General features: G+C 59.8%; 51 protein-coding genes and 2 pseudogenes (1 of these 53 only partly in view). 25 read left to right on the top strand and 28 right to left on the bottom strand.

What is annotated here, in order from left to right:
* Positions 1 to 10,377, bottom strand: partial view of a non-ribosomal peptide synthetase gene (locus tag PMI31_RS21030; protein WP_008020389.1) — the 5' portion only. 2,622 nt of this gene lie to the left of the window's left edge; the window shows 10,377 of its 12,999 coding nt (coding positions 1–10,377); its start codon is at positions 10,375 to 10,377; its stop codon lies beyond the left edge, outside the window.
* Between the two features lie 379 nt (positions 10,378 to 10,756).
* Here PMI31_RS21030 and PMI31_RS21025 point away from each other — a divergent pair, with 379 nt between their 5' ends.
* A complete protein-coding gene (locus tag PMI31_RS21025; RefSeq protein ID WP_008020387.1) occupies positions 10,757 to 11,305 on the top strand; it encodes an RNA polymerase factor sigma-70 in 549 nt (182 codons plus the stop codon).
* A 141-nt stretch (positions 11,306 to 11,446) separates the two neighbouring features.
* Here the strand turns inward: PMI31_RS21025 and PMI31_RS21020 are convergent, their stop codons facing one another.
* From PMI31_RS21020 to PMI31_RS21010, 3 genes are all read right to left on the bottom strand, one after another.
* A complete protein-coding gene (locus PMI31_RS21020; protein ID WP_008020385.1) occupies positions 11,447 to 12,460 on the bottom strand; it encodes a GNAT family N-acetyltransferase in 1,014 nt (337 codons plus the stop codon).
* Between the two features lie 76 nt (positions 12,461 to 12,536).
* A complete protein-coding gene (locus tag PMI31_RS21015) occupies positions 12,537 to 13,355 on the bottom strand; it encodes a substrate-binding periplasmic protein (protein WP_008020384.1) in 819 nt (272 codons plus the stop codon).
* Positions 13,356 to 13,448: 93 nt separating this feature from the next.
* Positions 13,449 to 14,075, bottom strand: a complete 627-nt coding sequence (locus tag PMI31_RS21010; RefSeq protein WP_008020383.1) for a TetR/AcrR family transcriptional regulator — start codon at positions 14,073 to 14,075, stop codon at positions 13,449 to 13,451.
* A 178-nt stretch (positions 14,076 to 14,253) separates the two neighbouring features.
* On the opposite strand from PMI31_RS21010, the gene PMI31_RS21005 reads away from it, so the two are divergent.
* From PMI31_RS21005 to ppnP, 8 genes are all read left to right on the top strand, one after another.
* Positions 14,254 to 16,056 (top strand): acyclic terpene utilization AtuA family protein, encoded by a 1,803-nt coding sequence (locus PMI31_RS21005; protein WP_008020382.1) that lies wholly within the window; start codon positions 14,254 to 14,256, stop codon positions 16,054 to 16,056.
* A 12-nt stretch (positions 16,057 to 16,068) separates the two neighbouring features.
* A complete protein-coding gene (locus tag PMI31_RS21000) occupies positions 16,069 to 16,938 on the top strand; it encodes an SDR family oxidoreductase (protein WP_008020381.1) in 870 nt (289 codons plus the stop codon).
* 3 nt (positions 16,939 to 16,941) lie between these two features.
* Positions 16,942 to 18,558 (top strand): geranyl-CoA carboxylase subunit beta, encoded by a 1,617-nt coding sequence (gene atuC / locus PMI31_RS20995; protein ID WP_008020380.1) that lies wholly within the window; start codon positions 16,942 to 16,944, stop codon positions 18,556 to 18,558.
* A gap of 25 nt (positions 18,559 to 18,583) precedes the next feature.
* Entirely contained in the window at positions 18,584 to 19,741 is a 1,158-nt protein-coding gene (gene atuD / locus PMI31_RS20990) for a citronellyl-CoA dehydrogenase (RefSeq protein ID WP_008020379.1), read from the top strand.
* Entirely contained in the window at positions 19,738 to 20,535 is a 798-nt protein-coding gene (locus tag PMI31_RS20985) for an enoyl-CoA hydratase/isomerase family protein (protein ID WP_008020378.1), read from the top strand. The genes atuD and PMI31_RS20985 overlap by 4 nt, the downstream gene beginning before the upstream one ends.
* A gap of 118 nt (positions 20,536 to 20,653) precedes the next feature.
* Complete coding sequence (locus tag PMI31_RS20980; RefSeq protein WP_008020377.1) at positions 20,654 to 22,615, top strand: acetyl/propionyl/methylcrotonyl-CoA carboxylase subunit alpha; 1,962 nt, start codon at positions 20,654 to 20,656, stop codon at positions 22,613 to 22,615.
* Positions 22,616 to 22,685: 70 nt separating this feature from the next.
* Positions 22,686 to 23,228: an exonuclease domain-containing protein gene (locus PMI31_RS20975; protein WP_008020376.1), complete on the top strand. Its 543-nt coding sequence runs from the start codon at positions 22,686 to 22,688 to the stop codon at positions 23,226 to 23,228.
* A 69-nt stretch (positions 23,229 to 23,297) separates the two neighbouring features.
* Positions 23,298 to 23,582 (top strand): pyrimidine/purine nucleoside phosphorylase, encoded by a 285-nt coding sequence (gene ppnP, locus PMI31_RS20970; RefSeq protein WP_008020375.1) that lies wholly within the window; start codon positions 23,298 to 23,300, stop codon positions 23,580 to 23,582.
* Positions 23,583 to 23,682: 100 nt separating this feature from the next.
* Here ppnP and PMI31_RS20965 read toward each other — a convergent pair whose 3' ends face one another.
* Together PMI31_RS20965 and PMI31_RS20955 are read right to left on the bottom strand one after the other, a co-directional pair.
* Positions 23,683 to 24,489, bottom strand: a complete 807-nt coding sequence (locus PMI31_RS20965) for an MOSC domain-containing protein (RefSeq protein WP_008020374.1) — start codon at positions 24,487 to 24,489, stop codon at positions 23,683 to 23,685.
* Positions 24,490 to 24,676: 187 nt separating this feature from the next.
* A complete protein-coding gene (locus PMI31_RS20955; protein ID WP_007973464.1) occupies positions 24,677 to 25,612 on the bottom strand; it encodes a chemotaxis protein CheV in 936 nt (311 codons plus the stop codon).
* A gap of 463 nt (positions 25,613 to 26,075) precedes the next feature.
* Here PMI31_RS20955 and PMI31_RS20950 point away from each other — a divergent pair, with 463 nt between their 5' ends.
* The 3 genes from PMI31_RS20950 to PMI31_RS20940 all read left to right on the top strand — a co-directional run bounded on the left by PMI31_RS20950 (position 26,076) and on the right by PMI31_RS20940 (position 28,598).
* On the top strand, positions 26,076 to 26,546 hold the full coding sequence (locus tag PMI31_RS20950) for a hypothetical protein (protein ID WP_008020373.1): 471 nt from the start codon (positions 26,076 to 26,078) through the stop codon (positions 26,544 to 26,546).
* 502 nt (positions 26,547 to 27,048) lie between these two features.
* Complete coding sequence (locus PMI31_RS20945; protein ID WP_008020372.1) at positions 27,049 to 27,942, top strand: sensor histidine kinase; 894 nt, start codon at positions 27,049 to 27,051, stop codon at positions 27,940 to 27,942.
* Positions 27,939 to 28,598: a response regulator gene (locus PMI31_RS20940; protein WP_007990177.1), complete on the top strand. Its 660-nt coding sequence runs from the start codon at positions 27,939 to 27,941 to the stop codon at positions 28,596 to 28,598. The genes PMI31_RS20945 and PMI31_RS20940 overlap by 4 nt, the downstream gene beginning before the upstream one ends.
* On the opposite strand, the pseudogene PMI31_RS20935 reads toward PMI31_RS20940, so the two are convergent.
* Positions 28,582 to 29,091, bottom strand: a pseudogene (locus PMI31_RS20935) (lipid kinase YegS); the annotation flags it as partial. The gene PMI31_RS20940 and the pseudogene PMI31_RS20935 overlap by 17 nt on opposite strands.
* Before the next feature lie 225 nt (positions 29,092 to 29,316).
* Here PMI31_RS20935 and PMI31_RS20930 point away from each other — a divergent pair.
* A complete protein-coding gene (locus PMI31_RS20930) occupies positions 29,317 to 29,607 on the top strand; it encodes a hypothetical protein (RefSeq protein ID WP_238539307.1) in 291 nt (96 codons plus the stop codon).
* A gap of 64 nt (positions 29,608 to 29,671) precedes the next feature.
* On the opposite strand, the gene PMI31_RS20925 is transcribed toward PMI31_RS20930, so the two are convergent.
* Together PMI31_RS20925 and moaB are read right to left on the bottom strand one after the other, a co-directional pair.
* The gene (locus PMI31_RS20925; RefSeq protein WP_008020369.1) at positions 29,672 to 30,898 is read right to left on the bottom strand and encodes a molybdopterin molybdotransferase MoeA; all 1,227 of its coding nucleotides are present in this window, start codon (positions 30,896 to 30,898) and stop codon (positions 29,672 to 29,674) included.
* Positions 30,882 to 31,421, bottom strand: a complete 540-nt coding sequence (gene moaB, locus PMI31_RS20920) for a molybdenum cofactor biosynthesis protein B (protein ID WP_008020368.1) — start codon at positions 31,419 to 31,421, stop codon at positions 30,882 to 30,884. The genes PMI31_RS20925 and moaB overlap by 17 nt, the downstream gene beginning before the upstream one ends.
* Positions 31,422 to 31,502: 81 nt before the next feature.
* Here moaB and mobA point away from each other — a divergent pair, with 81 nt between their 5' ends.
* Both mobA and PMI31_RS20910 read left to right on the top strand, forming a co-directional pair.
* Positions 31,503 to 32,105 carry a molybdenum cofactor guanylyltransferase MobA gene (gene mobA / locus PMI31_RS20915; protein ID WP_008020367.1) on the top strand — a complete coding sequence of 201 codons (603 nt, stop codon included), beginning with the start codon at positions 31,503 to 31,505 and terminating at the stop codon, positions 32,103 to 32,105.
* A 76-nt stretch (positions 32,106 to 32,181) separates the two neighbouring features.
* Positions 32,182 to 32,403, top strand: a complete 222-nt coding sequence (locus tag PMI31_RS20910; RefSeq protein ID WP_008020366.1) for a YgdI/YgdR family lipoprotein — start codon at positions 32,182 to 32,184, stop codon at positions 32,401 to 32,403.
* 84 nt (positions 32,404 to 32,487) lie between these two features.
* Here PMI31_RS20910 and PMI31_RS20905 read toward each other — a convergent pair whose 3' ends face one another.
* From PMI31_RS20905 to PMI31_RS20890, 4 genes are all read right to left on the bottom strand, one after another.
* Complete coding sequence (locus PMI31_RS20905) at positions 32,488 to 33,378, bottom strand: pseudouridine synthase (protein ID WP_008020365.1); 891 nt, start codon at positions 33,376 to 33,378, stop codon at positions 32,488 to 32,490.
* Positions 33,379 to 33,449: 71 nt separating this feature from the next.
* On the bottom strand, positions 33,450 to 33,767 hold the full coding sequence (locus PMI31_RS20900) for a hypothetical protein (protein ID WP_008020364.1): 318 nt from the start codon (positions 33,765 to 33,767) through the stop codon (positions 33,450 to 33,452).
* Between the two features lie 172 nt (positions 33,768 to 33,939).
* The gene (locus PMI31_RS20895; protein ID WP_008020363.1) at positions 33,940 to 34,176 is read right to left on the bottom strand and encodes a glutaredoxin family protein; all 237 of its coding nucleotides are present in this window, start codon (positions 34,174 to 34,176) and stop codon (positions 33,940 to 33,942) included.
* A gap of 140 nt (positions 34,177 to 34,316) precedes the next feature.
* Complete coding sequence (locus PMI31_RS20890) at positions 34,317 to 35,525, bottom strand: ammonium transporter (protein WP_008020362.1); 1,209 nt, start codon at positions 35,523 to 35,525, stop codon at positions 34,317 to 34,319.
* A gap of 329 nt (positions 35,526 to 35,854) precedes the next feature.
* Between PMI31_RS20890 and PMI31_RS20885 the strand changes: the two genes are divergently transcribed.
* The 9 genes and pseudogenes from PMI31_RS20885 to PMI31_RS20845 all read left to right on the top strand — a co-directional run bounded on the left by PMI31_RS20885 (position 35,855) and on the right by PMI31_RS20845 (position 43,252).
* Entirely contained in the window at positions 35,855 to 36,169 is a 315-nt protein-coding gene (locus tag PMI31_RS20885) for a DUF883 family protein (protein ID WP_008020361.1), read from the top strand.
* A gap of 1 nt (position 36,170) precedes the next feature.
* Positions 36,171 to 36,560: a phage holin family protein gene (locus PMI31_RS20880; protein WP_008020360.1), complete on the top strand. Its 390-nt coding sequence runs from the start codon at positions 36,171 to 36,173 to the stop codon at positions 36,558 to 36,560.
* Entirely contained in the window at positions 36,557 to 36,901 is a 345-nt protein-coding gene (locus PMI31_RS20875; RefSeq protein ID WP_008020359.1) for a hypothetical protein, read from the top strand. The genes PMI31_RS20880 and PMI31_RS20875 overlap by 4 nt, the downstream gene beginning before the upstream one ends.
* Before the next feature lie 178 nt (positions 36,902 to 37,079).
* Complete coding sequence (locus PMI31_RS20870; RefSeq protein WP_008020358.1) at positions 37,080 to 38,408, top strand: deoxyguanosinetriphosphate triphosphohydrolase; 1,329 nt, start codon at positions 37,080 to 37,082, stop codon at positions 38,406 to 38,408.
* 97 nt (positions 38,409 to 38,505) lie between these two features.
* Positions 38,506 to 38,673: pseudogene (locus PMI31_RS31420) on the top strand (response regulator); the annotation flags it as partial.
* 925 nt (positions 38,674 to 39,598) lie between these two features.
* Positions 39,599 to 40,468, top strand: a complete 870-nt coding sequence (locus PMI31_RS20860) for a hypothetical protein (RefSeq protein WP_157213294.1) — start codon at positions 39,599 to 39,601, stop codon at positions 40,466 to 40,468.
* Positions 40,469 to 40,526: 58 nt separating this feature from the next.
* Positions 40,527 to 40,838 (top strand): hypothetical protein, encoded by a 312-nt coding sequence (locus tag PMI31_RS20855; protein WP_043302530.1) that lies wholly within the window; start codon positions 40,527 to 40,529, stop codon positions 40,836 to 40,838.
* A 202-nt stretch (positions 40,839 to 41,040) separates the two neighbouring features.
* Positions 41,041 to 42,288, top strand: coding sequence for an MBL fold metallo-hydrolase (locus tag PMI31_RS20850; RefSeq protein WP_008020354.1), 1,248 nt, complete (start codon positions 41,041 to 41,043; stop codon positions 42,286 to 42,288).
* Positions 42,289 to 42,775: 487 nt separating this feature from the next.
* Positions 42,776 to 43,252 (top strand): hypothetical protein, encoded by a 477-nt coding sequence (locus PMI31_RS20845; protein WP_008020353.1) that lies wholly within the window; start codon positions 42,776 to 42,778, stop codon positions 43,250 to 43,252.
* A 511-nt stretch (positions 43,253 to 43,763) separates the two neighbouring features.
* Here the strand turns inward: PMI31_RS20845 and PMI31_RS20840 are convergent.
* From PMI31_RS20840 to PMI31_RS20790, 13 genes are all read right to left on the bottom strand, one after another.
* On the bottom strand, positions 43,764 to 44,279 hold the full coding sequence (locus tag PMI31_RS20840; RefSeq protein ID WP_008020352.1) for a GNAT family N-acetyltransferase: 516 nt from the start codon (positions 44,277 to 44,279) through the stop codon (positions 43,764 to 43,766).
* Between the two features lie 11 nt (positions 44,280 to 44,290).
* Positions 44,291 to 44,707: a hypothetical protein gene (locus PMI31_RS20835; RefSeq protein ID WP_008020349.1), complete on the bottom strand. Its 417-nt coding sequence runs from the start codon at positions 44,705 to 44,707 to the stop codon at positions 44,291 to 44,293.
* Positions 44,708 to 45,622: 915 nt separating this feature from the next.
* Entirely contained in the window at positions 45,623 to 45,745 is a 123-nt protein-coding gene (locus tag PMI31_RS30830) for a hypothetical protein (protein WP_443217027.1), read from the bottom strand.
* A 20-nt stretch (positions 45,746 to 45,765) separates the two neighbouring features.
* Positions 45,766 to 46,101 carry a carboxymuconolactone decarboxylase family protein gene (locus tag PMI31_RS20830; RefSeq protein WP_008020348.1) on the bottom strand — a complete coding sequence of 112 codons (336 nt, stop codon included), beginning with the start codon at positions 46,099 to 46,101 and terminating at the stop codon, positions 45,766 to 45,768.
* A gap of 35 nt (positions 46,102 to 46,136) precedes the next feature.
* Positions 46,137 to 48,125, bottom strand: coding sequence for a thioredoxin domain-containing protein (locus tag PMI31_RS31415; RefSeq protein WP_008020347.1), 1,989 nt, complete (start codon positions 48,123 to 48,125; stop codon positions 46,137 to 46,139).
* A gap of 21 nt (positions 48,126 to 48,146) precedes the next feature.
* Entirely contained in the window at positions 48,147 to 49,019 is an 873-nt protein-coding gene (gene sufT / locus PMI31_RS30210) for a putative Fe-S cluster assembly protein SufT (protein WP_008020345.1), read from the bottom strand.
* A gap of 3 nt (positions 49,020 to 49,022) precedes the next feature.
* A complete protein-coding gene (sufU, locus tag PMI31_RS20815; protein ID WP_008020343.1) occupies positions 49,023 to 49,481 on the bottom strand; it encodes a Fe-S cluster assembly sulfur transfer protein SufU in 459 nt (152 codons plus the stop codon).
* On the bottom strand, positions 49,478 to 50,752 hold the full coding sequence (locus PMI31_RS20810; protein ID WP_008020341.1) for a cysteine desulfurase: 1,275 nt from the start codon (positions 50,750 to 50,752) through the stop codon (positions 49,478 to 49,480). Before PMI31_RS20810 ends, sufU begins: the two co-directional genes overlap by 4 nt.
* Positions 50,749 to 52,068: a Fe-S cluster assembly protein SufD gene (gene sufD / locus PMI31_RS20805; protein WP_008020340.1), complete on the bottom strand. Its 1,320-nt coding sequence runs from the start codon at positions 52,066 to 52,068 to the stop codon at positions 50,749 to 50,751. Before sufD ends, PMI31_RS20810 begins: the two co-directional genes overlap by 4 nt.
* The gene (gene sufC / locus PMI31_RS20800) at positions 52,065 to 52,829 is read right to left on the bottom strand and encodes a Fe-S cluster assembly ATPase SufC (RefSeq protein ID WP_008020337.1); all 765 of its coding nucleotides are present in this window, start codon (positions 52,827 to 52,829) and stop codon (positions 52,065 to 52,067) included. Before sufC ends, sufD begins: the two co-directional genes overlap by 4 nt.
* Before the next feature lie 15 nt (positions 52,830 to 52,844).
* A complete protein-coding gene (gene sufB / locus PMI31_RS20795; RefSeq protein WP_008020335.1) occupies positions 52,845 to 54,293 on the bottom strand; it encodes a Fe-S cluster assembly protein SufB in 1,449 nt (482 codons plus the stop codon).
* A gap of 64 nt (positions 54,294 to 54,357) precedes the next feature.
* The gene (locus PMI31_RS30825; protein ID WP_008020333.1) at positions 54,358 to 54,522 is read right to left on the bottom strand and encodes a hypothetical protein; all 165 of its coding nucleotides are present in this window, start codon (positions 54,520 to 54,522) and stop codon (positions 54,358 to 54,360) included.
* Positions 54,523 to 54,675: 153 nt separating this feature from the next.
* Positions 54,676 to 54,993: a Rieske (2Fe-2S) protein gene (locus tag PMI31_RS20790; RefSeq protein ID WP_008020331.1), complete on the bottom strand. Its 318-nt coding sequence runs from the start codon at positions 54,991 to 54,993 to the stop codon at positions 54,676 to 54,678.
* A 628-nt stretch (positions 54,994 to 55,621) separates the two neighbouring features.
* Between PMI31_RS20790 and PMI31_RS20785 the strand changes: the two genes are divergently transcribed.
* The gene (locus tag PMI31_RS20785; RefSeq protein WP_008020330.1) at positions 55,622 to 55,831 is read left to right on the top strand and encodes a hypothetical protein; all 210 of its coding nucleotides are present in this window, start codon (positions 55,622 to 55,624) and stop codon (positions 55,829 to 55,831) included.
* Positions 55,832 to 55,913: 82 nt separating this feature from the next.
* Here the strand turns inward: PMI31_RS20785 and PMI31_RS20780 are convergent, their stop codons facing one another.
* Both PMI31_RS20780 and PMI31_RS20775 read right to left on the bottom strand, forming a co-directional pair.
* Positions 55,914 to 56,456, bottom strand: coding sequence for a cysteine hydrolase family protein (locus PMI31_RS20780; protein ID WP_008020329.1), 543 nt, complete (start codon positions 56,454 to 56,456; stop codon positions 55,914 to 55,916).
* A 209-nt stretch (positions 56,457 to 56,665) separates the two neighbouring features.
* On the bottom strand, positions 56,666 to 56,977 hold the full coding sequence (locus tag PMI31_RS20775) for a hypothetical protein (protein ID WP_008020327.1): 312 nt from the start codon (positions 56,975 to 56,977) through the stop codon (positions 56,666 to 56,668).
* Between the last annotated feature and the right edge of the window lie 224 nt (positions 56,978 to 57,201).

Here is a 57,201-nt window from a genome sequence, read left to right as displayed (position 1 = left end):
CGGGATCGGTGTGGTCCGTTCGAAACCCTGCAGGTTGGTTTTCCACCACTGCCGCGCTTCGGCGAGGCTCTGATGCTGCAGCCAGCCGATGTAGTCGCGATAACGCGACACAAGCCCGAGCTGCACTTCCCGGCCTTCGCCGAGGGCGCTGTAGATCTCGAAGAAGTCATTCATCAGCAGCGAACGGCACCAGGCATCGATGAGGATGTGGTGGTTGCTCATCATGAACCAGTAGCGCACCGCGCCGACCCGGATCAGGCGCAAGTGGAACGGTGCCTGGTTGAGCAGGTCGAACCCGGCCTCGCGTTCGGTCTTGAGCAAGGTTTGCAGCTTCGGCTCTTGCTCGGCTTGCGCGATATCACCCCAGTCGAGGTATTCGATCGGCGTGCTGCCCGGTTTGTGGATCACTTGCAGCATGACTTCGCCGACGTTCCAGCAGAACGAGGCGCGCAACGCTTCGTGGCGGGCGATCACAGCTTGCCAGGCCTGGGCAAAACGTTGCGGGTCGAGTTCGCTGTTGATGCGGTAGCGGTCCTGCATGTAGTACAGGCCGGTGCCCGGCTCCAGCAAGGTGTGCAACAGCATGCCCTCCTGCATGGGGGTCAACGGGTAGACGTCTTCAATTTCGGCGGCCGGCACCGGCAGCGCATCCAGTTGCGCCTGATTGAGCTGCGCCAGCGGGAAGTCCGACGGCGTCAGGCCACCCGCGTCGTCGCGCAGGCAATGCTCGATCAGGCTGCTCAATTCACCAAGATAGGCGTCGGCCAATTCGCCGATGGTTGACGGATCGAAGCGTTCGGCGCTGAAGGTCCAGCGCAATACCAACTCACCGCCATACACCTGACCGTCGACGCTCAGCTCGTTGGGCAATGGGGCATTGACGTCGTGGGCCACGCCGATGGCTTCATCCAGTGGACGCAACAGCGCGTCGGCACCGAAGCTCTGGTCGAACTGGCCGAGGTAGTTGAAGGTGATCGGTGCCTGCGGCAACGTCGCCATGCTGTGGCGGCTCTGCTCATCGGCAAGGTAACGCAACACCCCATAACCCAGGCCTTTGTGCGGCACGGCACGCAATTGCTCCTTGATCGCCTTGATCGACGCGGCCTGCCCGACGGCTTCTTCGATGCTCGACGGCGTCAGGCGCAGCGGATAGGCGCTGGTGAACCAGCCCACGGTACGGGTCAGGTCGATCTCGTCGAACAGCGCTTCGCGGCCGTGGCCCTCCAGTTGAATCAGCGCCGATGACTGACCGCTCCAGCGACACAGCACGCGGGCCAACGCGGTCAACAACAAGTCGTTGACCTGGGTGCGATAGGCACTCGGCGCCTGTTGCAGCAACTGCTGCGTGCGCTCACTGTCGAGGCGCACGCTGACGGTTTGTGCATGATGGTTCTGCCTTCCGCCGGCAGGGTGATCGCAGGGCAGATCTGCTCCTGGCCCGGCCAGTTGCGCCTGCCACCAACCCAGTTCTTCACGCAGGGATTCGCTGCCGGCGTAAGCCTGCAAACGTGCGGCCCAGTCCTTGAAGGCACTGGTTTTCGCCGGCAGTTTCACCGACTGCCGGGCGTCCAGTTGGCGATACAGGGTCTGCAAGTCATCCAACAGTATCCGCCACGACACACCGTCCACCACCAAGTGGTGAATGGCGATAAACACGCGTTGCTGGCCTTCAGGGCCATCGACCAGCAACACGCGCAGCAACGGCCCCTCTTCAAGGTCGAGGCTGCGCTGCGCATCGGCGAACAAGTCGGCGCATTTGTCCATGGACGCAACGCGCACCTGCCACAGCACCGGCGCATCGGAAATCGGCTGGTGCACAGCCTGCCACTGGCCGGCAACTCGGCTGAAGCGCAGGCGCAAGGCGTCGTGCTGTTCGATTACCGCCAACAGTGCTTGCTCCAGACGATGAGGTTCCAGGGTGACAGTCGGTTGCAGCAACAACGCCTGGTTCCAGTGCTGGCGTTGCGGGATGTCGGTGTCGAAGAACCAATGCTGGATCGGTGTCAGTCGCGACTCGCCCATGATCAAGCCCTGCTCGGCGCTGACCTGCTCGCTGCAGGTGGCCACAGCGGCGAGGGTCTGCACGGTCTGGTGCCGGAACAGGTCGCGAGGGCTGAAGTGGATGCCGTGCTGGCGCGCCCGACTGACCACCTGGATCGATAGAATCGAGTCACCGCCCAACTCGAAGAAGTTGTCATTGAGGCCAACCTGAGTGACGTTCAGCATCTCGCACCATATCTGTGCGAGCGTGACTTCAAGCTCGTTGACGGGCGCCACGTATTGTTGCCGACCCGACTCCGGGTCCGGCGCCGGGAGAGCACGGCGGTCGAGTTTGCCGTTGGCGGTCAACGGCATGCTTGCCAGCAGGATCAGGTGCGTGGGCACCATGTAATCCGGCAGCTGCGACTTCAAGTGTGCCTTGAGAGATTCGCGTAATGCGGCGTGTTGCGCTTCGTTCTGTTCGGCGACGTCAGTGGCGAGGTAACCCACCAATTGCTTGCCGCTCAGTGCATCGAGAGCCAGTACCACCGCTTCACGAATCGATGCGTGCTCCAGCAAACGGGTTTCGATTTCGCCCAATTCGATGCGAAAACCGCGAATCTTTACCTGATGGTCGATCCGGCCAAGGTATTCCACCAGGCCATCGGCGCGCTGACGCACCAGATCGCCGGTGCGGTAGATGCGCCCGCCGCTGGCGGCAAACGGATCGGCCACGAAGCGCTCCGCAGTCATGCCCGGACGCTGGTGATAACCCTGGGCCAGACCCGCGCCACCGACGTACAACTCGCCCTTCGCGCCTTGCGGCACCAACGCCAGATCGGCATCGAGAATGTAGGCCACGCGGTCGCCGATCACACTGCCGATCGGCACGCTGCCGGCGCCCTCTTCCAGCACTTCAGGAGCCAGGCTGGCCAGCGGCATGACCACGGTTTCAGTCGGACCGTAGGCGTTGAAGAACAGACTCGGCTTGAACGCTGCGCGAATGCGCGCCAGGTGCTCACCGGTCAGCGCTTCGCCGCCGGTGATGATCATGCGCACCGGCAAGGTCTGGTCCTGGGTCGCCAGCCATTGCGCCAACTGACTGCCGTAGCTCGGCGTGAAACCGAGGACGTTGATGTGATGACGACGGATCAGGCCACAGATTTCTTCCGCGTCCCACTGCCCTTGTGCGCGCAACACGACGTGTGCACCACTGAGCAGCGGCACCAGCAATCGCTCGGTCGCGGCGTCGAAGTTGATCGAATAAAAGTGCAGTTCGCAATCATCCGGGCGCATGGCGAAACGCTCGATCACCGCGCGGCAGTGCATGGCGATTTCGCCGTGGGACACCACCACGCCTTTCGGTTTACCGGTCGAGCCCGAGGTGTAGATCAGGTAAGCCTGATGCTGCGGCAGGCTGATCAACGGCAGCCCGGTGGCCGGGTAGTTGGACAGTGCCGCGGCGTCCTCTTCAAGACACCAGCGGCCGACGGTCGCCGGCAGCTCGCCCAGGGCCTTGAACATCGCCACATCGCTGAGCAGCAAACCGAGGCCGCTGTCTTCGATCATGTAATGCAAGCGGTCCAGCGGGTATTCCGGGTCCAGCGGCACATAGGCGCCGCCGGCCTTGAGAATCGCCAGCAAGCCGACGACCATCTCCAGCGAGCGCTCCAGTGCCAGCCCCACACGCACCTGCGGTCCGACGCCACGCTCGCGCAGCATCCAGGCCAGGCGATTGGCGCGGCTGTCGAGCTCGGCGTAGCTCAGGGTCTGCCCGGCGAAAGTCAGGGCCGGAGCGTCCTGGCGCATCGAGGCCTGCTCGGCGAACAGGTGATGGATGCACTGATCCAGCCGATGCTCGCCCGCCTCGACGCCGAGGTTATCGAGCAGTCGTTGTTGTTCGTCGCACGCCAGCAGCGGCAGCTCGCTCAAGCGTTGTTGCGGATCGGCAATCAGTGCTTCCAGCAGATTGCGCCAATGCCCGGCCATGCGGGCGATGCGCGGTTCGTCGAACAGATCGGTGCTGTAGGTCAGGCAGCAACCGAGGCGATGGTCGAGGTCGGTGACCTCCAGGTTGAGGTCAAACTTGGTCGCGCGGGCATCGTTGGCCAGGTACTCGACCGTCATGCCGGCCAGGGCGCGGCTTTGCTGGAACTCCCAGCGCTGCACGTTGCACATCACCTGGAACAGCGGGTTGTAGGCCGTGCTGCGTGGCGGTTGCAAGGCTTCCACCAGATGATCGAACGGCAAGTCCTGATGGGACTGGCCTTCGATCACCGTATGACGCACCTGCTCGAACAGCTCGCCGACAGACATCTGCCCGTCGAGCCGGCAGCGCAGCACTTGCGTGTTGAGGAATGCGCCGATCAGCCCTTCGCTTTCCGGCCGAATGCGGTTGGCAACTGGCGCGCCGATACGCAGATCGGTCTGGCCGCTGTAGCGGTACAGCAGCGTAGCCAGGGCGGCGGTCATGGTCATGAACAGCGTCAGACCATGTTGCGCATTGAAGGCGCGGACCCGTGCCGCGAGGTCGTCACTCAGGTCAAAGCGATACAACTCACCCTGATGGCTTTGCACCGGCGGACGTGGACGATCGGCCGGCAATTCCAGCAGCGGGTGTTCGCGGCCCAGTTGCGTGGTCCAGTAATCGAGCTGGCGCTGACGCTCGCCGGACTCCAGCCACTGACGCTGCCACACGCTGTAGTCCAGGTACTGCACCGGCAACGGCGCGAGCGGCGACTCGCGGTCGTCGACAAAGGCTTCGTACAGCGCGCTGAGCTCCCGGGCAAAGATGTCCATCGCCCAGCCTTCGGTGACGATGTGGTGCAAGGTCAGAACGAAGTAGTGTTCCTGCTCGGCGGTCTTGACCAGGCACGCGCGCAGCAAAGGTCCGGTCTCCAGATCGAACGGCTGGTGCGCTTCATCGTCGGCCAGTTGCCGGACCTGCCACTCGCGGCCTTCGGCATCCAGCGCGGTGAAATCCTTCCACGCCATGCGCACGCCGGTTTCCGCGTGCACGTGCTGGCGGGCGACACCGTCGATGCTCGGGAACGTGGTGCGCAGGGTTTCGTGACGCAGGATCAGGGCTTGCAATGCGGCTTCGAAACGCGCGACATCCAGCACCCCGCGCAGCCGCGCCATGCCGCCAACGTTGTAGGCCGGGCTGCCTGGTTCCATCTGCCAGAGGAACCACATGCGCTGCTGGGAGTAGGACAGGGGCACCGGTTGGCTGCGGTCGACCTTTTCAATCGGCGGCTGTTTATTGGTGCGGCCGCTGGCCTGGATCAGCCGAATCTGTTCGGCAAACCCGCCCAGTTCGCTGTTCTCGAACAACGTCCGCAGCGGCAACTCGACGTCGCAGGCCTGACGGGTACGGGAAATGATTTGCGTGGCCAGCAGCGAGTGGCCGCCCAAGGCAAAGAAATCATCGCGCAGGCCGACCTGTGCCAGGCCCAGCACCTCGCGCCAGATAGCGGCGATTCGTTGTTCCAGCTCAGTCACCGGCTCAACGTGTTCGCGCACCTGCCACTGCGGTTCCGGCAAGGCGCGGCGGTCGAGTTTGCCGCTCGGGCCGAGGGGCATTTCTTCCAGGCGAATCAGTTGCGCCGGGACCATGTATTCCGGCAGTTCAGCGGCCAATACGCTTTTCAGGCGTGCGGTTTGATCGGCTTCGTCCCCGGCATTGTCCGTAGCGGTGTAGTAACCGATCAATTGCGCCCCGGCCACGGTTTCGCGCACCAGCACCACGGCTTGCGCAACGCCGTCCCGGGCCAGCAGCCGCGCTTCGATTTCCTGCGGCTCGACCCGGAACCCGCGCAGCTTGACCTGCTGATCGAGACGGCCGAGGTATTCGATCACGCCATCCGCCGTCCAGCGCGCCCGGTCGCCGGTGCGGTACAGGCGCGCGCCCGGCTCGCCCAAGGGATCGACCACGAAGCGTTCGGCCGTCAGTCCCGGGCGGCCCAGATAACCGCGGGCAAGGCCGATACCACTGATGCACAGTTCACCCGGCACACCGGCGGGAACCGGGTTGAGATCATTGTCGAGTACACGGCAGACGACGTTGCCCAGCGGCCGGCCAATCGGCGAACGCTCGCCATCAGCGCGTGAGCAGTGCCAATGGGTCACATTGATTGCGGTTTCGGTCGGGCCGTAGCGGTTGTGCAGTTGCACCCCCGGCAATTGTTCCAGCACGCGGTTGCGCAGTTCGGCGGGCAACGCTTCGCCCCCGGAGAACACCCGGCGCAGGCTGGTGCATTCAGCGCTCAAAGGTTCCTCGATGAACAGCGAAAGCAACGGCGGCACGAAGTGCAACGTGGTCACGCCATGCGCTTGAACAAGCTGCGCGATGCGATGCGGATCGCGGTGTTCACCGGGGCCGGCGATCACCAGGCGACTACCGGTGATCAACGGCCAGAAGCACTCCCACACCGACACGTCAAAACTGATCGGCGCCTTTTGCATCAGCACATCGGTTTCGTTCAGGCGATAGGTTTGCTGCATCCATTGCAGGCGCTCGGCCAGTGCCGCGTGGGTGTTGCCGACGCCTTTGGGCTGGCCGGTGGAACCGGAGGTGTAAATCACATAGGCGAGGTTGTCGCCGTGCAGATGCAGGCCTGGCGCATGGCTTGGCCAGTTCTCCAGATGGAGCGCGTCCATGGCTATTACGCTGACACCCTCGGTGGCTGGCAGACAATCAAGCAACCGGGTCTGGGTCAGCAGCAGCTCAACGCCACTATCGCTGAGCATGCAGGCCAGGCGCTCGGTCGGGTAATCGGGATCCAGCGGTACGTAAGCACCGCCAGCCTTGATGATCGCCAGCAGGCCGATCAGCAGTTGCGGCGAACGCTCGCAGGCGATGGCCACGCAGACATCCGGGCCGATGCCTTTATCGCGCAGGTAGTGAGCCAAACGGTTGGCCCGGGCGTGCAGTTCGGCGAAGTCCAGGCTACCGCCGTCCCACACCAGCGCGGTGCGCTGCGGCGTCCGGTGCGCCTGTTCGTTGAGCCATTCAGGCAGCCATTGGCTGGCGGGTGCGCACACTGCGCTGGCCCATTCCGATTGCTGATGGTGCTCGGCAGGCGTCAACAGTGGCAGGTCGCCGATGGCGATAGTCGGTTGCTCGCAGACAGCCCGCAACAGATGGCTGAAATGCTCGGCCAGGCGCTCGATGGTCGCGGCGTCGAACAACTCGCTGGCGTAGTCGAAGGACAAGGTCAGACGACCATTGCGGTCTTCTTCGCTGTGCAACTGCAAATCGAACTTGGCTTCCCGGCTATGCCACGGCAACTCTTCGGCCAACAACCCCGGCAGGCGGCGCAAGGCGCTCAGGTCCCGTTGCTGATGGTTGAACATGACCTGAAACAGGCCCTGCTCGCGGGCCTGCGGGAAAGCCTCCAGCAGTTGCTCGAATGGCAGGTCCTGATGGGCCTGGGCGCCCAATGCGGCGCGCCGGGTTTGCGCCAGCAGCTCAGCGAATGGCTGGCGTGAGTCCACCTCGGCACGCAACACCTGGGTATTGATGAAAAAGCCAATCAGCCCTTGGGTTTCCAGGCGTGGACGGTTGGCATTGGGTACGCCGATACGGATATCACGCTGGCCGCTGTAGCGGTGCAACAGGCCCTGGAATGCTGCGAGCAACAGCATGAACGACGTGGACTCATGGGCTTGGGCGGTCTGGCGGATGGCTTCGCCGAGGGGTGCGTCCAGGCGCACCGTGTGGCGTGCAGCACTGTGCAGTTGTTGCGCCGAACGGGGATGGTCGCTGGCCAGGGTCAAGGTCGGGTGTTCGTCGCCCAACTGCGCTTTCCAGTAAGCCAGTTGCCGCTCGCCCTCGCCTTGCGCCAGCCATTGGCGCTGCCAGCTGCCGTAATCGGCGTACTGCGTCGGCAATGGCGCCAGCACTGTTTGCTGCCCCTGGGAGGCCGCCGCATACAGGCGCGAGAACTCGTCGATCAGTACATTCAGCGACCAGCCATCCGCAATGATGTGGTGCAGGGTCACCAGCAGTTGGTGGTCTTCTTCGTCGAGACGTACCAGTGTCACCCACAGAAGTGGGCCTTTCTCCAGATCGAACCGGGTACGCGCCTGGTCCTCACGGATCTGCAGCGCCTGGGCTTCACGCTCGGCAGCCGGCAGGGCGCTGATGTCGATCATTTGCAGATTGAACCCGGCGGCCGGATCGACCTGTTGCAACGCCACGCCATCACGCTCGAAGAATCGCGTGCGCAAGGATTCGTGGCGCTCGATCAACTGCTGGAAACTGGCGCGCAAGGCGTCCTCATCCAGTTCACCGCGCAGGCGCAAGGCACCGGGAATGTTGTAGGCGCTGCTGTGGGGATCAAGTTGCCAGGTGATCCACAGGCGGTTTTGTGCCAGGGATTGCGGCATCGGTTGCTGGCGCGACAGCGCAGTGATCGCGCCCTGGGCCAGGCCACCGTCCTGTTGCAGACGGGCCACGACATCGGCGAATGCGCCGAGGGTCGGGGCTTCGAACAGCAGACGCAGATTCAACTCCAGACCGAGCTCTTCACGCAGGCGCGCCACGACTTGCGTCGCCGCGATGGAGTTGCCGCCAAGCAGGAAGAAATGGTCGTCGGCGCCCACCTGTGCTACTTGCAACTGCTCGCACCAGATCTGGCCGATCAGGCTTTGCAGCTCGGAGCCCGACTCGATCCGGCCTGCACTTTCGCTGGTGGCCGAGGGGAACATCGCGTAGCTGTCGAGGCTGCCGTCCGCCAGGCGACTGCGGCACGCCGAGCGTTGCAATTTGCCGCTGGATGTCTTGGGCAGCGCGCCCGGATTGAGCAGCACCACCACGCCCGGAGCTTCCTGGTAAACCTCGGCGACGGCCTGGCGAATGGCTTTGATCAAGGATTCGGGCGGCAGGATTTTCTGCACGCTGCGGCTGATTTCTGCAGCGATGCCGATGCCCTCCTGCCCACCAACCGTGACGGCGAAGGCGGCAACGCGCCCTTTGCGCACCACTTCCACTTCACGCTCGACAGTCTGCTCGATGTCCTGCGGGTACAGGTTGTGCCCGCGCACGATCAGCATGTCCTTCAGGCGGCCGGTGATGAACAGTTCACCGTTGCGCATGAAACCCAGGTCACCGGTTCGCAGCCAGGTCTGGCCGGCGTGCCGGACGAAGGTCTTGGCGGATGCCTCGGGGTTGCGCCAGTAACCGAGGGCGACGCTCGGCCCGCTGGCCCAGACTTCGCCGACGACGTTGTCGGCCTGTTCGGTGAGCGAGACAGGCTCGACGATCAGCACGGCGTGACCCGGTTGGCTGACACCACAACTCATGATCGGGCTGCCCTCGCCCGCTTCGATTTGATTTTGCGCCAGGGCCTGATCGTCTACCCGCAGGTTGCCGATACCTTGGCCGCGCGGTGTGCCGGCGACAAACAATGTGGCTTCGGCCAGACCGTAGGAAGCCATGAAACTGTCCCCGGTGAAGCCGCAGGTCGCGAACTTCCCGGCGAAGCGCTCCAGCGTGTCGAGGCGAATCGGTTCGGAACCGGAATACGCCACGCGCCAGCCACTCAGGTCCAGCCGTTCCAGGGCTGACTCACTGACCCGCTCGCTGCACAAGCGATAGGCAAAATCCGGCCCGCCACTGATGGTGCCGCCGTATTCGCTGATCGCCTCCAGCCAGCGCAATGGCCGGCCGAGGAAATACGCCGGCGACATCAACACGCAAGGCACGCCACTGAAAATCGGCTGCAGCAGGCCACCGATCAGGCCCATGTCGTGGTACAGCGGCAGCCAACTGACGATCACGTCGTCGGGGTTCAGATCAATGCCGAAACCGTGGCGAATCAGCAATTCGTTGGCCACCAGATTGCCGTGGCTGACTTGCACGCCTTTGGGCAGCGCGGTAGAGCCGGAGGTGTATTGCAGGAAGGCGATGTGATCGTCCTGCAAGTCCGCCGCGATCCAGCGCTCGGCCAGTGCACCGTCGAGGGTATCGACACACAGCATCGGCGGCGCCCCGTCGATTTGCTGCAACCCATCGCGCAGCCCGACGCTGGTCAGCAGCAAGCGCGGTTCGGCGTCGCCAATGATCGACAACAGGCGCTCCTGGTGATGACGGCGAGTCGATTCCGGAGGGTAGGCCGGCACCGCGATCACGCCCGCGTACAGGCAACCGAAGAATGCCGCGACGTAATCCGGTCCGCTGGGAAACAGCAACACGGCACGGTCACCGAAATCCGCTTGAGCCTGCAACGCGCCGGCAATCGTCCGCGCCCGCTGATCCAGCTCGCGATAACTGAGTACCACAGCCTGATCCGGGGTCTCGGCGAGAAAGCGCAAGGCCACCCGATCCGGCGTCAGGGCCGCGCGGCGCTGAAGGGCCTGGACCATTGTGCCGGGGAGTTCGAACGCGTCGGTCATGAGGTTTCCTGCCTGGTTTCGGCTGTAGGAGCGAGCTTGCTCGCGAAAAAAAGGAGAACGCCGCGGAGTGTCAGGCGCCCATCGCCATCGTTGACGACCATCGCGAGCGAGCTCGCTCCTACAGGGTTATGAGGATTGCGCTGCTCCATTCACCAAAGAGAACGGATGACGTCCTGAAATAATTAGGTGCCGGCTGGAATACCAAGCGCACTGAAGTGAGTCAGCGTGTCGCAGTTCTCACTCTGCATCCTCGCAGAGCAATAGTTATATTTCTCATTTGACAATCATTATCATTAATCCTAATTTGGCGCTCGATGTGCAGGACGGCCCCCCGGTTCATTCGCCGTCCCACTAACCTTTTGGCAGCAAGGTGATTTCCATGATGGAACCAGTATCCACAAGCAGGTGCGATACACCGCTACTTCAGGCATTCGTCGACAATCGACTGATTCTGGTGAAGATCGCCGCCAGAATTACCGGTTGCCGCTCACGTGCCGAAGATGTTGTGCAGGACGCATTCTTCCGGTTGCAATCGGCCCCGCCCATCACCAGTTCGATCAAGGCTCAGCTCAGCTATCTGTTCCAGATCGTGCGCAACCTGGCGATCGACCATTACCGCAAACAGGCGCTGGAGCAGAAATATTCCGGTCCTGAAGAGGAAGGGCTGAATGTGGTGATCCAGGGTGCGTCACCGGAAACGACGCACATCAACTTTTCGACGCTGGAGCACATTGCCGATGCGTTGACCGAGTTACCAAGTCGCACCCGCTACGCCTTCGAGATGTATCGCCTGCACGGCGTACCGCAAAAAGACATCGCCAGGGAACTCGGCGTCTCGCCGACCCTGGTGAACTTCATGATCCGTGATGCGCTGGTGCACTGCCGCAAGGTGTCGGGCAAGCGTGGGGATGCGGCTGCTCGTCACTAAGATCCGAGATCTGTATCGCGCCCATCGCGGGCAAGCCCGCTCCCACAGGTTAAGCGCTAACCCTGTGGGAGCGGCGGTGCGACGATTCGACTTGCCCGCGATGGCAAACTCAAGAACGATAAAGAGCTTGAGCCCTGCGCATCAAACCAGTCCACACCGCTCAAAAAACCGCTCCCGCCCCAGCACCATCAACGCCGCGCGCTTGTGCGGGAAGTCGAACTCCTTCTCGCAGTGGAATCGCTGCCCCTGCATGTAGCCGATCATCTTGCCGTTGTCGGCGCGCGGCTCGGCGACCACCCGCTGGGTACGCGGATCATCGAGAAACAGGTAGTGCACCAGCGCCGATAACCAGCTCGCCACCTTGTGCGGACCGCGGTGGTTTTCTTCGCCCACCAGCATGTGGATGCCACGGTCGTAATCACCAGCATCGTAGAAGGGTGCGATGCGATCTTCCTTGGCCCAATAGGCTTCGAAATAGGCGAACGGCTGATCGTCGAAACAGCCGATCAATGTCAGGGTGTGGGGATCAGCCTGAAGTTTGCTCAAGTACTCGCGATGCTGTTCGAGGCTGCCCTCCTCTTGCCAGAAACTCGCGACTCGCGGGCTGTTCTGCCATCGGTTGAAGCGTGCCAGGTCTTGCTCGATTTCCAGGGTGTGCAGGGAAATCCAGGCGCCCAGCCGCGCATCGAAGCGTCGATACACTTGACCCTTGGGTTTCACCGGTCGTCGAGGATGACGCTTACCGTCGGTGACGACCATTTGCTGTGGGTAGCTGCCAGTCAGGGAATGCCCCAGCCAAGGCTGCGGCAACTGCCAGAACAGGGTGCGCTCGCAGTGATACTGGCCGCTGATGGAGGTCGGAATCAGCAAGCCGCTGAACACGGCTTCGTTCGGCACGTCCTGCAGGTGCCAGATCAGACGCTGACAGTCGGGGTCGCGAGCGAACAGCCAATAACAGGCCGCCCATAATGCCTGCCCTTCAGGGCGACTGAAGCGCTCCTCCAGTTGCAGGTGCAACTCGGGGCCACGAATCAGCCGCAGGGTGAGCAACGGCTGCCCCTCCAGGCTGAGGCTCAGACGGCTTTGCGTTTCATCAGCGGCAAGACGACTGCCTGTCGGCAGACACAGGGCAGTCAGGTCATTCAGATTGGACATGGGGTCGGGCTCACGATAATCGTCGACAGTTCAACGAGGTGACGTGAGCCACGGCGGGAAATTTAGGCAAAGACCATCATTTGGCGGCTTGTGGCGCCGGTTCGTTGCGCGGGACCGGCACAAGCGCAATCTTGTACGGCTCGAAAATCTTCAACATCTGGCCGTTGTCCCGCAAGCCTTGCAACAACTTGCCGAAGGCCTCGCCACTGATGGGCGCAGTCGGACGCAGAATGGCGTAGTGATGATAGATCTGGTCGATGCGCTGGGACACCAGCAACTCGTCGGCGACTTTTTCATTGCGCAGGAAGTAATCGCTCAGGTAGGAGCGCGTGACCAGGGCAATGTCGGCCCGGTCGCGTAATACCATCAGCAGATTGCTGTCATGGGAATAGGTCAGTGTGGCGTTGTAGTTTTTCGCCAGGTACTGGGGCTCGGCATTGAAGTTGGCAAACTCGTAGTGATAGCCGCTGAACAGTGCCAGGCGCTTGCCGCTCAGGTCGGCAAAATAACTTTGCTGTCGATCGGGCAGGCGTTGCGCAACAAAAATCTCGGCGTCCTCCAGCCCCATGTCGACGGCCGTGTGGGGGATCTCTTCCCACCCCCAGGCGGGATTTTCGAAGATGGCCATGTCGACCCGGCCCTGCTTGAAGTCACCAAAGCGCCGGGGAATGGACGTGGGCACCAGGACGAACTGGTAGTCACTTTGCAATGCGTTCAGGGCCTCGACCAGTTGCGGCAGCAACCCGGTATCGGCCCCGGATTCCGGGCGTACAGTGTAGGGTGGAAAGTGCGCTGCACCAATGCGTACCAGTTGCGCAGCCTGGGACGACATCATCGTTGACACCGCAAGCATCGCCAGCAAAAGCCGCGAGGCTGTCCGAATTGGCGACCCCATCAAAACGCCCCCACTCCCCAATAAAACGATACCAATGCATTCAAGCTAGGCGGTTTTGTCCAGTTAGCCAGTTTAATGCTGGCCAACACAAGCTTATAGCCGGTCTTCCAGCACCAGAATCAACGCCTCATCGGCCAATTGATCCAGGCTCATGCTGCCCCCGGCGCGAAACCAGGTGGTGGTCCAGGACAATGCGCCGGTCAGGAACCGCCGAGTGATGAACACATCGCCGCGGATAAACCCGGCGGCCTTGGCTTCGCCCAGTACTTGCAGCCAGATGTCTTCGTAGATATCGCGCAGTGCCAGGACCTTGGCCTGGCCCTCTTCGGACAGCGAGCGCCATTCGTAGACCAGCACAGCCATGGCCTCGCCGCTACCGCCCATGATCGACTGCAATTCACAGCGGATCAGCGCCAGCACCCGCTCGCGCACATTGCCGGCCTCGGCGATGGCCGCACGCATCAACGCGGTGTTGTAGAGTATGGTTTCTTCCATCACGGCGCGCAGGATTTCGTCCTTGCTTTTGAAGTGGTGGAAAATACTCCCGGACTGAATGCCCACGGCGCCGGCCAGATCGCGCACGGTCGTGCGTTCATAGCCTTTATTGCGGAACAGGTGGGCCGCCACTTGCAGCAGCTTGCCACGGGCGCTGTCCGGGTCGGTCAATTGGCCGTCGTTCACCAATTCGCGCATGACCCTCAGGGCTTTTTGCTCGTCCACCCGTTCTCTCCTACAGTCGATCAATCAATAACGCCGATCCCCCCGAAAACACCGGAGTTGCGCGGGCAATTTAAGCTGACGGATGGCACCAAGCAAGCGCTTGGGCAGAAGAAAATCAAGCCATTTACAAACCAAGCGCTTGCTTGGTAATGTCAACGCACTTCGGTTGGAGGTGGCTATGGAATGGACTGCGCCTAAAACAATACGCATCGGTTGCGCCAGCGCCTTCTGGGGCGATACTTCGACCGCTGCCGCGCAACTCGTGGAACACGGGCATCTGGACTATCTGGTCTTCGATTACCTGGCCGAAATCACCCTGTCGATCATGGCCGGCGCGCGGATGAAAGATCCCCAGGCCGGCTATGCGGGCGACTTCATCGAAGTCCTCGCCCCCTTGCTGCCGCAGCTCGCGCAGCACAACATCCGGGTCATCAGCAATGCCGGTGGCGTCAATCCCCAGGCCTGCGCCGCCGCCCTGCAAGCGGCCTGCGACAAGGCCGGGGTGACATTGAAGATCGCCGTGCTGCTGGGTGATGACCTGCAACCGCAATTCAAACAACTAGGCAGCCTGAGCATTCATGAAATGTTCAGCGGCTCGCCCCTGCCGCCAATGTGCGTCTCGACCAATGCCTACCTCGGCGCACCGGGCATCGTCGAAGCCCTGCGTCTGGGCGCGGACATCGTGATCACTGGGCGCGTGGTCGACAGTGCGGTGGTCAGCGCTGCGCTCGTGCATGAGTTCGGCTGGTCGTGGCACGACTACGACAAGCTCGCCCAGGCGGCACTGGCCGGGCACATCATCGAATGCGGCGCCCAGTGCACGGGCGGCAACTTCACCGATTGGCGCGACGTCCCCGACTACGAACACATCGGTTTTCCCATCGTCGAAGTCAGCGCCGACAGCCAGTTCATCGTCAGTAAACCCGAAGGCACCGGCGGGCTGGTCACGCCGCTGACGGTGGGCGAACAGATGCTGTACGAAATAGGTGACCCGCGCGCGTATCTGCTGCCCGACGTGGTGTGCGATTTCACTCAGGTCAAACTGCTGCAACAAGGCAGGAACGCGGTACAGGTGCACGGCGCCAAAGGCCTGCCGCCGACGGCTCAATACAAGGTCAGCGCCACGTACCCCGATGGCTTCCGCTGCACCGCCAGTTGCCTGATTGCCGGCATCGATGCCGTCGACAAGGCGCGACGAGTCAGCGCGGCGATCATCAACAAGACCTCGGAAATGTTCCGTCAGCGCGGCTGGGCGCCGTACAGCGAGGTGAATATCGAGTTGCTGGGCAGCGAGGCCACCTACGGCCCCCACGGCCAGCGTCAGGACAGCCGCGAAGTGGTGATCAAACTCGCGGTGCGCCATCTGGACAAGCAGGCATTGGTCGTGTTCTCCCGGGAGATCGCCCAGGCCGCCACCGGCATGGCGCCGGGGCTGACCGGTATTGTCGGTGGCCGGCCGACGGTGTATCCGCTGATCCGGCTGTTCTCGTTCCTGATCGACAAAACCGCCTGTACGTTGGACATTGATTTCATGGGTCAGCGCCACCCGTGTGCCCTGCCCGCTCTCGATGTGCTCGACCCGCTGGACCTGCCAGCCCTGCTCGCGCCACCGAAACCGATTGGCCTGGCCGACGCCAGCGTGGCCTTGGTCAAACTGGCGGTCGCCCGCTCTGGCGACAAGGGCAACCACAGCAACATCGGCGTCATGGCCCGCGAGCCCGAATTCCTGCCATGGATCGCCGAAGCCCTGACCCCGGAAGTGATCGTCGACTGGATGGGCCACGTCCTCGATCCAATCCACGGACGGGTAGAACGCTGGTACTTGCCCGCCAGCCACAGCCTGAATTTCCTGCTGGAAAACGCCCTCGGCGGCGGCGGTGTCGCCAGCCTGCGAATCGATCCGCAAGGCAAAGCCTTCGCCCAGCAACTGCTGGAAATCCAGATCCCGGTGCCGCAACGCATCGCCGACCAGTTCAACTAGAGGATCGCCGCCATGACCTACGATTCGATTTTCAGAGCCGATCTGTTTGCCGGCCAAAACATCATCGTCACCGGTGGTGGCAGTGGCATCGGCCGCTGCACCGCCCACGAACTGGCGGCCCTCGGCGCCCATGTGCTGCTGGTCGGGCGCAAGGCCGACAAGCTCAAAACCGTTGCGGCAGAGATTGCCGAAGACGGCGGCACGGCCGATTGGGCGGTTTGTGACATCCGCGAGGAAGAACCGGTGCAGCACCTGGTCAGCGAATTGATCCGCAAGCATGGCCCCATCCATGGCCTGGTCAACAATGCGGGCGGGCAATACCCGTCGCCCTTGGCTTCGATCAATCAAAAGGGTTTCGAAACCGTGATGCGCACCAATCTGGTGGGCGGTTTCCTGATGGCCCGGGAAGTGTTCAACCAATCCATGAGCAAGCACGGCGGCGCCATCGTCAACATGCTCGCCGACATGTGGGGGGGCATGCCCGGTATGGGTCACTCCGGCGCGGCACGTTCGGGCATGGACAACCTGACCAAGACCGCCGCGTATGAATGGGGTCATGCCGGGGTGCGGGTCAACGCCGTGGCGCCGGGCTGGATTGCCTCCAGCGGCATGGACACCTACGAAGGCGCCTTCAAGGCGGTGATTCCGACCTTGCGCGAACACGTGCCGCTCAAGCGTATCGGCACCGAATCGGAGGTCAGCGCGGCGATTGTTTTCCTGCTCAGCCCGGCAGCGGCGTTCGTCAGCGGCAGCACCTTGCGTATCGACGGTGCCGCCAGCCTCGGCGGGCGCGCCTGGCCTATCCACAAGGCGACCAACAGCGAGTCGTATAACGGCTTCCACCGCGCCTACATACCAGACGTGTTGAAGGACAAGGAATAACCCATGCCGGTGATTCAGTCGCAACTCGATCCCCACAGCGAGCCGTTCGCCCAGAACCGTGCGGCGATGCTGAGCGCCATCGAACAAGTGCGCGCGCTCGAACAGAATTTGCTGAACAAGGCTGCCGAAGCCAAACCCAGGTTCGAAAAACGCGGTCAGTTGTTGCCCCGCGAGCGCCTCAACCTGCTGCTGGACCCTGGTGCGCCGTTTCTCGAACTGGCGAGCCTGGCCGGCTACAAGCTGCACGACGACAAGGACGGCAGCTCCGCCGGTGGCGGTTTGATCGCCGGCATCGGCTATGTCTGCGGCGTGCGCGTGCTGGTGGTGGCGAACAACAGCGCGATCAAGGGCGGGACCATTTCCCCCAGCGGTTTGAAAAAATCCCTGCGCCTGCAACAGATCGCCATGGAAAACAAACTGCCGGTGATCACCCTCGCCGAAAGTGGCGGCGCCAACCTCAATTACGCGGCGGAAATTTTCGTCGAAGGCGCGCGCAGCTTTGCCAATCAGGCGCGGATGTCGGCCATGGGCTTGCCGCAGGTCACTGTGGTCCATGGCTCGGCCACGGCTGGCGGTGCCTATCAGCCGGGTTTGTCGGATTACGTGGTGGTGGTGCGCGGCAAGGCCAAGCTGTTTCTCGCCGGCCCGCCACTGCTCAAGGCTGCCACCGGCGAAGTCGCGACCGATGAAGAGTTGGGTGGCGCCGAGATGCACGCACAAACCGCCGGCACCGCCGAATACCTGGCTGAAAACGACGCCGATGGTGTGCGCCTGGTACGCGAGATTGTCAGCGTGCTGCCGTGGAACGAGCAGTTGCCCCGACTACCCGAACGTCGCTGGGAGGAGCCCCTCTACCCCATCGACGAACTGCTGGGCCTGATCCCGGATGACCCGAAAAAGCCCTACGACGTACGCGAAATCATCGCCCGTCTCGCCGACGCTTCGAACTTTCTTGAATTCAAAGGCGAGTTCGATCAGCAGACCGTCTGCGGTCACCTGAAAATTCAGGGGCGCGCCTGCGGCTTCATCGGCAACAACGGCCCCATCACGCCAAAAGGCGCAAGCAAGGCCGCCCAGTTCATCCAGCTGTGCGACCAGAGCCAGACGCCGTTACTGTTTTTCCACAACACCACCGGGTTCATGGTCGGCACCGAATCGGAACAACAAGGCGTGATCAAGCACGGCGCGAAGATGATTCAAGCAGTGGCCAATGCCCGCGTGCCGAAACTGACCATCGTCGTCGGTGGTTCCTATGGCGCGGGCAACTATGCGATGTGCGGACGCGGCCTCGACCCGCGCTTCATCTTCGCCTGGCCCAACAGCCGCACAGCGGTGATGGGCGGCGCGCAAGCGGGCAAAGTGCTGCGTATTGTCACCGAGGCCAAACAGGCCAAAGACGGCCTGGTGCCCGATCCGAAAATGCTCGACATGCTGGAACAGGTCACCGCGCAGAAACTCGACAGCCAGTCCACGGCGCTCTACGGCAGCGCCAATCTGTGGGACGACGGTTTGATCGACCCGCGCGATACCCGGACCTTGCTGGGTTACTTACTGGATATTTGTCACGAGGCCGAGGTGCGGCCATTGCAAACCAACAGCTTTGGTGTGGCGCGGTTCTAAGCCGACTAACAGGAGAACAATAAGAATGATCTTCACCCAGGAACACGAAGCACTGCGCCGCACCGTGCGCCAGTTCGTCGAGCACGAGATCAACCCGCACGTCGAGGAATGGGAAAAGGCCGGGCGATTCCCCATCCACGAAATCTTCCGCAAGGCCGGCGATCTTGGCTTGCTGGGCATTTCCAAACCGGAAAAATTCGGCGGCATGGGGCTCGACTACAGCTATTCGATCGTCGCGGCCGAAGAGTTCGGCACCATTCATTGCGGCGGCATACCGATGTCCATCGGCGTGCAGACTGACATGTGCACGCCTGCGCTGGCACGCTTCGGTTCCGATGAATTGCGCGAAGAATTCCTGCGCCCGGCCATCAGCGGCGAGCAGGTCGGCTGCATCGGTGTCTCCGAAGTCGGCGCCGGCTCCGACGTCGCCGGACTTAAAACCACCGCGCGCAAGGACGGCGACGACTACGTGATCAACGGCAGCAAGATGTGGATCACCAACTCACCGAGCGCCGATTTCATCTGCCTGCTGGCCAACACTTCGGACGACAAACCGCACATCAACAAATCGCTAATCATGGTGCCGATGAACACACCGGGCATCAGCTTGAGTTCGCACCTGGACAAGCTCGGCATGCGCAGCTCGGAAACCGCCCAGGTGTTTTTCGACAATGTGCGTGTACCGCAGCGCAACCGCATCGGCCATGAAGGCGCGGGATTCATGATGCAGATGCTGCAATTCCAGGAGGAACGCCTGTTCGGTGCAGCCAACATGATCAAGGGCCTGGAGTACTGCGTCGACAGCACCATCGAATACTGCAAGGAGCGCAAAACCTTCGGCAATGCCCTGATCGACAATCAGGTGATCCACTTCCGTCTGGCTGAACTGCAAACCGAAATCGAATGCCTGCGGGCGCTGGTCTACCAGGCTACCGAGCAATACGTCAAAGGCCAGGACGTGACGCGCCTGGCTTCCATGGCCAAGCTCAAGGCCGGGCGGCTGGGTCGCGAAGTCAGCGACAGCTGCCTGCAATATTGGGGCGGCATGGGCTTCATGTGGGACAACCCGGTGGCCCGGGCCTACCGCGATGTCCGACTGGTGTCGATTGGTGGCGGTGCCGACGAAATCATGCTGGGGATCATCTGCAAACTGATGGGCATTCTGCCGGGGAAAAAGAAATGAGCAGCCTGCCGGTATGCCAGACCTTGCTGCTGGAACTGCACAACGGCGTGCTGCACATCACCCTCAATCGCCCGGACAGCCGCAACGCCATGAGCGTGCAGATGGTCAGCGAGTTGCGCTCGGTACTGGCCGCCGTGCGCGATGACCGGGGCGTTCGCGCACTGGTGATCGGCGGTGCCGGCGGCCACTTCTGCGCCGGCGGCGATCTCAAGGACATGGCCAGCGCCCGTGCTCAGGGTGCGGGCGCACAGCGCGACTTGAATCGGGTGTTCGGTGCGCTGCTGCAGGAGGTGCAACAGGCTCCGCAAGTAGTGATCACGGTGCTGCAGGGCGCGGTGCTCGGCGGTGGTTTCGGCCTGGCCTGTGTCAGCGATATCGCGTTGGCCGACCATCAGGCGCAGTTCGGCCTGCCGGAAACCAGCCTCGGCCTGTTGCCGGCGCAAATCGCGCCATTCGTGGTGCAGCGCATCGGCCTGACCGAAACCCGGCGCCTGGCCCTCACCGCGGCACGTTTTGATGGCCACCAGGCACGACGCATGGGGCTGGTGCATTTCGTCGAGCATGATCCGCAGGCCCTGGCTGAGCGTCTCGATGAGGTGTTGGCGCATGTGCTGTGTTGTGCGCCCGAAGCGAATGCGATGACCAAGAAACTCCTGCTGGCGAGTGCCGGACAACCGTCGGATGCCCTGCTGGATCAGGCAGCCGAATGGTTCGGCGAAGCGGTGACCGGGGCAGAAGGTGTCGAGGGAACGATGGCCTTCGTGCAAAAACGCAAACCGGGGTGGGCCTCCTGAAAAGCTTCGCTGGCAAGCCAGCTCCTACAGGGTTTGTGTGTGACATGAATCCACTGTAGGAGCTGGCTCGCCAGCGAAGAGGCCAACACACTCAGCGCAAAACCCAAGGGAGCAGCCCATGCCCGGACTCAAAAAAATCCTCATCGCCAACCGCGGTGAAATCGCCTGCCGCATCCAGCGCACGGCCCAGGCGCTGGGCTATCGCACGGTCGCCGTGTTCAGCGACGCCGACGCCGATGCACTGCACGTGCAGATGGCCGACGAGGCCGTCAACATCGGTCCGGCCGCGGTGCAACAGTCTTATTTGAACATCCCGGCCATCCTCGACGCAGCCCGGCGCACGGGCGCGGATGCGATCCATCCGGGCTACGGTTTCCTCTCGGAAAACGCCGGGTTTGCCCGCGCTTGCCAGGACGCCGGCATCACCTTCATCGGCCCCAGCCCCGAGGCCATCGAACTGATGGGCAGCAAGCGCCTTTCGAAGATCGCCATGATCGAAGCCGGTGTGCCCTGCATCGACGGTTATCAAGGCGATGGGCAGGACGACGCTACCCTGAGCCGCGAAGCCGGGCGCATCGGCTATCCGTTGATGATCAAGGCCAGCGCTGGCGGCGGTGGACGCGGTATGCGCCTGGTGCACGACGCCGGCAATTTGCTGGAACAGATCCGTACCGCGCGCTCCGAAGCCCTGAACGGTTTCGGCAGCGGCGAACTGATTCTCGAACAGGCACTGGTCGAACCACGTCACGTCGAGGTTCAACTGTTCGGTGACCGCCACGGCAACCTGATTTACCTCGGCGAGCGCGATTGTTCGGTGCAGCGCCGGCATCAGAAAGTCATCGAAGAGGCACCCTGCCCGGTAATGACGCCTGAATTGCGCCAAGCCATGGGCGAAGCGGCGCTCAAGGCCGGGCGGGCAGTGCAGTACGTCGGCGCGGGCACCGTGGAATTTTTGCTGGATGCGCGCGGGCAGTTTTACTTCCTGGAGATGAACACCCGGCTGCAAGTGGAACACCCGGTCACCGAACTGATCACCGGGCTGGACCTGGTGGCCTGGCAGTTGAATATCGCCGAGGGTCAACCGCTGCCATTGCGCCAGGAGCAGGTGCAACTCCACGGGCACGCCATGGAAGTACGCCTGTATGCCGAAGATCCGGCTCAGGGTTTCCTGCCGCAAACCGGGCGCGTCGTGGCCTGGGAACCGGGATTGCAGGACGGCGTTCGGATCGACCACGGTCTGATCGAAGGCCAGGTCATCAGCCCCTTCTACGACCCGATGCTCGGCAAGCTCATCGCCCACGGCGCCACCCGCGAAGAAGCCCGGCGCAAATTGCTGCGGGCGGTACAAGACAGCGTGCTGCTGGGCGTGCAAAGCAATCAGCGCTTGCTCGCCAGCCTGCTGGAACACCCACAGTTCGCCTGCGCAGATTTCAGCACCGGGTTCATCCCGCAGCATTTTTCCGAGCATGCCTGCCTGCAGCCCCACGCCCCAGGCGCACAACACCTGGCCATCGCAACCGCCCTCTTCTATCAGGCTCAAGCGCAGACTCATCCGGCGCCGCTTTGCGGTTGGCGCAACAACGCCAGCGTGCCACTGCACTATCGAATCGGCCTTGAGGATCAGGATTGGCCGGTAGCGTTGCAGGCAATCCCGGGCGAGCCGCTACGCATTCAGGTCGCCGGGCACAACCTGGAACTGAAGATCATCCACAGCGACGGACGCTGGGCCACCCTGGAAATCGAAGGTGTTCGCCAACGCCACGCCTACCGTCTGGAGGCCGGGCGTCTCTGGCTGTTTACCCGGCCGGGCAGTCTGCAGTTCGTGGATCGCACTCAGGCGCCGGTCCGCAGCCTGGCCAATGTCAGCTCCGGCACCCTCAAGGCACCAATGGACGGGGCGATTGTCGACGTCCTGGTCAACGAAGGCAGCCCGGTCACCAAGGGCCAGCTGCTGGTGGTACTGGAGGCGATGAAAATGGAGCACCCGTTGAAATCGGGCATCGACGGTGTTCTCAAACGCCTGCAAGTCAAAGTCGGGGATCAGGTGAAAAACCGGCAGATTCTGTTGGAGGTCGAATAAGCCGCTAGGCGGAACCGTCGGGTTTGGCTACGCTCAAACCCTACAGGACGCGGATACCAGGAACCCTGCAATGCCTCATTGGCTGGTCATTGATCTGGAGGCCACCACCGATGAGGGTGGTTGGCCCATTAAAGATATGGAAATCATTGAAATCGGCGCCACCCTGGTGGACCGCAAGGGACGCGAACTGGACCACTTCCAGCGCTTCGTCCGCCCCTTGCGACGGCCATTGCTGACGCCGTTTTGCCGCGAGCTGACGCACATCACCCAAGCCAACATCGATGCCGCGCAACCGCTGGGCGAAGTCTGGCCGGCGTTTGAACGCTGGCTCGGCCAACACCACACGCGACTTGAAGGCTGGGTCAGTTGGGGCGATTACGATCGCAAGCAATTGCTTCAGGAATGGCAGCAACTGGGACTCGCCAGCGCGCTGGCCAACGTGCCGCACATGAACCTCAAGCAGCGCTTTGCCAAGGCCCGACGCCTGGAACGCCCGCTGGGACTCAATGGTGCCCTGCAACTGGCCGGCCTGCAGTTCACCGGCCAGCAACACCGGGCGCTGGAAGATGCGCGCAATACCGCACGACTGCTGCCGCTGGTTCTTCCGCTTTAGACAGGTGACGACGCTCAGGGCCTTGTGCATACTGGCCGGCCCTTTTTAGCCCTTTTCGAGGAATCGCCCATGTTTAAAGTCAACGAGTACTTCGACGGCACCGTCAAGTCGATCGCCTTTGGCACCGCAGAAGGTCCGGCGACCATCGGCGTCATGGCTCCGGGCGAGTACGAATTCGGCACCAGCCAGCGTGAAATCATGCATGTGGTCAGCGGCGCATTGACCGTCAAACTGCCAGACAGCAGCGACTGGGTAACCTTCGCCGCCGGCAGCCAGTTCAACGTGCCGGCCAACAGCAAGTTCCAGCTGAAAGTGGCCGTCGACACCGCTTATCTGTGCGAATACCGCGGCTAAGCCCGCGGGGCTACACCGAAGTAAAAGTCAGCGCCATAAAAAATGCCCGTGTCCAAGGACACGGGCATTTTTCGTTGCGCAGATGATATATCGAGGGTTTCTACTCCAGAATCTCCACCGGCATGCCGACTTCAAGTCGACCGTTGCCGTCGTTGACCAGGTTCTGGCCGAACATTGCGCCGTCCGCCTGGGAACGGTATTTCTGCAAGGTGGCCAAGGGTTCGCGGTCTTCGCTGCGTTCCCCGGTTTGCGGGTCGATGGTAGTCAGAATGCAGCGTGAACAGGACTTGACCACACGGAACTCGACCTCACCGATACGGATACGCTTCCAGCCATCCTCGGCGAACGCTTCACTACCTTCGATCACCAGGTTTGGCCGAAAACGCAGCATCTCCAACGGACGCCCGACCCGTTGCGACAAGTCCTCGAGGGAGGCCTGACCGATCAGCAACAGCGGATAGCCATCGGCGAACGCAACCTGATCATCATCCTTGCCGTAACCCGCCTCTGTCATTCGCGCCCGATCAAGCGGGACTTGCACCAGACGTGTCGGTTTTCCGATGAACCTGCTGACCCAGGCCCCTGCTTCTTCGCCTGCATCGGGGACTCGCAAGGTATCGCGCCAGATCGTCACGCCACGCAGTTCTGCAGCACTGCCGGGCAGGGCAATGTCGATCGGCGGATGACCAGGCGCACTGAGGGTCAAGCCGCCTTCGGCATTCCACAACGCTGACAACTGGCTCATCTGCGCCACCGCGCGCTGGGTCAGGAAGCGACCGCTGGCCTCATCCACCAGCATCCAGCGACGATCGCCGTCCAGCCCGAGTCTATCGAGACCGATCTGTTGCAGCGCCTCGCCCTTGCCGGATTTCAACGGATAACGATACAGCGCGCTCAGACGCAACATGGCCAGCTCCCTGATAGGCAAAAACGCCACCCTATACGAGCTTGGTCAGCGAATCAAAGTGCAAAAAACCTGTAGGAGCGAGCTCGCTCGCGAAAAACCCAAGGACGCCGTTGGGCATCTGGTTTTACGCGTTATCGCTCAAGACCATCGCGAGCGAGCTCGCTCCTACAGGTTGACCGTGGCCTGATCAGGCCGGTACTTCGTCAAGCATCAAACGCTGGCGCACTACGTCGACGAGTTTGTCCGGTTGGAATTTGGAGAGGAAATTGTCGCAACCGACCTTTTTCACCATCGAGTCGTTGAAGCTGCCGGACAGCGAGGTGTGCAGCACCACGTACAAGCCGCGCAGGCGTGGATCGTTGCGAATTTCGGTGGTCAGGCGATAGCCATCCATTTCCGGCATTTCCGCATCGGTGAAAACCATCAGCAGTTTTTCGGTCATGTCCACGCCGGTATCGGCCCAGGCCTTGAGCATGTTCAAGGCCTTCAGCCCGTCGCTGGCAATGTGCATCTTCACGCCCAGTTGTCCCAGGGTATCGCGCAATTGCGCCAGGGCCACGTTCGAGTCATCCACCAGCAGCACCTCACGGCCACGGGCGCGCTCCAGTACCGGATCTTCGAGCTTGTCGCGGGAGACTTTGGCGTTGTACGGGACGATTTCGGCCAGGACCTTTTCGACGTCGATGATTTCCACCAGTTGATCGTCGACTTTGCTGATGGCCGTCAGGTAGTGCTGGCGGCCGGCGCTGCTCGGGGGCGGCAGGATGGCTTCCCAGTTCATGTTGACGATCCGGTCCACGCCACCGACCAGGAAGGCCTGAACCGAACGGTTGTATTCAGTGACGATAATCGTGCTGCCAGGCCCCGGCACCAACGGGCGCATGCCGATGGCCTGGGACAGGTCGATCACCGGCAGGGTCTGGCCACGCAGGTTGACCACGCCGCACACGAAAGGATGCCGCTGCGGCATCAGCGTCAACTTTGGCAGTTGCAAGACTTCCTGTACTTTAAAGACGTTGATCGCGAACAATTGCCGTCCGGCGAGCCGGAACATGAGAATTTCCAGGCGATTCTCACCCACCAGTTGCGTGCGTTGGTCTACCGTGTCGAGAATGCCGGCCATCAATGACTCCTGGTCTTGTTCGGATGAATTCACTTAAAGAAGGTTATCGGCTGTTTTTGCCGAAGCTTGACCCTCTCTAAAATGCCACGCCCGATCATTGATGTCATATTAACATCATGCTTTACTGGTGCCGTGATTACATCCGCTGCACTCCTGCGCCACGCGACCACAGTTCACGTGATAGGTTCCGCTGCGTAAGGGATTCCCCTATCAACAATCAGGTGCAACCTGATATTCGCAATATCCAATAGCCATTAATGTGACGCCATTCTCATTGCATGGACGGAGTCAGGCTTTTGTGTGCGATCGCAAGTAAGTGGCCAACCACCCTCTCGTGCTCCCCAGCCTGCCTGCGGGCCAGCCGAAGCTCGTTCACCCGACGACTCGGCAATGCCGGGGTCCCGACCGCCCTCGTCGACACACACGATATCCCCTCATTTGACATGACGTTGTGGAGATAAGTATGCCGAACGACCGTAAAGAGTGGGCCCAGCGGCTCCCGGAGTTCCTCGTCGAGGCTGAAACACTCCTGGCCAAAACCGAGGAATGCCTGAGTCATCTACAGCTGATCAGCAATGACAAGGACGCCATCGACTGCATGCTCAGCACACTGCTCAAGCTGGCCAACAAGGCTGATGCCCTGGCGTTGGCGGCCGTGTCTGAGTTTTCCCTGCATATTCATGGCCTGCTGAACCATGCACAAAACACGATGAGCCTGCACGACGAGGCGCTGAGCGCCCTGAAAGACTGTCTGACCCTGATTGCCTGGCAACTCGAACTCATCGACCAGACCACCGGACAGCTCAGTCTCGACGACAGCGAGCAAGCCACCCTTATCGAAGCTTTTGCCTTTCAGGTCGGGCAAAGCCGATATCAACCACCGGTCAACTCCAGGCCGTTCAGCCTCGTATCCTATTCGGAACGACAGGCCTGAACTTGCCAATCCATGCCGTATGGCGTGTTTTGGTTATCAATACCGCGCTGTAACTTGAGTGCGCACATGTCGCAAATGAATATCTCATCGCTATAAGCGACATGCTTTAGCAATCACTATTTGCCCATCGACAATTGCGCGCCTGTCTTGACCGGGGTATTGCCTGGTCTCAACACCCTCCCAGGGACAATCGGCGTTTTGCGACATCAACAGCCAACTTGTTCCACTATGGAATCATCCTCCAAACGGCTGGGTTCCTGACTTTTCGGACATATATACAGACGCGACCAACGGTATCTTAAGTGCTAATATGCCGCCTGTTAGTTGGCGCCAATTAATGGCAGTGTGATCGCAACCGGACACAGCTCGCTTTCGTTCGGAGCCGATTCTTCCAACAAAAAAGTACACCCCGTTGAAGTCGACGCTCCATATTAGAAAACAGGGGCCTGTCAGCCAGCATGACCGGTCAGCCCGCAGCGAACATCCATTGGCTCCATCCGCTATGCACGCCAGCCTCAAGTCAATCGCCATGTGGCCACCGTCGCGAGAAAATGCGCGCACATTCACGCTGTTGCTATGCGCCTGTTCGACGCTCGGCAGTTTGCTGGTCTATGGCTGGTCCATCCCTTTGCCTCTGTCATTGCTGGTGCTCGACATTGCTGCGCTGACCAGTGTTGCGGTGCAGTACCGCCTCTCGCGCAAATCCATCAAATTCCAGCCTCAGGAACTGGCCGACCGGCTGTTACAGGTTCAGGAAAACGAGCGTCACCGGCTGAGCCGGGAACTGCATGATGACATCGGTCAATTGCTGACCGCCGCAAAACTGCAAAGTGACTGGCTCAAACGCCGGATGCCCGAAGAACTTCAGGGGCAATGCTCGGTCCTCTGCGACACGCTGGAAGAAACCCTGACCAAAGTTCGTGACGTATCCGCCATTCTCAACCCCCGGCAGTTGACCAGCCTCGGGCTGGAAGCCAGTCTGCGGGCGCACTTGCTCAAGACCCTGGCCAACACGCCGGTCCACTGGAGCCTGGAATGCCAGCAACGCCTGACCGGCATACCGGAAGAAATGGCCGTGGCAGCTTTCCGCATCACTCAGGAAGCGGTCACCAACATCCTGCGACATGCCAAGGCCAAGAACCTGCTGGTATGCCTGCAACGCCTGCCCCAAGGCCTGAAGTTGCAGATCAGCGATGATGGTCAGGGCTTCGCGCCCGCAACAGACCCTGGTCGTGAAGGGCAAAGCGGTATGGCCGGGATGTCGGAACGGATCGATCAACTGGGCGGCACACTGACCGTTACCAGCGAGCCGGGCAAAGGCACTCAAATCGAAGCTCTTTTTCCCTGGGCGCCCCGCGCGCTCGAACGGGCCAGTTCGAATAAGGTTATGCATTGACTTGTAATTTACTACTGGTGGATGACCACTCGCTGATCAGGGCTGGCGTACGCGCCCTGGTAATGGATCTGCCCGGCTATGCGGTCATCGGCGAGGCCAATGACGGCTCGCAGTTGCTCGAGATGGTCGGGCATCTGTCCCCGGATATTGTCCTGCTGGATATTTCAATGCGTCACACCGGCGGGCTCGAAGCCTTGCAGCAGCTCAAGCGAGTGCGCCCGCAGAGCAAGGTTCTGATCCTCTCGATGCACACCGACCCTGCCCTCATCATGCAGGCGCTGGAGTCCGGAGCCCATGGCTACCTGCTCAAGGACACCACGGCGACCGAGCTGGAGCACGCGCTGGAGGCCTTGCGCAACAACGAGCGCTATCTGAGCCCGGCCATTGCCCACACGGTGATCAATCAGGCATTGACCCGAAACCAGAAGCACCAACCCGAACCTGCCGACTCGCATAACCTGACGGCGCGTCAGCTGGAAATCCTGCGGTTGATCGTTCGCGGAAAATCCACTCGAGAGATCGCCAATGGCCTGGGGCTGAGCGTCAAGACCGTCGAAACCCACCGTTCGCAGATCATGAAGCGTTTGCAGATCTACGATGTGGCCGGCCTGGTGCTGTTTGCCGTGCGTGAACAAATCATCAGCCTTGATGACTAGGCACTTCACTGGCACGTAACAGCGGCGAATCCTCAGGCAGATGCACGGGTAACGCCGCTGGGCGAACCGAGAAACGCAGGTTGTCCCCTTTCAGCGGTTCACCATCAAGGTTGATGCAAAGACCTTCCGGGATCTTGATCTCGACCCAGGGCAGGCGCGCACGGATAAACATGCTGTCGATGCCAAAGCCTTCGGTCAGCAGGTTTTTCAATGTACCGACCACCTCCTGCGGTGTCGGCAAAATACTGATATCCAGCAAACCATCATCCACCAGTGCCTGTGGGCATAACGCCCGCCCACCACCGGCCTGCCGGCCATTGCCGATGCCCAACGCCAGCAGGTCGCCACGCCAGTGAAAATCCGGTCCCTGCAATTCACCGTAGGCAGTATGCAGCCCATTGAAGCGTGACAAGCCGGTAAACAGATACGCCGCACCGCCGAGGATTTTCTTCAGATCCTCCGGGGGGTACGCCGTGACATGGACGCCGATACCTTGCGATCGCCCATCAGCTCACGCCTGGTTTGAATGGCATCCGGGAGATGTTGACCGCAAAGCCCCTGTCAAAAGTTGCAAGAAAACGAATTATTTCCCGTCGGAAAGTCTTGATCCCCCACACGACAGGAATTTTCTTACAAAGCGTGAGGAATCGGCTCAATTGACCGGAAATCTGAATTAGTGGACTTTTGGGGTTACCGCAGAACATCGCAAGGACGTGCCATGCAAAGCCAAAACCTCGGTTCACCGGCCAGTGTAAAAAGTGCAGGCGATCGAGCTGAATGCAGCAGCACAAAAGCCACGGGAGAAATTGATATGGAACCTCGTGTTACCGAGTTGGAAGCACACCTCAAGTGCATACGCAGGGACATGGACGAAATCCGGGGTGACGTCAAATCCATCAAGCACAGGCTCGCCTACTCCGCCTGCGGTACAGCCGTGATCCTTGGCCTCCTTGGCTGGATCGCCAATAGCCGTTTCGAACAGGTTATTTCATTGTTTCTGGCGCATTGAGTTGCCATCAACACAAAACCCGGTTCAATCAACCGGGTTTTGCATGGCAAATCCGCTGAAGCTGTCAGCCCAGGACTTCGCTCAATGGAATGAAGAAAACGCCATCGCCCTGAACCAGCGTGCAACCTTCAAGGACTTCTACCAGCCCATCAGCCCAGGCAGCGCTACGCAGTACACCGGAGCTCTGGTTTTTGTAGATCGTCGCCCTGCCGTTTTCCAGCCGTCCGCGCAAGTACTCACGCCGATTGCCAGGCTGGGGCCAGTCAAACCCTGCCGGTACCTGCACCTTCAGCGGCTCAACTTCTTTCACACCCTGACGGCGCAGGAGATAGGGCCTGGTCAACAAGGCAAAGGTTACGAGGGTCGACGCCGGATTGCCCGGCAAGCCAATCACAGGCACACCGCGAAAATGCCCGAACGTCAGCGGTTTACCGGGCTTGATGGCGAGTTTCCACAGCGTCAATTCGCCCTCTTCGCGCAAGGCGATGCCCAGAAAATCGGCTTCACCCACCGATACGCCACCGGTGGAGAGGATCAGGTCGACATCCCTCAACTCCCCCAATCGGGAACGCGTGGTTTCCAGATTGTCCGGAAGAATGCCTGCGTCGACGACCTCACACCCCAAACGCTGCAACCAGCTGCACAACAACACCCGGTTGCTGTTGTAGATCTGTCCCGGCCCCAGCGCCTGCCCCGGCTCAATCAATTCGTCGCCAGTGGAAAGCACCGCCACACGCACCTTGCGAACCACCTCCAGCTCAGCACACCCCAATGAGGCAGCCAATCCTTGCTCGATTGGTCCCAGCCGCGTACCTGCCGGCAGAATCAACTCGCCGACGGTCGTTTCCTGGCCTTGCGGACGGATGTTCTGGCCCTGGGTCAAGGATCCTGTGAAACGTACTCGCTCATCCGCCTGAACCTCGGCGTTTTCCTGCATCTCGACGCAATCGGCACCGGCGGGAACAGGCGCCCCGGTGAAAATGCGCGCACAGGTTCCTGGCTGCAGCGGATCGGGGGCCTGACCAGCAAATACTTTCTGACTGACCACCAACGGCTCTCCCGTCCAGTCAGCCATGCGCAAGGCATAACCGTCCATGGCACTGTTGGGCCAGGGCGGCAGATCCAGCGTCGACACCAGATCTTCAGCCAGTACACGCCCCTGTACCTGCGCCAACGGCAAGCGCTCACGCTCGACAATCCTTGAGGTCTCGGCCATTTCCAGCAGGCGCGCCAGCGCCTGCTCGACAGGCATCAGGCTGCCAGTCTTGCCAGGCTTACCCACGGGATTCACAAGGCGCAGCCTGTTTCAGGTGAGGCACGAAATTGCACGGACGATGCCGCGAATCCAGCTGCTCGGCCAGTATGCCGTCCCAACCGGTGCGCACGGCATTGGTCGAGCCCGGTAAACAGCAAACCAGCGTGCCGTTGGCCAGACCGGCCAATGTCCGGGACTGAACGGTCGAGGTCCCGATATCGGCAACCGAGATCTGGCGGAACAGCTCGCCAAATCCATCAACCTGTTTGTCCAGCAGGCAACTGACGGCTTCCGGCGTACTGTCACGCCCGGTAAAACCGGTTCCGCCGGTGATCAGCACAACCTGCACGACATCGTCGGCAATCCAGTTGGCGACTTGCGCGCGAATTTTGTAGAGATCATCTTTGAGCAATACCCGGGCTGCCAGGTAATGCCCGGCAGCGGTCAAGCGGTCGACAAAGAGCTGACCCGAGGTGTCGGTTTCCAGTGTGCGGGTATCGCTGACAGTCAGCACTGCAATATTCAGCGGTGCGAAAGGTACATCAGCCTTGGCTTTCATAGGCTCGTCCAGTTGTAGGAGAAACAGCCCGGTGTTATATCACAGCGCTCCGTTTTTTCGCCGCTCCCATGGAGACCTGCCATGACCTCGAATTCACAATTGCCACCCTGCTCCATTCTGCTCCTGGCAGGCGGTCGCGGCCAACGCATGGGGGGTCAGGATAAAGGGTTGCTGGACTGGCAAGGCGCCCCCCTGATTGCGCATCTGCACCGCAAAGCCCGCCCGCTGACCGATGACCTGATCATCTCCTGCAATCGCAACCTTGAGAAGTATGCGCCCTACGCCGACCAGTTGGTCCACGATGATGAAGGTGGCTTCCCCGGACCTCTGGCGGGTATTCGAGCAGGCCTGAAAGCTGCTCGCCATACCCATCTGCTGGTCCTGCCCTGTGACGTTCCGGGCATTGATGCAGCGTTGATCGGCAGTATGCGCGAAACCGCCAACCTGCATCCGGACAAGCCGCTGATGGTGCGACATGATGGCCACTGGGAACCGTTGTTGTGTGTGATTCCTGTGCTACACAGGGCAGCATTTGAAAATGCCTGGAACGAAGGTGAGCGCAGCCCTGGCCGGTTGATGCACAAGCTCGGCGCGACCTCGCTGCAATGCCCCGACAAGGATCCTCGGCTGGCCAACCTCAACACGCCGGAACTGTTAAGCGGTCATAAGACTGTGTCAGACTGACAATCATCAGGAACTTGCTCGGACAGTGCACGTCTCAAGTCCAGCAACCAAAGAATTCTTATTCGGAGACACCCTCATGACTCAACGGACCCTCGCCACCTTCATGCTCGCACTGGGCCTTGCATCCCTCGCCGGTTGCGCATCGCCTACAGTGATCACCTTGAATGACGGTCGCGAAATCCAGGCCGTCGACACGCCACGGTACGACAAGGACTCCGGTTTCTACGAATTCGAACAGCTCGACGGTAAACAGACCCGCATCAACAAAGATCAGGTTCGTACCGTTAAAGAGCTGTAATCCTGGCGCCGCCGGATACGAAAAAGCCCGCTTGATGCGGGCTTTTTCATGCCTGGAGAACAGCGCTTCAGGGTCGCCTCCCGGTCACCATTGCAGGGTGATCTCACTCTCGAACTCTCGCTCCTGGCCCGTGACCGGATCGATGAATTTCAGCCCCTGAGCCAGCAGTTTCAAAGGATTGGCGTAGTCGTCCTGCGCATCCTTGAGCACCTCGGGGTAAAACGGGTCGTTGCAGATAGCGGCTCCCAACGCCGCCATATGTACCCGAAGCTGATGTTTCTTGCCCGTCACCGGGTACAGACCATAACGCCAGAGATCCCCCTGTTTTTCCCTGACTTCGACCGCTGTCTCGGTGTTGCTGGCCCCCGGCCCCTCCTGCATGCGGAAGAACGGCTCGCCATCGACCAGTCGGCTTTTATGAACCAATGGAAAAACCAGGTCAGGCAACGCCCGTGCGATGGCCTCGTAACGCTTTTCGATCTGCCGGGTTGGAAACAACGACTGATAAGCCGAACGACTCTGCGGATTGGCGGAAAACAGCACCAGCCCCGCGGTATGCCGGTCGATGCGATGCAATGGCACCAGATGCGGATTGTCCAGGCGACGGATCAAGCGCCGGAGCAGGGTCTGTTCGACGTATTCGCCAGCCGGCGTCACGGGTAGAAAGTGTGGTTTGTCGGCCACCACCAGATGCTCGTCCGCGTACAGGATCGACTCGCTCACCGGGATCGGCTTTTCATCCGGCACTTCGCGAAAATAATGAATCCGCAGACCTTCCCTGTAGGCCAGATCGAGGGCAATCGGCATGCCCTGCCCATCGAGGACCCGGCCGCGGGCGATTCTGTCCAGCCATTGTTCACGACCGATGGCGCTGAAATGCTCACACAGGCAATCGACAACGGTCTGCCACGGGCCAGGTGGCAAGTAGAGCGTACTGGCCTGGCTGTGTGCCGCGGAAAAAGAAGAAGTGGACATACGAAAGCTCTAACCCTCAGTGCAGAGCGGCATTATCCAACAGCAAGGAGTACGAACCTAGAGAAGATTCCTCAAGCCGGGATCTGCGTGCGCGCTGCCGCTTCCGTGTACTCCTTGAGCCAGCGCAGTACATCGACCGCTTCCCAGCGAGCGGGGTCATACAGGGCATACAACAATCCCTGATAGCCCACGACATCGAGTTGCCGGTGATATCCCGCCCGTTGAAACAAGGCTTCGATTTCTGCAAAACAGGTATTGAAATGCGTTTTGTTGAAGGGCGTTTTCCCCTCGGTCACCAGACCATCCAGACGCAATTCAAGGACGGCCTCGCGCACGACGTCTGCAGACATCCGGTTCACGCTGTTCTTCAACTGCTCGACATTGACCACGATTCATCCCTCTCACGCCCCGGCTTGCCTGCTCGCTCCCGAAAACCGGCAACAGCAAGGCAGGCACCGTGAATAACTGTATACGCATACAGTATCCGAACCACACCGAATAAGCCAAGGGGATCAATCGCAAAGTTCGACAGACGGGACATGCCGCCAGCACAAGAATCGCTTATCGCAAGAACGCCACCACATCATCGGCACTGAACGGCCAACCCAGTTCAGCGCCGGAGTCGACCCGCCGCAATACGGGAATACGCAGGCTGTAGGCTGCAAACCAGGCTTCATCGTCAGCGATATCCACCAGTTCCACCAGCAGCCCGCGCTCGACAAACTCCATCAGCATGGCTTCGGCGACTTCACAGAGATGGCATCCAAGGGTGCCGAACAGCTGACATTCGGGAAGCATGAGCGCTCAACCAGATAATGAAGTGACCATTCTAGGCCTGCCCCGAAAAACCGTCGAGCCATTGAGCCCCCTGCCCTGATGCCCTCTGTAAAAAGATGCGTGGCAAACCCTTGATGCCGCCGACGATGAAGTGCCCCGAGTCAGTCCTGGCTCACGGCGCCGATCTTGTGGATCGACAGGTCCGCGCCGTAATACTCCTCTTCCTGGCTCAGGCGCAATCCATGCAACGCCTTGATCACGCCGTACACCGCAAACCCGCCGGCCAGTGCCACAGTGACGCCCAATGCAGTGCCGATCAACTGGCTGATCAGACTGACCCCGCCCAATCCGCCCAAGGCGCTCTGGCCGAAAATACCGCAGGCAATGCCGCCCCACACGCCGCACAAACCATGCAACGGCCACACCCCCAATACATCGTCGATGCGCCATTTGCCCTGGGCCGCGGTAAAGCACCAGACAAACAGGGCTCCCGCGATGGCACCGGTGACCAGCGCCCCCACCGGATGCATCAGGTCGGATCCGGCACAGATTGCCACGAGCCCCGCCAACGGGCCGTTGTGCAGAAAGCCAGGGTCGTTACGCCCGACAATCAGCGCCGCCACCGTACCGCCAACCATGGCCATCAACGAGTTCACCGCCACCAGTCCGCTGACACCCTGCAGGGTTTGCGCGCTCATGACGTTGAAGCCGAACCAGCCAACAATCAGGATCCACGAGCCTAACGCCAGAAACGGGATGCTCGATGGCGCGAACGCGACCAGCCGACCGTCGCGATAGCGGCCATTACGCGGCCCGAGCAACAGCACCGCCGCCAGTGCCAGCCAACCGCCCATGGCATGCACCACCACTGAACCGGCGAAATCATGGAAACCGGCGCCAAAGCGCTCCAGCAACCAGGCTTGCAAACCCAGGTTGCCGTTCCAGACCATGCCTTCGAAGAACGGATAGACGAACGCGACAATCAACGCGGTTGCGCACAATTGCGGGACAAACCGGGCGCGCTCGGCGATCCCTCCGGAGATGATCGCCGGGATCGCTGCGGCAAAGGTCAGCAGGAAGAAAAACTTCACCAGTCCATAGCCATGGTCGGCATTGAGCACGGCCGCTGGTTGCATGAACGTCACGCCATAGGAAATCCAATAGCCTATAAAGAAGTAAGCCAGTGTCGAAACAGCGAAGTCGCTGAGGATTTTCGACAACGCGTTGACCTGGTTTTTCTGTCGCACGGTTCCGACTTCGAGAAAGGCAAAACCGGCATGCATGGCCAGGACCATGACCGCACCGATCAGAATGAACAGCGTGTTGGAGCTATGGACCAGGGTGTCCACAGCGCTTTGCAGATTTTCCATGGGATGGGCAGACCTTATGGCAGAAAAAAAGCACCAAAGCAGTTCGCGATGACCGCTCATGCACCAAGTTGCGGCTTCAAAGCATCAGCGGACCGATCTCGTTTGAACCGTTTTGGCGCACGGACACCGTCCAGGAAAAACGCGCCCCGGACGTTTACGCGAGTTTTTGATTGTTGGTCCTGCGGTTTTACTGAAATCATGCCCGGCTATCGCGCAATGGTGCGCACCGGCGCACCACGACACAGCAAAAGTTGTACCAGTCATTTGTACTGAACCTTCACCGAAGGCTCATACTCGAACGCATCAGAAAGCCACTTATGGAGATCACCATGGCCCGCATCCAGGCAAAGACTGCTCAAGAAATCCTGATGAACGACTTTCAGACACTGGTCAGTGACACCGAACGGTTGCTGGAGCACACCGCGACTCTGGCCGGCGATCAGGCCGACGAGTTGCGCGAGCAGATTCACGACAGTCTCTTGCGTGCCCGTGAAACCCTCAAACTGACCGAAGACTCCCTGCGCGAACACGGCAAGGCTGCTGTCACCGCCACGGAGGACTATGTCCAGGCCAACCCTTGGCAATCGGTCGGGATCGCGGCCGGCGTGGGTTTCCTGATTGGCCTGCTGGCTAGCCGGCGCTGATATGTCGATCGGTGAATCCGGCCCGTCTGAAACGGGAACCAGCTCCTCTTCGCGGCGCCTGGGTGCGGCCTTCCTTGGGTTGCTGCACAGCCATGTCGAACTGTTCGGCATCGAATTGCAGGAACAAAAAGCCCGCACCGTCAGCCTGTTGCTGTTTGCCGGCCTGGCGCTGGTGTTTGCATTGCTGCTGTTGGTCGGGCTGTCGACGCTGGTGCTTATCGTGTTCTGGGACACGTATCGCCTGACCGCCATCATCGGCCTCTGTGTGTTCTACACCCTTGCCGCCATATTTTGTGGAATGCGCTTGAGAGCGGCGATTTTCGATGAATCCTCGCCCTTCCACGGCACACTCGAAGAGCTGGCCAACGATCGGGAGCGCCTGCTGCCATGAGCCTGCCTGAATTGCCACACAACAGCTCACGCACGGAAATGCGCAAGGCCCTGATCCGCCTGCGCATGGAAATGCACCGTCAGGAAATCCGCCACGAATCCGCGCAACTGTTGCAACCCTTGCAACGCGTGCGCGGGATGACGAAAAACCTGCAGGACGGTTTCGGCATCAAACACGCCCCCCTCTGGGGCGTGGCCGCCGTCACCTTGCTGGGCTTTTTGACCGGCAAGGGTGCAAAAAACGGCGGCGGTCTCAGCGGCCTGACCCGGCTGATCCGCCTCGGCACCACATTGGGGCCGCTGATCACACTGATCATGCAGGGCTCTTCGCGCAAAGACTGATCAGTATCTTTCTGGCTGTCTTCTTGCGGCGTCGACGGGATGCGCCCCTCTATCGAGGGGCGCATCCCATATGCCTGCTGCTCATCGATATCAACGCCGCCAGATGGTAGTTCCGCTTGCAGGTCATGGCGCGAAACGGGAAGCTAGGCCATCAGTCACCCGACGGAGAGCCCCCGCCTTGGATTGGCACACCCTGCTTACTCGCGAACGTCTCGGAAAACCTCTGCACAGCCCTGAAGAGCTCGGCCGCAGCCCTTTTCACAAAGACCACGACCGCATCATTTTCTCGGGGGCTTTCCGCCGCCTCGGGCGCAAGACCCAGGTCCATCCGGTATCCAGCAATGATCACATTCATACCCGCCTGACGCACTCGCTGGAAGTCAGTTGTGTGGGTCGCTCACTGGGCATGCGGGTCGGCGAAACCATCCGCAATGCCCTGCCCGACTGGTGCGAACCCAGCGACCTGGGGATGGTTGTGCAATCGGCTTGCCTGGCACACGACATCGGTAACCCGCCTTTCGGCCATTCCGGTGAAGACGCGATCCGTCACTGGTTCCAGCAAGCCGCCGGCCGTGGCTGGCTGGATGCAATGAGTGAAGCCGAGCGCAATGACTTCCTGAATTTCGAAGGCAATGCCCAAGGCTTTCGGGTACTCACTCAACTGGAGTATCACCAGTTCGACGGCGGCACCCGTCTGACCTATGCAACGCTGGGTACGTACCTGAAGTATCCATGGACGGCCAAGCACGCTGACTCGCTGGGATACAAGAAACACAAGTTCGGCTGTTATCAGAGCGAGCTGCCACTGCTGGAGCAGATCGCCCATAAACTCGGTCTGCCGCAACTGGAGGAGCAACGCTGGGCGCGGCATCCACTGGTGTACCTGATGGAAGCCGCCGACGACATCTGCTATGCGCTGATCGACCTGGAGGACGGCCTGGAAATGGAGTTGCTGGAATACGCCGAAGTCGAGTCATTGCTGCTAGGCCTGGTGGGCGATGACTTGCCGGAGACCTACCGCCAGCTCGGTCCCGGCGATTCGCGCCGACGCAAACTGGCAATCCTGCGCGGCAAAGCCATCGAGCACTTGACCAATGCCGCGGCCCGCGCCTTCGTCGAGCAACAGGACGCGCTGCTGGCAGGTACATTGCCCGGCGACCTGGTGGAGCACATGCACGGGCCCGCCAAGCGTTGTGTGCTGAACGCCAAGGACATGGCCCGCAAGAAAATCTTCCAGGACAAGCGCAAGACCCTGCACGAGATCGGCGCCTACACCACCCTGGAAATCCTGCTCAACGCCTTTTGCGGCGCAGCGCTGGAGCAACACAACGGTCGGACCCCGTCGTTCAAAAGCCGCCGCATCCTTGACCTGCTGGGCAACAATGCACCCGACCCTCACGGCCCATTACACACATCGTTCTTGCGCATGATCGATTTCATCGCCGGCATGACCGACAGCTATGCCAGTGACATGGCCCTGGAAATGACCGGGCGCGCCAGCCACTAAGGCGTATCGACTGATCAGCCATTACGGCATTCGTCATGGCTGATCCTCCTTTCAAACTCCAATAGCACTCAAGCTTCGTCGAATCGCCCTACAACATATGGCGAGCAAACTGATCGCTTGCCCGGCACTCTCGCGAAACAATCGCCCTCCTTTCTGTTCGACAGATGAAGTGCACCCCATGGCCGAAGACGATCTACGCATCCTCGTGGTGGAGGACCACCCCTTCCAACTTATAGCCACTCGATACCTGCTGGAAAGTTATGGCGTAGAGATTCATTAGATTCTGAACCTGGGTCATTAAAAGCTGAATCGGCACGTAGGAGCCCTACCCTTGACCGACATTTACTTTGACTGAAGCTAGCATTGCAGAAGCTGCTCTTGATCGATACAACCCTTGCTAACGGGCAGAAATCGGCCAGAAACAGCCGTCCGATAAAAGCTGCATTGGGCCAAAGGCGGTCTACTTTGCACGTCAGCGATTGAACGCCCGCCGTCCCCGCAGAACGCCCCATGACAGGACAAGTCCCGCGTCGCTAGCTGAAATGAAAAGCGCGACGTTCCGCAGCAGATACAAACTAAAGCGCCACGGCTGCTCGTCGAATACAAAATGTTCGTTGATCTTGTGCGGACGACGTCCTGTAATTGAATCGAACTGCCAAATGGTCAGAGCATTATGTATCTGCTCGGCTACTGCCCAAGAGCAAAGTAGGCATAACAGCGCACAGATGAAACAGTAAATGCGAATTCGAAATCCCGGGATCACATAAGCTCCCTATTCATGATCTGTCGATATCGGTATCGGCGCCTCAACACGGCCAGAAGCAGGCGCGCCATTCCGTTAACTTCTCACTCGGCCCGAAATGGGGACGGATTTATTTTTTCATTTATCAGAAAAATAAATTCATCCCCTTTACCGTCCCAAGATCGCTCACGGAGGTATCCAACACGCGCAGCGTGGCAATCGGTTATTGAAGGCAACGCCCTGTACGGCGTGGATGGCAGTGATGCCACCCGTTGATTCATCAAAGTCCATCAATCAAGCTAGACGCCCAGTTCCGATGCCAGCTTGATGATGCTAGATTGCCACTCCCGCCCATGGAGGCTGCTAACCCAAGGAGTGAGTCGTGAGGAATGATTTGGTGGTTGCCTGCTTGGCTCTGTCCCTAACGGGATGTGGGGATGGTGGCGAAATGTATAAGAAGCAGGCAGAGAGCCTTCGATCAGACGTCGAATCTCTCCAGGCACAGGTCAAAGCCGCACAGAGCAAAATCGCTCAGCTCGAGCAGGAAAATACGATCCTTAGAGAGACGCCGCCACTTTTGTTGACGCAGGTCAGAAAGGCTATCGATAGCGGAGACGAAGCGAAGGCGAAAGGAGCCCTTGCCTCGTTGAATTCACGCTACGCAGACTCAGCCGAAGCCGCAACTGGCAGTAGTCTTCTGCAAAAAATGGTTAAAGACCGAGAGGCCAAAGAACAAGAAGAGCGTCGGCTGGCGGCTCTTAGTATCAAAACAATCCCGGTAAAAGGCACTTTCGCCGCGGGCGACAGCGCCGTAGCACTGCAGTCTGCGCAGGTAGCCGGCCAATGGAGCTTTAACGATCATGGTGATGAATACGAGTACCGATCAGCCGAGCGTGGCTCTCGCTACATCACGGCCAAGGTAACCTATTCATCCAAAAGCAAAGACCCTCTGTTGGCGCCACTGATCGTTTACGCAGCAAATGGAAGCGAGCTTAAACGACTAGGGGTTATGGGCTTCGAATTCGTACGCTGGAGCAGCTATGCGACGTTCCTAGGTAACTACCACGACGACGCAAACGATTTTGCTCACACGGCAAGCATCAGATTTTCCATGGGACTTCAAGTCCAGAATGAAGCGATCACTAAGCCGTTATATATCGTTGCTTCCTCCACGGGTTGCGCTGATCGCAGCTCGGATCGTTTCGGCAAGCCACCAGTGAGCTACTCGACTTACAGCTGTGACAAAGCTGCCCCCGAAACCCTCCGTGCAAGCGACTTCAAAGATGGCCGGTTCGGTGTCGTTAAGCGCATAGATTGAACTGCGAGATAGGACTCTCAAACAATGCAATCTGTCGCGACCGCTAGAGACTGACAATATGAAGAAGGCTTTAACCGCAGCAGGCATTACCCTGCTCTGCTTGATCGTCTACACCCAGATTACGATATTCTCCATACCGCCAATCGGAGCGGTTCCTGAAGGAAGGACAGTCATCATGCTCCGCCTCAACAAAACAAATTTCATCGATAGCGCGGACGCCATGTGTGTTCGAATCCAGGGCTATGTCAGCCTCCTTTGCCGAGGGATGACCATGGCGGGCGCCGTAAACGCCACCACCATACTCGCGCGTCTGCCCTACTCCGAAACCATCTACAAGATCAGTACGGACGGTAAGACCTACGATCAATAGTGTTTTCCGAAAAGCGACCTAAAAGGGGACGGACTATTTTCATTCAGAAAAATAAATCCGCCCCCTTTGTTCGGTCCCCTTTGTTCGCAGTCCCCTTTGTTTCGAAGCTGTTGATCTACTGGCTTTGTTCCCAAAGATCGAGGGTGTAGGTGTGACCGCGTGCCAGCATTTTTAAAAGTCCAGTGGATGATTTGGAGAATTGATGGAACAGCTCGTAGCGCTGCCGGTTTCTGGTGACGCATTTTTACTACGCCGTTCAGGGCGCGTAATTCTTGTCGATGGCGGGAAGAGTAGCGTGCTTCTTGCGGGAGAATTGGCCAAGTACGGCGTGCACCACCTGGATATTGTAGTTTGCACTCATGCTGACTATGACCATGCTGGTGGACTGGTCGATTTGCTGGATCGTACGGCGATAGAAGTAGGAGAGTTTTGGTTGCCGGGAGCTTGGGCAGAGTCACTGCCTGCACTGTTAACAACTCCGGCGGAGGTAGTAGATGATTTGATCCAAACCTTGGACGAGGAAGGAGATTACGCCCAACGGGAGGTAGACCCGGATGAGCTCGAGCAGCAGATGCACTTGTATGCTAGTCGCAGGAGAAATGAATACAGAGATGCCGAACCGCTGGCCGACAGAGATGACCACAACGAGTCCTTTAGGTCGACTCGTAAGCAGGGGGAGATTGAGCAGTGGGATGCTGAACTGCCACTGGACGAGAACGCAGAGAAGCTGGCAGCCAGAGCGTTCCGGAGTGGTCGCAGTCGAATTAGGTACCGGGTCGCTAAGAGGAGGGTCAGCAAACCGGTTGCTGCTTTCTGGTTGGGTTTGATCGACACTGCAGAGCGAATTCGTCGGATAGCGGTGCAGGCTATGCATCACGGCGTTCCTGTGCGCTGGTTTGATTTTGGAGAGTTTGCAAAAACGCTCCAAGCCAGTGGGGGGGATGCAGGTTTTCTCATTCCTCTCAACGCTGTTGAGCTTGCTAGCCCGCCGCCCCCCCCGATTGGATTGTCATTTTTGGTTCGCCTCACTCCGGTTAATGAGGAATGCCTGGTATTCCTTTCCCCGAGTATCGATGAATGGTGGAGAGAACCGAGCATATTGTTTACGGGCGACTCCCCGCTAGGGAATGGAAACAACTATTCTGTGAGCTGGTTGCAATGGCCTGAAGATGCTTCACGCTGCGTGATTGCGACTGCCCCCCACCATGGCTCAGAAAGCAATTTTGCAGCGTATGGGCACCTTGATAGTGCAGTTAATGTGCTGCTTTGGGTGCGTTCCGGCGGTACGGTCAAGCACCCAGGAAGTACTTACCGTATGCTCGATTCTGCGTCCCGGATATGTACTAACTGCCCTCATGCAAAGAAGCCGCGACAGGCTGTTGAGATCCAATTCCCGATGCACCGATGGTGGCGCCATTTGCGTACTAATGGCCACATTTGTATCTGTTGAATCCTTCGGATGAGGTGCCTGTCCGTAGATATAGCGCGAAATGGGGACGGATTTATTTAGTACATATGAAAAATAGATCCGTCCCCATTCCCGAGCTACGCAGGCATTGTCATCAAGGTAATCCCTTACGCGAAGTCAGTGAACCGCACATGTGAAAGACCTCTACTGGCCGATTTCTATCTGTCGCCAATAGCCATGGAGCAAAAAGCGGCATAAACAACGTAATCGGTGTCTGGGATTACTTGACCAGTTCAGTTTGGCATGAGGGGATTCAGTAATTCTCGCGTGCCTACGCAGCGCCCAGTAATCAGGTGCCTCAATCCCCCCTCCGCTCCCACACATTCGTACAGCATAGGTATCTACACACATACCGATCTTGGTCTATAAATAAACGGCATAGATATCAAATAGCCAGGCTAGATAGAGGTGGCGACCTCCGATGGACCCAAGCATAGAATGACATCACACAAGAAATGGGAGGGACTGAATGGAGAACAAAACGATCTTTGCAATGGCCGTGATTAGCATCATGACTGGCTGCGCAACAGTGCCCGCCACGCCACCTGAGCCACTGATAACGGCTCAATTGCGTGGCACTTCTGTCGAGGTGCAGCAGTTCATAGAGGAGCGGTTCCGCCAGGGCACTGCTTTTCAAGTCGAGAATGCTACTGACCGAGCTATTACGTTCAAGGCGGACTGCATGAGCGTGCCAAGCATGAATGCATTTAAGTGCACTGCTGTCATGATGGCAGTGGGAAATAGCCGTTGGGACGGGCCGTTTGCCATGATTACCTTCCGAACTTCCGAGATTCGTGGCGTAGTGAATCTGACCGCAATATCGGAGTGGTGCGCGACAAACGCCTTCGGCAAATCAAACTGCATGCCCAATAGCAGCAATTCTGAGCTGAACGACCTGCTGCGCAAGATCGATCAAGCGTATCAGAATGAGGTGCGTCCGCTATAGGGGCACTGATCGCAGGCTTGGAACCCCATTAGAATCGGTTGTTTTCTGATGGTCACGATCTAGAATCATCAGCTTTTTCGGTGATGGATTGGAACAACTACGCATAAAGCACTTTAAGATGAAGGGATACACCAGCCTTCTATTCCGCCCGTACCATTTTTGTACCACCAAGCTCTCTAATCCCGCCTTTTCGCTATGGCCAACTGCATCTACATCAGGCAGATAACGGCCAAGAGCAGTCACATACGGGGTTTGGGGAGTAATGGAACAGAAAGTGCAATTAAGCCCAACGTCTGTTCCAAAACTCGCGTGCTGTCTGGATAGTTTGATAAAAACGTTCCAAGGATGCCGTGGTATAGCCGTAAACACCCGAACAGACATGGCATAAACCCGTTTCGTAAATCAAAGTGCGTTAATCCTCACCTTCAGATAAGTAAACCGAACTTAAATCAGGCTTTAAGTTGGTTTTCGGTTCCGTTGCTCCCCCCAAACCCCAACCCTGTCAGGATGGCTACTGTGCAGTTTCAAGAGCTTTGAAGCCCTGGATGATGGTGCCTGTCGAGAGTGCCAAGCGTAGAGGGCTTGTATTCGTCGCTACAAAGCCCAGGGCGCGATAGTAGCTTGCTGCCTTTTCGTCCTTTGCATCAACGAGGATGAAAGCCACGCCAGAATGCTGGGAGATCGCGTACACACGTCGAAAGAAATCGGCCATTAGGCGCCCGCCGATTCCTTTTCCTTGCTGGCCTTTGTCAACAGCCAGGCGGCTGAGCAGTACTGCCGGCATTGGATAGCGGGGCATTTTTTTCATCTGCTCCTCACTAAGGGCGGACTCCACGACGGAGGCATTGGCCAGCGTGTAGTAACCTAATAGCTGGCCATCCTCAACAAGCATGAACGTCCTGGAGACGTTGCGCTTTTCGTCCTGGGTGGCCTGTTGGGCGATGTAGGCGTTAAGGGCAGGGTGAAGACCGCAATCAAAGGCTTTGCGGTCTATCGATCTGTCGTACGGGATAGTGCTGAATTCCATTTCCTAAAGCCTTAGCGCAGAGCGAGCAAGGCCTGGAGATTGGCGTTTGGCGGAGGGGGATTGTCGAGCATTTCATGTGCGACAGCCGAATTCATAGCGGTGAGGCCTTCCAGATCCACCAAGTCAACGACCACGGCTTCTTTTGGGCGCTCAACAACGCTGTTTATCACGGCCTTCATCTGTTGCTGCAGCTCCTGGATTTCCATCTGCATCGCAGCAATGGACGGCTTGTCTACACGAACCAACAGCCCATGTTTGAACTTTACCGGGCGCCGGAAAAATTTGGATCGCGGTGGGAGGACTGTCTTGATCTCTTCGCACACGGAGGGGGCACCAGAAATCGAGATCGTCACAATGCGACCGCTGCGGACTTCCGGCAGCAGAGGATGGCCTTTTGCGATTGGTCTATCGATCGATTTTTCGGTCATGTGAACACCTCATTTGTGCGAAGAATATCACATAAAGCTTGACATCGCTTTGCCTGAGGAGGCTACGAGGCAGGGGCTACGGGCTATTCAAGCTTTTTGCGGGCAGGCAAGGGGCTTAAATGCACTTTCTGTTCCATTACTCCCCACCCCCTCATACCAACTGGCTGTACGCCGGACCTTTACGTCTATCGGCCCAGCTGATTTGACCGGATTGCTGTCAGCAGTTCATCCACAAACTGCTTCTGGATTCGCATGCGAATTCTATCGGAGCGATTTTAAAAGGCAGACCCGGGCACTGTGCACAAAGCATTCGATACACCTAAAGGTTTCCACAGTAGCCAATAGAAACTTTTGGTTTACACAGCCTATTGTAATTACTGCCTGCCTACCCTTCAGTGATCATTAGAAAATAAAATGAAGTCATTAGTTTTTAAAACAGCCAACCATGCCCGCCCCTCCTGAATCACCCCTAATTTCCTAGACACATTCGATTGGCAGCTTCTGGCCGATTTCTGCCTGTCGTGAAGGACTGCAATCGCCAATAGGGGACGTTCGGCCAAGGGCTGCTTCCCGGCCAGGATCGGTCATTGGCTCACGCATTCGCGCGGACATTCGAACGTCGGCTGCGCTCGGCGCGTCGGCGGCCGAAGCAGCCATTTGAGCATCTCCACCCATGGTCACTTGTGAATGTCCGGTCCCGAGGGAGCGGAACATGCGTTTGGCTCATTCACATCAACCACCGGACATCATTCCCGCGAACCGATCTCCTGGATATTGACGGCCGGCATATCGATTTGAAAACACGTCTCGTCCTTCGTCTTTCAAAGGAGGAAGTCGAATCTGCCCTTTCGACATCGGTCAACCTCGGGCTCCAGAACATTCTCGCCTAAATGGGTGTCCGGTTTCATTAGACCACTACACTTTCGTATAACCGAACTGGCGCTTGATGACCCGAAACGGGTGTTCAACCTTGGCCCTGAGCTGGGCCTTGGTGTATTCAATTTTGCGGCGCAGACGACCGATTGCTGGAGAATTCATGGGTTCACACCAGCCCCGTATCACTCAGCCACAGACTTACCTCCCCCAATCACATCGTCCGCCCAGCTCAAGGCCGCAACGACGGTCGGGAATCCAATGGTGCTCGTCAGTGAGATCAGTGTGTGATGGATCTGCTCTGTCGTAGCGCCCGCTTCCAGTGCCCGTCTGGTATGACTGTGCACTGCGCCCTCGGAGCGGATGGCCGCCGCGGCACCGAGCTGGATCAGCTGGACGACTTTTTCGTCCAGCGGGCCGGCATGATGTGCAGCTGCACCCAAGGCCTGCACTGCGCCAAAGTAATCAGGGTACTGCTGTTTGAGACGTTGGTAGATGTTGTGCTCTTTCTTGTTTTCCATCGTTGTCTCCTCGCGTTGAGATAAGTTCTCGCCCTTCACTTCAGGCAACGTTCTACGAGCTCCGCCGCGCTGGTCACCGGGTTTTCGCAGGTGCGGTTTCGGCACACATAGGCGCTGGTTTGCCCTTTGAGCATATGCCGGCCTGCGCCGATGGGCACATCCTCGGCAAAAGCCAGGACGCGGGCCGGCAGGTAGCGACGCTGCAGGCTCGCTACCAGGGCGCTGGCCGCGGAACGTTCGCCAGCAATGACAATGCTGATCGGGCCACGCTGTACGAAGTCCTGCGCCGCCAGGAGATGGGCGAAACCGAAGGGATTCTGGGCAGCTGCGGCGCGGTACATCGTCAACACCTGCTCGGCACGCTCGCGGTAAAGCTCGCGGCCGGTCAGCTCAAATAGTCGCAAGAAAGCGAACACGCTGGTCGAGGTGCCCGACGGCCAGGCATTGTCCTGCGGCGCCCGCGGCCTGTGCACCAGCGGCTCGCCATCTTTGGGGGTGAAGTAGAGGCCGTCCTCCCAGAACTTCTCAAGGATCAGCTCGACCAGCCGGGTGGCGCGTTCGAGATAAAGCTGATCGAACTCGCACTCATAGAGGTCGAGCAAGGCGTTGGCGAGGAAGGCGTAGTCCTCGAGAAAGCCTGGAACCTTTGCCGTATCCTCCCGCCAGGCCCGGTACAGGCCACCGTCGGGAGTCGAGAGGCGGTCTAGAATGAAGTCGGCAGCGCGCCTCGCGGCGTCCAGGTGGGTAGCGGTTCCGGTCGCCTGGTAGGCAGCGCAGAGCCCCTGGATCATTAGCGCGTTCCAGCTGGTGAGGATGTTCTCGTCGCGCCCCGGACGAATGCGCTGGGCGCGCGCCACCAACAGCTTGTCGCGCAGGCCGGCCAGTTGCGCTTCCTGCGCGGTGTCCAGTGTGGCTGCGCGGTGCAGTACGGTGGTGCCATGCTCGAAGTTGCCGCTGGCGGTCACCCCGTAGGCCTGACAGGCCAGCGCGGCGTCCGGGTCGCCGAGGACGGCCTGCACCTGCGCGGGCGTCCACACATAGAATTTGCCTTCTTCACCCTCGCTGTCAGCGTCCTCGCTGGCGTAAAAACCACCTTCTGGGTGCGTCATGTCACGCAGGATGTAGTCGATCGTTTCCTCAAACACCCGTCGCCAGGCAGGTTCGCCGGTCGCGCGCCAGGCGTCGGCATAGAGCTTCACCAGCTGGCCGTTGTCGTAGAGCATTTTTTCGAAATGCGGCACGGCCCAGTGTTCATCCACGCAATAGCGAGCGAAGCCGCCGCCTAGGTGATCGTAGAGCCCACCGGCGGCCACCTGATCCAGGGTCAGTTCCAGGGAGCGCAGCAAGTCCGGCTCGTGCAGGCGCTGATAGAGACGCAGGACCAGATCATGGCAGGCCACGTTGGGAAACTTCGGTGCATTGCCCAGGCCCCCGTGCACCGGGTCGGTGTTCCTGGCAAACAGCCGAGCGGCGGCGGCCGGCTGGTCCTGCTCCAGCGGCGTGTCGCCCTCGAGCATTTGCGTGTCCATGGCGCGGTAACCCTGGAGGAACTGTGCAACGTTCTGCTCAAGCGCCGCGCGATTGTTCTGCCAGGCTTCACTCAGGCCGCGCAGGAGTTGGGGGAATCCAGCCCTGCCATAGCTCTCCTGCGGTGGAAAATAGGTGCCGCCGAAGAACGGCTCGCGCCGCGGGGTGAGGAATACCGTCAGCGGCCAACCGCCTCCCTGCCCCATCATCTGCACGATTTTTTGATAGATGTCGTCGAGGTCAGGCCGCTCCTGGCGGTCGACCTTGATGTTGATGAAGCGCTCGTTCATCAGGCGCGCGATCTCCGGGTTCTCGAACGACTCGTGGGCCATCACGTGACACCAGTGGCAGGCCGCGTAACCCAGCGACAGATGGACGGGCTTGTCCTCGTCGCGCGCGTGCTGGAACGCCTCCTCACCCCAGGGATACCAATCGACGGGGTTCTCTGCGTGCTGGCGCAGATAGGGCGACGTTTCTTTGGCGAGTCGATTGCTCATGGCTGACTCCTCATGGACTTCTCACAGCAGGCCCAACTGCAGGAGGGCCGCATCGGACATACGGCTTTGATCCCAGGGCGGTTCCCAGACGATCTCGACCTCGACCTGGCTGACCCCGGGAATGGACTGGACCCTGGCGCGCGCCTCTTCCTTCAGCACGTCGCCCATCCCGCAACCGGGTGCGGTCATGGACATCTTGATTTCGACTCGCTGGCCGCCTTCGGCGAGTGGCCGGGCTTCGCATTGGTAGATCAGCCCGAGATCGACCACATTCACCGGAATCTCCGGGTCGTAGACGCTGCGCAGCATGTCGAGCACCTGCTGGATGTCGAAGGCGCCGCTGAGCGCCGGCTGAGGCTGGGACTGAGACTGAGACTGAGACTGAGACTGAGACTGAGACTGGCGAGCTTCGAGCCCCAGCGCATCGGCGTCCTCGGCAGCTATCCGTGCCAGCCGGCCTTTGGTGATCTGAACCGTGATGCTGCCACCGAGCGCCTGGGTCACCAATACCCGCTCGCCGCGTCCCAGCTGCAGCCGTTCCCCGCTCGGAATCAGAGTCGCCATGCAGTCGCGCGTGAGCTCGATCGGTTGGGGACGCGCCGGCTGGTTCGGGTTGTCGAACTGAAAACCGGCGCCTTGCAGGTCATACACGAAATCGATGAACAGGCCATCGGCTCGCCCTGCGCTGGCGGGATCGAGCAACAGCGTGATGCCGTAGTCGGTGTCGACGACGACATCGCCCTCGACACGGGGCTCGAAGAGCAACTCATGGGCGAAGCGCTCGTCGATCCTGAGTCGCACCGAGTCTGCGCGCCCATCCGCCAGGGCGGCACCGAGGATTTGCTGCGCCGAGTCGCTGAGGCGGACGTTGGGGATGGTTGGATCGGCTGTCATGGCTTACTCCGTCGAGACCTGTGAGCCGCCTCCTTCGAGGGCACTGCGTAGCGTGTGCCAGGCCAGGGTGGCGCACTTGACCCGCACCGGGAATTCCCATACCCCGGAAAGCACCGCGAGTTTGCCGAGCTCCGCGGCCGTCACCTGAGCGTTCGGCCCTTCGGTGAGCAGCGTATGCACACGGACAAAGAGCGCATGCGCCTCCTGCGGCGTCTTCCCCTTGACCGCCAGGGTCATCAATGACGCCGAGGCCTGGGAGATGGCGCAGCCGGCACCCTGGAAGGCGATGTCCGCGATCACCCCGTCCGCGAGCTTGATATAAATCCTCAGCTGATCGCCGCACAACGGATTGAAGCCCTCCGCCGTACAGGTAGCGTCCGGGAGCTCGCGAAAATTGCGCGGCCGCTTGCCGTGGTCGATGACCACTTCCTGATAGAGGTCGCGCAGCTCAAAGTCGCTCATCGGAACACCTCCTGGACCTTGGCCAGACCTGCCACCAGCGCATCGATATCTCGCTCGGTGCTGTAGCAGCCGAGCGAGGCGCGGGCGGTGGCGGCCACACCAAAACGGTTCATCAAGGGTTGTGCACAGTGGTGACCGGTGCGAATCGCGATCCCCTCGCGGTCGAGGATGGTGCCGATATCGTGGGGGTGGATGCCGTCGAGGACGAACGAGAGGACGCCGACTTTCTGCGCCGCGGTGCCGATCAGCCTGAGGCCGGGCACTGCCGCAAGCGCCTTCAGCGCGTAGGCCTGCACGGTCTGCTCGTGGGCGGCGATGGCCGCAGGCCCCAGCAGGTCGAGGAAGTCGACTGCCGCGCCGAGGCCTATGGCGCCGGCCATGTTCGGCGTCCCCGCTTCGAATTTGTACGGCGGTTTGTTGTAGATGGTCTTCTCGAAAGTGACCGAGAGGATCATGTCGCCGCCACCCTGATAGGGCGGCATGCTTTCGAGCAGCTCGTGGCGGCCGTAGAGCACGCCGATCCCGGTGGGACCGTACATCTTGTGACCCGACAGGGCGTAGAAATCGCAGCCCAGCGCGCGCACGTCGACCTTGAGATGGGGCGCCGCCTGCGCGCCGTCCACCAGCACCCGTACGCCCCGAGCGTGGGCCAGTTCGACGATGCGGCGGATCGGGTTGATGGTGCCGAGCACATTTGAGACATGGGTGACGGCCACCAGCCGGGTCCTCGGTCCGATCAGCCGTTCCAGCTCATCGAGCCGCAGTTCACCTGCGTCGTCGATGGGGGCCACCCGCAACCGGGCGCCAGTCTGCTCGCAGAGCATCTGCCAGGGCACGATGTTCGAGTGGTGCTCCATGACACTGATCAGCACCTCGTCGCCCGCGCGGACCTGAGTCTTGCCATAGGTTTGTGCCACCAGATTGATCGCTTCGGTGGTGCCGCGGACGAAGACGATCTCCTCGACGTGTTCGGCATTGAGGAAGCCCTGGACCTTGGCCCGAGCCTTCTCGTACTCCTCGGTGGCGCGCACCGAGAGGTAGTGCACGCCACGGTGCACGTTGGCGTTCTCCTGCAGGAAGAAACGCGACATCGCCTCTATGACCGCCAGCGGCTTCTGGCTGGTCGCGGCGCTGTCGAGGTAAATCAGCGGCTTGCCATAAATCTGCTGCGCGAGGATCGGAAACATCCGGCGCACGCGCTCGACGTCGTAGCCTGGCGCAAGGTCGAGCTGTTCAGGGAGTACCTGAAGGCTGCTTTCGAGGTCACTCATGCCGCCACCTCCAGGACCTGCAGTTGCGCGGCGACCAGTCGCTCCACATGGGCCCGCAGCGGCTCCAGGTGAATCCGATCGAGCATCTCGCGGACAAACCCATAGATCAGCAGTGACCGCGCCGCCGCCAGGGGAATCCCTCGCGAACGCAGGTAGAAAACAGCCTGCTCATCCAGTTGGCCGACGGCGGCGCCGTGGGCGCACTTGACGTCATCGGCGAAGATTTCCAGCCGTGGCTGGGTGTTGGCCTGGGCCAACTGCGACAGCAAAAGGTTCTTGTTGGTCTGGCTGGCATCCGTCTTCATCGCCCCCGGGCGCACAATGATCCTCCCGTCGAAAATCCCATGCCCGCGATCATCGATCACGCCTTTATAGAGCTCGCGGCTGGTGCAGCGCGGCGCCAGGTGCTCGATGGTCGTCTGGTTGTCCAGGTGCTGCGTGCCCCGGGGCAGATACAGACCGTTCAGGGCGACCTCTGCGCCGGGTCCCTCGAGGATGATCCGCACCTCCTGCCGTGCCAGCGCCGCCCCTAGTGCAAAGGAGTGCGCGGCAAAGTAGCTGCCTCGGGCCTGGCGCACATTGAGCAGAGCGACATGGAACGCCGCCGTGCTCTCGTTCTGCACGCTGTAATGTTCGAGCACAGCATCCGCGTCGAGTAGCACCTCGCTGACGGCATTGCTGAGGTAAGCCTCTGCCCCGCTGCCGACGTGGCTTTCCACCAGGGTCAAGCGGCTCCCGGCTCCCATCAGCACCAAGGCGCGCGGATGAGTCATCAGCGGCGTGGCGCCTGTGTCCGAGAAGAACACCAGGTGGATCGGTTTTTCGACCGTCGTATGGGCGGGTATCTGTACCAGTGCCCCATCCTCGGCGAGGGCCGCATTGAGTGCGGTGAAGGCCTGCGGCTGCGTGCGGAATGCATGGGAGAACAGCGCTTCGAGCATCCCGCTGTCGGCACGCAGCAGCGTCGCGAAATGGGTCACCTGAGTACCTGGGGGGAGCTCCTCAAGCACCGAAAACTCAGCAGCGAAATAGCCATTGACGAAGACCAGCCGCGGGCCGCCGTAGTCGCCGATGAGCCGCTCGATGCTGGCGTCGGACAGGCCCCGGCTTGTGCCCGGCTCTGCTGGCCGCAAAGAAGTCTCCAGGATCGGCGCGACACGCGTGTATTTCCATGCCTCGTCTTTTGCCGTGGGAAAACCGTGTTCGGCCACCCACTGGAACGCCGCGCTGCGCAACTCCCGCAGCCAGGCCGGATGCCGGTCGTCGGTCCTGGGCTCAAGCTGCGCGAGAAACGCTACGCCCGCTGGAGTATTCATGGCGTGGCTCCCGGTGCTGCCGAAGCCTGCTCGAAGCTCCCATAACCGTGCTTCTCGAGCTCGATGGCCAGCTCCTTGCCGCCGGACTGTACGATCCGGCCGTTGGCAATGACGTGGACGCGATCCGGGACTATGTAGTCGAGCAGTCGCTGGTAGTGGGTGATGACCAGCAGTGCGCGATCCTTGCGCCGCAGCGCGTTGACGCCGGCCGCAACCACTCGCAACGCGTCTATGTCAAGCCCCGAGTCGGTCTCGTCGAGAATCGCCAGTTTGGGTTCCAGAATCGCCATCTGGAAGATCTCGTTGCGCTTCTTCTCGCCACCGGAAAAGTCCACGTTGACGGCGCGGTTCATGAAGCTCTGATCCATCTCGACCAGCGCCATGCGCTCCTTGGCGAGCGCGAGGAAATCCAGCGCGTCGAGCTCCTCGAGCCCGCGCTGCTTGCGCACGGCATTGAGGGCCGTGCGCAGGAAGTAGAGGTTGCCAACGCCGGGGATTTCGACCGGGTACTGGAATGCGAGGAAGATGCCGGCGACCGCCCGCGCTTCCGCCGACATGGCGAGCAGATCCTGGCCCTCATAGAGCACTTCGCCGCTGACCTCGTAGCTTTCATGGCCCGCCAGCACCTGGGCCAGCGTGCTTTTGCCGGAGCCGTTCGGCCCCATGATCGCGTGCACCTCGCCGGCTTCAACCCGCAGCGTGATGCCCCGCAGAATTTCGCGGCCTTCGACACTGGCGTGCAGATCGTTGATCTCGAGCATGCTCCACCCCGGGCCTCAGCCCACGCAGCCCTCCAGGCTCACGCCCAGCAGCTTCTGGGCTTCCACCGCGAACTCCATCGGCAACTCCTTGAACACCTCGCGGCAAAAGCCGTTGACGATCATCGGTACCGCGTCCTCCGCGCTGATGCCGCGCTGCCGGCAGTAGAAGAGCTGCTCATCGCTGATCTTCGAGGTGGAGGCTTCGTGTTCGACCTGGGCGCTCGGGTTCTTCACCTCGACATAGGGGAAGGTGTGGGCGCCACACTGGCTGCCCAGCAGCAGGGAGTCGCACTGTGTATGGTTGTGAGCGCCGGTTGCTCCCTTCTGGATCTTCACCAGACCACGGTAGGTGTTCTGCCCATGGCCGGCGCTGATCCCTTTGGAAAGGATAGTGCTGCGGGTATGCCGACCGATATGGATCATCTTGGTGCCCGTATCCGCCTGCTGGTGGTTGGCTGTCAGGGCCACCGAGTAGAACTCGCCGACCGAATAGTCGCCCTGGAGAATCACCCCCGGATACTTCCAGGTGATGGCCGAGCCGGTCTCGACCTGAGTCCAGGAAATCTTCGAATGCGCGCCTGCGCACTTGCCGCGTTTGGTGACGAAGTTGAAGATACCGCCGCGCCCTTGTGCATCGCCCGGGTACCAGTTCTGCACCGTGGCGTACTTGATCTGAGCGTTATCCAGCGCGACCAGCTCGACCACCGCCGCGTGCAGCTGGTTATTGTCGCGCATCGGCGCGGTGCAGCCCTCGAGGTAGCTGACATAGGCGCCCTCCTCGGCGACGATCAGCGTGCGCTCGAACTGGCCGGTATCCGCGGCGTTGATGCGAAAGTAGGTCGACAGTTCCATTGGGCAGCGCACGCCCTTGGGCACGTAGCAGAAGGAGCCGTCGGAAAATACCGCCGAGTTCAGTGTGGCGAAGAAGTTGTCGCTGTAGGGGACGACCGAACCGAGGTACTTGCGCACCAGCTCCGGATGGTTCTGCACGGCTTCGGAGAAGGAGCAGAAGATCACGCCGACCTCGGCGAGTTTGTGCTTGAAGGTGGTCGCCACCGAGACCGAATCGACCACGGCGTCCACCGCGACACCGGTCAGGCGTTCCTGCTCGGCGAGCGAGATGCCGAGTTTGCCAAACATCTCCCGCAGTTCGGGATCGACCTCGTCAAGGCTGTTGGGCCCCGGCGTTTTCGGCTTGGGCGCCGAGTAATAGATGATGTCCTGGTAGTCGATAGGCTCGTAGTGGACGTTCTGCCAGGTCGGCTCGCGCATCGTCAGCCAATGGCGGTACGCCTTCAGGCGCCAGTCGAGCAGCCACTGCGGCTCGTTCTTCTTCGCCGAGATCAGGCGGATGACGTCTTCGTTGAGCCCGCGCGGTGCCGCGTCGCTCTCAAAATCGGAGACGAAGCCGTACTTGTACGCCCGGCTGCTGAGTTCGCGGATCCTGGCATTATCAGTGCTCATTGCGGACTCCTGGCGTTTGCGAGCGCCTGGCGCGGCAGGGGCTTAGCCACAGGCGGCGGGCGATCTACTCGAGGTATTCGATAAGGGATCTGACCAGATCGGGCCGGTAGCCGCAGTCGTGACCTGCACCACTGAAGTGCTGGCTAAACGGCGCGCACTGCACGCTGCGCGAAGTATCGACGACCTCGGGCAGAGGGTTGCGCCGAATGGTCTTGGTGGTGGCTGACATCGTCCACTCCTCGTCCCGAGCGTTTGCTCGTCGGACGACTCAATCATTTTAACTATACTCCATCCGATTGTTTCGCAAGCATGTTCTTTATAAGGCAGAGATAGCTATTAAATTCAATAGGTTAGATAGGAAAAACTCTCTATTTTTGGCGGTTCAGACATCCGCCGATTGCCGCACCAGGATGTCGTCACCGTCCACCCGGACCTCGAACTGCTCGACTGAATAAGCCGGTTCCGTGAGGCATTCTCCGCTGATCACGTCGAACTCGTAGGCGTGTGTGGGGCAAGTCACAACGCTGCCGCAGAGCGTTCCTTCTCCCAGCGGACCGTCCTCGTGCGGGCAGGTGTTGTGAATGGCGAAATACTCGCCGTCCACGTTGAACAGCGCGACGGGCGTTCCCCCCAGGTTCACGGTCTTGCCGGTACCCGGTTCGAGATCGCCCACGCATGCGACCTTGACGAACTCACTCATGGCGCCACTCCAGGGTGCAACCGGCGCTCGCAGCAGGACGCTGAGTCGCCTGACTCAACAGCTAGTCCGTCCTCCCTTGATTGTCAATATCGAGGTGCGCCGAGACTTGCGCACAGCAGCGGTAGGCTAAGCTCTTGGTAGCTCATCGCTCGCAAATGCTCGCGCGCCAGACAATCTGGGCCAACCGGAAATAATGCCACTATGATATCAGCGGAGAAAATTCTACGCAGCGCGCATTACACCCACGCCTATCGATCGAACGACTAGATCCGGCTTGAGAATCGCGGGAGTATTAATTTTTTTGTGGGGGTAAATGTGGGGGTATTTTTCAGACATGAAAAAGCCCAACCTTTTCAGATTGGGCTAACTCATTGAAAAATATGGTCGGGACGAAGTGATTCGAACACTCGACCCCTAGCACCCCATGCTGGGGACTATATCGACATAACCTATTGTTTTAAAAGGAATTAAATCCACTTCAAGGATGGCAAAACATCCGCTTTTTTGTGCTTACGCAAACGATAAACCGTGACCTACAGCGGAGGTTTTGCGCACAATTCTCCCGGCTTCCTGCCTACCGCTTGGCCCTCGCCGGCTGCTACGCTGAAATTTCCACGGAGGATCTGCGATGCCAAATTCTGACCTGCTCCCTTCCCTGCTGTTCAAGATCAACGAAAACCAAATGGCGCTCGAAGCCGCGATCATGGAGCTGACGATTTGGGTTGAGCAAAGAGGATCAGCTGAGGTAGCCGGCAACGTTCGCGGCGCCCTGCAAACGATCGACAAGAACGAAGAATTTATCAAGATGAGCCTCGCAGTACTCATGACGCCAGAGTGAGCACGCAAGGGCAGCAATCGGCCAATAGCTGCCTGTCGCCAACGGCCGCTATCGTCCCTGAGTCTGTCAGAACTCTGGATTTTTATACGTGAACGAACTCAACGGCGTCGCTTTCTTGCGCGAGGATATTCACCCCAAAGCTTTTAATACTGGGCAAGGTGGCGTTGTGGTGGGCGATGATTTGCGCCGCGTCGGCATGGGCTTTGTCGTGAGTAGTGTGAGCATCACTCACCACGGTCACGTCATACCCCAGTGCCGCTGCACGCCGGACCGTGGTGTCGATGCAGAACTCCGTGGCATAGCCACAGACGACAAGATGAGAACTGCCGCTTTCTACCAGCACTGATTCGAGGTCTGTTTTCAGAAAGGAGTCAGGGGTGGTTTTGCGGACAAAATAATCAGCGCTCCCTATGAGGAGCCCGGCATCCAAAGCCCATGCCTCGCTGCCGTGTCTAAAATACTCGCCGTCATTTGCCTCGTGCTGAACAAAGATGACGGGCGCCCTATGCAATCTGGCGCGCTGTGTCAATTCGTTGATACGACGTATGACTTCTAGCGATGAGGCAGGCCGGGGCAGTGGCGTGAATAGTCCGTGTTGCACATCGATCACGATCAGCGCTTTCATTGAGGTCTAATTCCTTAAAAAACGGACTGGCGATTTGGAGTACCGTTTATTCCGTTATGGTCATGATGCCTTACGAGAAGGGTCGAATTGACCCTGTAAAGACGTTCGCCTGATTATTTTGAAGATGTTTAACGCAATTAACCTGGTCAGTCTATTGAAGACAATCCCATGACCACGAATAGGTAATGATGAGCGATAGCCTAGTCAACTCAAACGCTGCCCTCACGTTCGATAACCAGAATCCGTGCTTCTCCACGAGGATGCGCAACATGTTCACATCCAACCCCTGCGAAAAACACGTCGCCAACCACCAATGTCACAACGCGCTCGATGCCTGACTCGCGATAATGCATATCTACCGTGCCGTCGAGGACTGCGAAAACCTCCTCACCATCGTTGACATGCCACTTATATGGCTGGTCGGTCCAGTGGAGGCGGACGGTGGTTCCATCCATGTTAGCTATGTCGTCAGCCCCCCAAGCGCGCGTGGCGGTGAAATCCTTGCTACGAATAACTCTCATTGATCGCGGTTCTCGAACAGGTAGTAATTTCTACCAATCTATCAGAACCTTTGATCCTCCACTGCTGGCCGAAAAGAAGACATGGACTCAACGCCCGCTGTTGGCCGTTCTCTGCCGATCATGGTTACAAAGCGTGCTGGTCAAATCCGATGCAATCGGTGGTCAGAACGAATGCAAATGACTGGTCAGGTCGAATGCAAGCGGGTGGTCAAGTGGAGTGCAAT

Source organism: Pseudomonas sp. GM55, from assembly GCF_000282395.1.
Taxonomy (GTDB): domain Bacteria; phylum Pseudomonadota; class Gammaproteobacteria; order Pseudomonadales; family Pseudomonadaceae; genus Aquipseudomonas; species Aquipseudomonas fluorescens_CC.
The sequence above is the reverse complement of the archived record's forward strand: the minus strand, read 5'-3'. Positions and strand labels throughout refer to the sequence as shown.

What these genes read in the sequence shown, in the direction of transcription:
- PMI31_RS21025 (WP_008020387.1), top strand. Translation starts at nt 10,757, where the DNA reads ATGATGGAACCAGTATCCACAAGCAGGTGCGATACACCGCTACTTCAG.
- PMI31_RS21020 (WP_008020385.1), bottom strand. Translation starts at nt 12,460, where the DNA reads ATGTCCAATCTGAATGACCTGACTGCCCTGTGTCTGCCGACAGGCAGT.
- PMI31_RS21015 (WP_008020384.1), bottom strand. Translation starts at nt 13,355, where the DNA reads ATGGGGTCGCCAATTCGGACAGCCTCGCGGCTTTTGCTGGCGATGCTT.
- PMI31_RS21005 (WP_008020382.1), top strand. Translation starts at nt 14,254, where the DNA reads ATGGAATGGACTGCGCCTAAAACAATACGCATCGGTTGCGCCAGCGCC.
- PMI31_RS21000 (WP_008020381.1), top strand. Translation starts at nt 16,069, where the DNA reads ATGACCTACGATTCGATTTTCAGAGCCGATCTGTTTGCCGGCCAAAAC.
- atuC (WP_008020380.1), top strand. Translation starts at nt 16,942, where the DNA reads ATGCCGGTGATTCAGTCGCAACTCGATCCCCACAGCGAGCCGTTCGCC.
- atuD (WP_008020379.1), top strand. Translation starts at nt 18,584, where the DNA reads ATGATCTTCACCCAGGAACACGAAGCACTGCGCCGCACCGTGCGCCAG.
- PMI31_RS20985 (WP_008020378.1), top strand. Translation starts at nt 19,738, where the DNA reads ATGAGCAGCCTGCCGGTATGCCAGACCTTGCTGCTGGAACTGCACAAC.
- PMI31_RS20980 (WP_008020377.1), top strand. Translation starts at nt 20,654, where the DNA reads ATGCCCGGACTCAAAAAAATCCTCATCGCCAACCGCGGTGAAATCGCC.
- PMI31_RS20975 (WP_008020376.1), top strand. Translation starts at nt 22,686, where the DNA reads ATGCCTCATTGGCTGGTCATTGATCTGGAGGCCACCACCGATGAGGGT.
- ppnP (WP_008020375.1), top strand. Translation starts at nt 23,298, where the DNA reads ATGTTTAAAGTCAACGAGTACTTCGACGGCACCGTCAAGTCGATCGCC.
- PMI31_RS20965 (WP_008020374.1), bottom strand. Translation starts at nt 24,489, where the DNA reads ATGTTGCGTCTGAGCGCGCTGTATCGTTATCCGTTGAAATCCGGCAAG.
- PMI31_RS20955 (WP_007973464.1), bottom strand. Translation starts at nt 25,612, where the DNA reads ATGGCCGGCATTCTCGACACGGTAGACCAACGCACGCAACTGGTGGGT.
- PMI31_RS20950 (WP_008020373.1), top strand. Translation starts at nt 26,076, where the DNA reads ATGCCGAACGACCGTAAAGAGTGGGCCCAGCGGCTCCCGGAGTTCCTC.
- PMI31_RS20945 (WP_008020372.1), top strand. Translation starts at nt 27,049, where the DNA reads ATGCACGCCAGCCTCAAGTCAATCGCCATGTGGCCACCGTCGCGAGAA.
- PMI31_RS20930 (WP_238539307.1), top strand. Translation starts at nt 29,317, where the DNA reads ATGCAAAGCCAAAACCTCGGTTCACCGGCCAGTGTAAAAAGTGCAGGC.
- moaB (WP_008020368.1), bottom strand. Translation starts at nt 31,421, where the DNA reads ATGAAAGCCAAGGCTGATGTACCTTTCGCACCGCTGAATATTGCAGTG.
- mobA (WP_008020367.1), top strand. Translation starts at nt 31,503, where the DNA reads ATGACCTCGAATTCACAATTGCCACCCTGCTCCATTCTGCTCCTGGCA.
- PMI31_RS20910 (WP_008020366.1), top strand. Translation starts at nt 32,182, where the DNA reads ATGACTCAACGGACCCTCGCCACCTTCATGCTCGCACTGGGCCTTGCA.
- PMI31_RS20905 (WP_008020365.1), bottom strand. Translation starts at nt 33,378, where the DNA reads ATGTCCACTTCTTCTTTTTCCGCGGCACACAGCCAGGCCAGTACGCTC.
- PMI31_RS20895 (WP_008020363.1), bottom strand. Translation starts at nt 34,176, where the DNA reads ATGCTTCCCGAATGTCAGCTGTTCGGCACCCTTGGATGCCATCTCTGT.
- PMI31_RS20890 (WP_008020362.1), bottom strand. Translation starts at nt 35,525, where the DNA reads ATGGAAAATCTGCAAAGCGCTGTGGACACCCTGGTCCATAGCTCCAAC.
- PMI31_RS20885 (WP_008020361.1), top strand. Translation starts at nt 35,855, where the DNA reads ATGGCCCGCATCCAGGCAAAGACTGCTCAAGAAATCCTGATGAACGAC.
- PMI31_RS20880 (WP_008020360.1), top strand. Translation starts at nt 36,171, where the DNA reads ATGTCGATCGGTGAATCCGGCCCGTCTGAAACGGGAACCAGCTCCTCT.
- PMI31_RS20875 (WP_008020359.1), top strand. Translation starts at nt 36,557, where the DNA reads ATGAGCCTGCCTGAATTGCCACACAACAGCTCACGCACGGAAATGCGC.
- PMI31_RS20860 (WP_157213294.1), top strand. Translation starts at nt 39,599, where the DNA reads ATGTATAAGAAGCAGGCAGAGAGCCTTCGATCAGACGTCGAATCTCTC.
- PMI31_RS20855 (WP_043302530.1), top strand. Translation starts at nt 40,527, where the DNA reads ATGAAGAAGGCTTTAACCGCAGCAGGCATTACCCTGCTCTGCTTGATC.
- PMI31_RS20850 (WP_008020354.1), top strand. Translation starts at nt 41,041, where the DNA reads ATGGAACAGCTCGTAGCGCTGCCGGTTTCTGGTGACGCATTTTTACTA.
- PMI31_RS20845 (WP_008020353.1), top strand. Translation starts at nt 42,776, where the DNA reads ATGGAGAACAAAACGATCTTTGCAATGGCCGTGATTAGCATCATGACT.
- PMI31_RS20840 (WP_008020352.1), bottom strand. Translation starts at nt 44,279, where the DNA reads ATGGAATTCAGCACTATCCCGTACGACAGATCGATAGACCGCAAAGCC.
- PMI31_RS20835 (WP_008020349.1), bottom strand. Translation starts at nt 44,707, where the DNA reads ATGACCGAAAAATCGATCGATAGACCAATCGCAAAAGGCCATCCTCTG.
- PMI31_RS30830 (WP_443217027.1), bottom strand. Translation starts at nt 45,745, where the DNA reads ATGAATTCTCCAGCAATCGGTCGTCTGCGCCGCAAAATTGAATACACC.
- PMI31_RS20830 (WP_008020348.1), bottom strand. Translation starts at nt 46,101, where the DNA reads ATGGAAAACAAGAAAGAGCACAACATCTACCAACGTCTCAAACAGCAG.
- PMI31_RS31415 (WP_008020347.1), bottom strand. Translation starts at nt 48,125, where the DNA reads ATGAGCAATCGACTCGCCAAAGAAACGTCGCCCTATCTGCGCCAGCAC.
- sufT (WP_008020345.1), bottom strand. Translation starts at nt 49,019, where the DNA reads ATGACAGCCGATCCAACCATCCCCAACGTCCGCCTCAGCGACTCGGCG.
- sufU (WP_008020343.1), bottom strand. Translation starts at nt 49,481, where the DNA reads ATGAGCGACTTTGAGCTGCGCGACCTCTATCAGGAAGTGGTCATCGAC.
- PMI31_RS20810 (WP_008020341.1), bottom strand. Translation starts at nt 50,752, where the DNA reads ATGAGTGACCTCGAAAGCAGCCTTCAGGTACTCCCTGAACAGCTCGAC.
- sufD (WP_008020340.1), bottom strand. Translation starts at nt 52,068, where the DNA reads ATGAATACTCCAGCGGGCGTAGCGTTTCTCGCGCAGCTTGAGCCCAGG.
- sufC (WP_008020337.1), bottom strand. Translation starts at nt 52,829, where the DNA reads ATGCTCGAGATCAACGATCTGCACGCCAGTGTCGAAGGCCGCGAAATT.
- sufB (WP_008020335.1), bottom strand. Translation starts at nt 54,293, where the DNA reads ATGAGCACTGATAATGCCAGGATCCGCGAACTCAGCAGCCGGGCGTAC.
- PMI31_RS30825 (WP_008020333.1), bottom strand. Translation starts at nt 54,522, where the DNA reads ATGTCAGCCACCACCAAGACCATTCGGCGCAACCCTCTGCCCGAGGTC.
- PMI31_RS20790 (WP_008020331.1), bottom strand. Translation starts at nt 54,993, where the DNA reads ATGAGTGAGTTCGTCAAGGTCGCATGCGTGGGCGATCTCGAACCGGGT.
- PMI31_RS20785 (WP_008020330.1), top strand. Translation starts at nt 55,622, where the DNA reads ATGCCAAATTCTGACCTGCTCCCTTCCCTGCTGTTCAAGATCAACGAA.
- PMI31_RS20780 (WP_008020329.1), bottom strand. Translation starts at nt 56,456, where the DNA reads ATGAAAGCGCTGATCGTGATCGATGTGCAACACGGACTATTCACGCCA.
- PMI31_RS20775 (WP_008020327.1), bottom strand. Translation starts at nt 56,977, where the DNA reads ATGAGAGTTATTCGTAGCAAGGATTTCACCGCCACGCGCGCTTGGGGG.